The organism is Streptomyces deserti (assembly GCF_054782695.1).
In genome coordinates, this window is the sequence record NZ_BAAGRZ010000040.1 from 1 (window position 1) to 52,107 (window position 52,107).

The following is a 52,107-nucleotide window of genomic DNA, read 5'->3' on the forward strand; positions in this document are numbered from 1 at the left end:
AACGGATCAACGTGCTGTTCGCGATGCTCCGCGACGGCACCTTCTACGAACCCAGAACCCCACGCCTCGCTTGACGAAAGACATAGAGGCACCCCCCACCATCCGATGACCGAGTCCAGGGAGCAGACGATGACCGAGCCGGGCTGCGAACTCTTCGACGCGATCCGCCGCGATCACCGCGCGGGCGAGAGGCCGCCCGCCACGGCGTTGACCGCCAGACAGTCTGTGACCTTCAGGACTTCACGGCGCCGAATCTTCACCGGTATCTGGCGTCGTAGCCTCTGCTCTCGCCGCGGACTATTTGGGGTCGCTGACGGTCATGTCAATCCCCGCTGCCGCGACAGAGACAACACCATCCCCAACCCTGGACTCGCCCCAACCACGCCTGAACGGCAGAGTCCGGTGGAGAGCCCGGTACTCGGAGAGTATTGCGCAAGCTCGGAGTGGCCCCAATGCCCGGCGTGCGCGCAGAATCGGCAACCATGATGGCCAGTACGCCAGACCACAGGAGGGCTCGCGTGAGTGAGAGCGCCGCGGTTTCCGTATCTGCTGTCGAGTCGCGCATGACGTCCTGGGACTGCCGGAAACCTTGGCCAATGTGACCCCGGCTGGTGGACAGCGGACATGACACAGCAACCCGCGAACTCCCCCGGGCCGATGAGTTCGGCCTTCATACCCGGCCTAGCGAAGGTGAACGCCGAGACACCCCCCGTACTCGTCCTCGTCGGCCCGGTCACCCGGGACGAGGTAAGCAGGCTGTGCGACGAGGTGCGGGAGTTGCTGGAGGAGACCGGCGCGGGGTTCGTCGTATGCGACGCCGGGAGACTGGGGCGGCCGGGGCTCGGGGGCGTCGATCTGCTCGCGCGGCTGCAGCTCGCCGCCCGGCGGGCCGGCGGGCGGATCCGGCTGCGTGATCTCGATCCGGCGCTACACGCCCTCCTCGATCTAGTCGGTCTCCGCTTCGAGGTGGAGGGGCAGCCCGAACAGCAAGAACCACCTCTTCGTGTCGAAGAAGAAGCGGAGCCCGGTGAGCCAGCCGTCTGATATCACCGGGACCAGCCGTGAGCTTTCGCAGGCTGCGCCGAGGGCCGCCATGAATGTGATGTCCGCGTGGCCTGTCCGTCACCGTCAAGCCGTTGGGCTGGATGGCCGTCGGCATGGTGCCCGTGTCGGCCGCCTACGGAGTGATTGTGGGGCTGGTTGGCACGCATATGCCACAGTTTTCCGACACCACGAAGCCCGTCGGAGGGATCTCGCCCAGGATCACACAGGCGATGATCACCTTCGGCTCCATCGGGGGCGTCGTGATCGTTCTGGGGCTGGCCGCTGCGGGCGTGGCCAAGGACCCGCTGGCCGCCATCTCCTGGCCCTTCCCCAACGCACCGCTGGTGCTGATGGGCGCGCTGGTCGGCGCGTTCCTGATCGGGCGGCCCTATCCGCTGTTCCACAGCCTGTTCCGGCGCACCGCGACCACCCGCGATCCGCTGTATGGCGCGGTCGCCTTCTCCCTGCAGTCCATCCCCAATGCGCTGGTCATGTCGTTGCTGTTCATTGTGCTGTCCTACGGCCTGGGCGGGCGACTGCAGCGCTGGCTCATTGCCAGGCCGGGCCGGGCGGCCACACTGACGGCCTCGGCCTTCCTGGTCACCGGCGTTTTCACATTCGTCTACTGGACCTTGCGCATTCTCGGCAGGCTCGACTACATCTGTTCCCGACCGCGCCGTGGAACAACTGAGCCATGTCTGGGGAGGGTTCGTCGTCGCTTCTACCCGAGTGAGGACGCCACGGCCATCTTGCGGAGCGTGGCCAGCAGTCTGTCTCCCAGTACGTTGCTGAGGACGAGGCACTCCAGCATGGTCGTCTCGTCACCGTGCTGCTGAAGGATGTCCAGGTCCGTGGCGGCGGCCCGGTCCGCCACCGCCGCGTACTCGTCGAGCCGGTCAGCGAATTCGCTGTGGCCCAGTTCACGGAGCGTGTTCAGAATACGTACGGCTGCGGTGAACTCCGCACTGCCCGAGGACACCTGCCAACCCCGGCGTTCCGCCACACCCAGGAGCCGGTCGGAGGGGGTGGGCGTCGAGGCCCACGATCCCACCAGCCCTCGGTGAACCCTGCCATCGATGAGGGTGGTAGCCGGGGGTGCAGCGGACACGCGGTCCGTGGGCCATCCTGTGGTGCGAGGCGGCGGTGTCCCAACTGATGGTGCTGCGGACTTCGTGGCGATTCAGCCCATCCGGATGGCAGCGTGGGCATGCGTGCGGCGGGTCGGACGCTCACCGCCCGGGATCAACGCTGTGGCGACACCGAGTCGGAGCCGGGCGGGGACGACTGTGGCCCCGCGGCACCTCGGCCCCCAGACCCGGTGAGCGCCCTCACGGGCCTGGGCGCCTCTGCCGAATCCTGACGCGACAGGGCAATCCGGAAGTAGCTCCGGCAGTGTCCGTGGCCCCACACTCGGCACTCGTGACTCCCCGACGCCAGGCCACAGGAGGGCTTTCGCGTGAGTGAGACGGCCGCGGTGCAGGCACCCACCGACCCGAGTAGAACATCTTTGTTCGTCTCCGGCAGCTTCCCGCGGAGGCGGGGACTGATCGTGTTGCTCAGCCTGGTGGGCGGCCTCTTGGCCGCCTACGCCTGGTCCGCCGAGTTCGTGGACCACGAGATCGGATTCAACACCGCCGACGCGCTGCTGGGGCACAACCCGGAGACCACACCGATCGGCGGAATCGCCGCCGGAGTGGTCTTCGCCTTCGTCACCGGCCTGGCGGGTTCCTTCACGGCATGCAACATCGCGGTCTTCGGAGCGATGGGACCGCTGGTCGGGCAGAAGGAGTCGCGGCGGAAGCGGTTCCTGCACACCGTCAAGCCGCTGGGCTGGATGGCCGTCGGCATGATTCCGGTGTCCGCCGTGTACGGCGTGATCGTGGGACTGGCGGGCACCCACATGCCGCAGTTCTCGGCCGCCAGGGGGGTCAGCGGAGGAATCTCCCCGCGGATCGCCCAGGCGATGATCACATTCGGCTCCATCGGACTTGTCATGATCGTCCTTGGCCTGGCGGCCCTGGGTCTGATCAGGGACCCGCTGGCCGCCGCCTCCCGGCGGTTCCCGAACGCGCCGCTGGTGCTGATGGGTGTCCTGGTCGGCGCCTTCCTGATCGGGCGGCCCTATCCGCTGTTCCGCAATCTGTTCCGGCACGCGGCGACCACGCACGATCCGCTGTACGGCGCGGTCGCGTTCACCCTGCAGTCCCTCGGCAACGTGCTGATCATGGCACTGCTGTTCATCCTGCTGTCGTACGTACTGGGCGGGCGGCTGCAGCTCTGGCTCGCCGCCAAGCCGAGCAGGGCGGCGACCCTGACCGCCTCGGCGTTCCTGGTCACGGGTTTCTTCACGCTCATCTACTGGACTCTGCGCATTTTCGGCAGGCTCGACTACATCTGGTTCCCGACCGCGCCCTGGAACAACTGACGGGGGCGCGGCCCCAGTGCGAGGTGCCGGAGCGCGGCCAGAAGCCTGTCGCCCAGGACGGCGCCGACGACCATCCGCTCCAGACTGATCGCGTCGTCGCCGGGCCTGCGGAGAAACCGCAGATCCGCGGAGGCGGCCCTGTCCGCCGCCTCCGCGTAGTCGTCCAGCCGGTCGGCGTAATCGCCGTGACCCAGTTCGCGCAGCGTGTCCAGGATGCCGACGGCAGCGGCGAACTCCGCGCTGCACGAGGACACCTGCCAGCCCTTGCGTTCGGCCACCGCCAGGAGCTCGTCTGCGGTCCGGGAAGCGGGCGGCTCCCCGCAGTCGTGGGGCGCAGGCTCCTGGATCGAGCGGGGCAGCCGTGCCGAGGCGGAGCCCTCGCCGTCGAGTGCGGCGAGTACGTCGCGAATCGCGGCGAGGGACAGTCCGCCGATATGCAGCAGCGCACGGATCAGAAGCAGACGGTGGACGTGGGTGTCGTCGTAGTGCGCCCGTGTACGGCCGGTGAGCTGTCCGGGCGTCAGCAGGCCCTCGCGCAGGTAGTACTTGATGGTCGGTATGGGGACGCCGGTGACCCGTGCGAGCTCCGCGATCAGCATGGCGTTCTCCATCGGGTCGTTGACGGCACCGGCCCGGGGTTCGTGTCGAGATCAGCCTCGGAGGTCACCCGGGTCGCCGTGACGGCATCGAGTGTCTCTCGTGGACGTGGGCGCGATCATCTTCCAGCGTGCGCTGTGCACGGACGTCTCCGCCGGCGGGAACGGGTAATGCGCCCAGCTCCACTGACGGTTCGTCAGGAAACATCGCTGCGTCATGCCTGGGGGTGCTTCTCGGGGTCGGCGGCCGCGGTCGGTTGCGGGGACGGGGCGAGGAGCGTGCCCACGCGGCGGGCGGCGGTGAAGGCCGACCAGGCGACCAGCGCCACGAGGCCGCGGTCGTCCGCTCCGTGCTGCCGCACCGCGGCGACGGCGGAGTCGTCCACCCGGTACGAGGCACACGCGGTGAGCAGGGCGAGCCGGCCGGCGGCGCGGTCGCCCGGTGGAAGTGCCGTCACCGCGGTGTCGAGCCAGCCGAGACCGATCCCCTTGTGGCCGCCGTCCCAGTCGGCCAGCTCCGCATCGACGAGCGAGCGGACCGAGGCCGGGACGGCGCGATCGGCCGCGTCCGAGACGGCCTCCGCGGCACGGGCGAACGCGCCGGCGACTGTGGGGGTGCCGCGGGCCCACTCGAGGTCGGCCGGGAGCGAAGCGGCGGGCAGCAGGTCGAGCGAGCGGCCCGGTTCCCGGTGGGCCCGGGCGCTCTCGCGCAGCGCCCGGGCGAACAGCCGGGAGGCGGTGCGCCGGGCCGCGGAGGGTATCCGGGCCGGGAGTGGCGACGGGCCGAGGAACACGTTCACCATGCGGTTGAGGTAGTGGAAGGTCACGGCCACACCGAGGGCCTCGGGCAGTTCCCGCGGCGCGGGCGGCTCGGGCCGCCCCTCCCGTGCCCCCTCCGCCCAGGCGGCGAGCCTGCGCAACTCACCCTCCTGGACGGCGGCGGCGCCGGCCTGCGGCACCAGGCCGTTCGAAGGGGCCCCGGGGACCAGGCCGTTCAGTGTGGTCCCGTGCACGTGGACGCAGTACGGGCAGGCGTTGGCCTGCGAGACCGCGGTCGCGACGGCCTCCTTGCGGACGCGCTCCAGCTCCCCGGTGGCGACGAGCGTCTCGCGGAGCACCGTCCACGCGGCGGCCAGCAGCGGTGGTTCGGGGGCGTGCAGCGCGACGGGAGGAGCGAGCATGCCGAAATCTCGCTCGACCTCCTCGTAGACGGCCGCCACCAGACCGGTGGCTTCGGCCGGCGGCACGCTCCGGACGTGCCGGACGTACGCGAGCGACCGCCGCGCGGCCGGACGGACGAGCGAGTACGGCATCGTTTCTCCCCTCTCCTCTTGCCTTCCGGGTCCCGTCGTTGTGGGTGCCAGGGCCTGTCTTCCGGAGCGTGCCGGCGTCGCGGGGCCCGGCACGCGCGTCCGCCGTCTCGCGGCCGCACGCACCGGGCCTCGCTCGGTCCGGTCGGGCGGCACCGGTTCGGCGCAGCCGGCCCGACCCGGAAGAACGGCGCTAGTCGCGTGTGAGGTACGGAATCTGCGTCCGGACGCCGCGCCGGCCGGCGGTGCCGCCGTCGGGGGCGGGCGCGCCGTAGGTGACGTCGACGCCCCGGTCGCGGGCCGCCTGGACGATCCCGGGTATGGCGCGTTCGGCCAGCGCGGAGATGGTGAGCGCCGGATTGACCGTGAGCGCGCCGGGCACCGCCGAGCCGTCCGTCACGAAGATGCCGGGGTGGCCGCGCAGCTCGTGCCGGTCGTCGAGGGCGGAGGTGTGGGGGTCGTCGCCGATGCGGCACGAGGCGAGCGGGTGGACCGTGTAGGCACCCACCACGTCGTTGGTCCAGGGCATCACCCGGGACAGTCCGTCGCGCTCCAGGATGTCCTTGACGACGGCGTCCGACTCGGCCCAGCCGTGCAGGGTGTTGGCGGTCGGCCGGTACTGGATCGGGCCGCGGCCGAGCATCTGCTGCGAGATCCGGACGGCGTTGCCGGTGGGCGGCGGCGGACCGAAGACGCCCTCGTTGTCGTCCTCCACCATCGTGAAGATCGTCAGCCAGGAGCGCCACTTCCGGACCAGCTCGGTCTTCTCCACGCCGAACCAGGTCGGCCCCTGGGCGTCGGGCACCTGGGCGAGGATGGTGCCGAAGCCGGGCGGGAAGTAGAGCTGCTCCAGGGAGAACCGGGAGTGCTCGGGCAGCCGGCCGTCGAGGTTGTCCCAGCTCGCCACGACCGGGCCCTTGCCGATCTGGTTGGCGAGGTAGGCGGTGCCGTCGCCGCGGTCCAGGCCGAGGAGGTCGCGGGCGCGGTCCTCGTCGATGACGGCGGTGTTGAGGCGCTCGCCGTTGCCGGAGAAGTAGCGGCCGACGGCGTGCGGCATGGCGCCGAGATCGGCGGCGGAGCGCTGCAGGATGACGGGGGTGGCCCCGGCGCCCGCGGCCAGCACGACGATCTTGGCATCGATGACGCCGCTGCCGGTGTGCACCCGGTAGTCGGTGTCGTCGATGACGTTGTAGTGCACGCGGTAGCCGCCGTCGTCGGTCCGGGTGAGTTTCTGCACCTCGTGGAGTGGCCGGATCTCGGCGCCATGGGCCAGCCCGGCGGGCAGGTAGTTCAGCAGGAGCGATCGCTTCGCGTCGAACCGGCAACCGGCCATCATCCAGTTGCAGTTGGTGCACCGGGCGGTGTCGACGGCAGTGGGCACGGGATTCGCGGTGCGCCCGGCGCGGTCGCAGGCGGCGGCGAACAGGCCGCCCGCGTAGGTGACGTCCTTCCAGCTCTGGGGGGTGACCGGAAGCGCCTCGGTCACCACGTCGTACCAGGGGTCGAGAGTGTCGCGGTTGATTGAGGCCGGCCACATACGGCGGCCGATGCTGCCGGTGCGCTCGAAGACGAACCGCGGAGCGCGGGGCATCGCGGCGAAGTAGACGACGCTGCCGCCGCCGACGCAGTTGCCGCCGAGCAGACTCATGCCGTCGCCGACGACGAAGTCGAAGATGCGGGTGTACGAGGAGCCCAGGAGGAAATCGTGCTCGAAGTCCTGGGATTCCAGCCATGGCCCCCGCTCGAGCACGGTGACCTTCGCTCCGCCCGCCGCGAGGTGGTACGCGGCGATGGCGCCGCCGAAGCCACTGCCGACGACGAGAACGTCGGTCCGTTCCGTACCGTTCATGCCAGGCTCCCGGAGGGCGCGGTGTCGGGATGGAGACGGGCGAGCGGGCGACCGTAGGAGAAGTCGGGGAAGCGCCACAGCCCGTCGGGGTCCGGAGCGGCGAAGCCCATGGCGGCCAGCCCCGGGTGCCCGGCGGCCATCGCCTCGGCGGTGTGCAGATGGGCGCCGGTGTCGAAGGCCATGTTGCTGAACAGGGCGAGGCTGACCCAGAGGTCGCGCTCGGGGTGGCCGGGGGCCGTCAGCACGGTCACCAGGCTGGTGCGGTCGGCGAAGGACAGGGCCACGAAGGGGGACACCTCGGAGTCGAGGGAGATCCCGTGCTCGGCGGCGTGGGCCCGGGCATGTGCGTTCAGGGCGCGGACGAGCTCGTCCAAGGACTCCGTCAGCCCGGTCGCGGGGTTCTGGAGCAGCTCCAGCGCGCCGGCCACCACGGCGCCGGGTCCGGATGTGGCGCCGGCGACCGCACGATCGTCCGGATTTCGCTTCTCCCCCGGGACTATGGTGTCGGCGAAGGCTTCCAGTGTGCTAATTGTGTCCTGTTTCGGGGCTGGTTGATCCAGTCTCATCGCTGCACCTTTTCGGCCTGCGGGACGTAAAAGCATTGTTGAGTTGCCTGAATCCGGCTCCATGGAGTGTTCCGCTGTGGTCGATCGTCCACCCTTGGGGTGGTTGCGGCATCTCCGCCATTGCTGTCGGCGGCTACCGGACAAAGTGGCGGTATATTCCCCACGCATGTACCGGTCAAACATCGGAGCCCTCCTTGTTTGAACCGTAAGCCGACGCTAATAATGACATTCGGCGGAGCCGCTTCCGCTAGACGGGGATGGTCGCTGTAAGCGCCACCGGCCCAAGTTCTGCCCATCCGCTTTTCATCTCGGATTCGTCGGGTTCGGAGGAAGAATGGCTAGTGTAGGGTGTGCGGTTACGGGGATCGAGAAGGCGGTGGAGCGATCGATCGAGAACATGAAGAGAAGACTCTCCGAGCCGCTGAGCATTGATGACATGGCACGTTTTGCCATGTATAGCAAGTTCCACTTTTCCCGGGAGTTCCAGCGGATTACGGGAATCTCGCCCAGGCGCTTCCTCTCTGCTCTGCGGATACAGGAGGCCAAGCGACTTCTCCTCACCACCGACTTGACCGTGACGGAGATCAGTTCCGCTGTCGGTTACAGCAGTGTCGGTACATTCAGTTCACGATTTGCGAGCAGCGTCGGCCTGCCGCCGTCGGCGTACCGGAAATTCGGTGGATTCGTCCGCAAGGTAAAATCCGCGAAAAGTGTTGAGGTCGGAGGCTCGGTGTACGGCTCGGTGAGCGCCCCGGTGGGCGCCGATCCGGGGCTCATATACCTGGGCCTGTTTCCCACCAGAGTCCCCGAGGGAAAGCCCGTCAGCTGTACCGTGCTGAACCGCCCCGGTCCCTTTGAGATTCGGGACGTGCCCATGGGGTCATGGTATTTGCTCGGGCACTCGGTGCCGGCCGCGGCGCATGAGGCATTGACCGACGACCAGGCCGTCCACGTCGGTTCCGTCGGCCCCCTGGAGATCCGCCCCCGGGCGACCCGTGACATCGATTTCCGGCTGCGGGAGGTGAGCGTTCTCGACCCGCCGGTGCTGATGGCGCTCCAGCGGGTGCGCTCGGGCGGTTACACGGCCGATCTGATGAAGGCGGCGGGGTGACCGGCCGGGTGCGGCGGGAGGAATCCCGCCGCACCCGGCGCGTCGCCGCACCGACGGTCCGTCACCGCACGGCGCGGACCGTCACCCGCAGGCCGCCGCGCACCCCGAGCGACAGCATCGGCTCCGGGACGACCCGGAGGCGGGCCACCTTCTCCAGGCGCAGCTCCCGGCACAGTAGGGCCACCGTGAACACGGCCTCCATCAGGCCCAGGCTGCTGCCGACGCACACCCGAGGGCCCGCGCCGAACGGGATGTGGGCGTACCGCGGGCGGTCGCCCCGCTCCCCGGGCGTGAACCGCTCGGGCCGGAACTGCCCGGGCGCCTCCCAGAAGTCCGGGTGCCGGTGCAGCGTGTAGGGACAGATCAGGACGTCCGCGCCGGCCGGTACGTGGTACCCGCCGATCTCGTCGGCGGCCTGCGCCTGCCGGGGCAGGATCCACACCGGCGGATACAGCCGCATGGCCTCCTCGACCACCATGGCCGTGTACGTCAGATCGCGCAGATCCTCGTAGCGGGGGAGCCGGTCGCCCAGGACCTCCACCGCCTCCTGGTGCAGCCTGTCCCTGACCTCCGGATGACGGTCCATCAGGTAACAGGTCCAGCCGAGGGTGGAGGCGGTGGTCTCGTGGCCCGCCAGCAGCAGGGTGATCAGCTCGTCCCGCAGCCGCCGCTCGCCGGTCCGCGGGTCGGCCTCCTCGCGCACCGACGCGATCAACCGTGAGAGGGCGTCGTCCCCCTGCCCCAGTCCGCCGCGTGCGACGCGCTGCGCCGCCAGCTGCTCCACCACCCGCTGGAGACGGACACGGGCCCGCCGGAAGCGCATCTGGTGGGGCAGCGGGAGCCACATCGGCACCGCACCCATGGTGATCATCTCGAACATGGCCTGTTCCTGGACGGCCTCGAAGGCATGGCCGAGGTCGGCGAACTCGTCCAGGCCGGTGTCGAGCAGCGTGCGGCCCAGCACGCCCAGCGTCAGTCCCGTCAGTTCCCGCGTCAGGTTGACCGGCCCGCGCTCTTCGTACCCGCACAGCCGCTCCACCAGAGCCGCCGCCTCCTCGGCGACGGCCCCCGCCTGCTGGGCGATCCGCCGGTGCTGGAAGGCGGGCTGGATGACCTTGCGCTGCCGGCGCCAGAGTTCGCCTTCACTGGTCAGCAGGCCGTCCCCGAGGGCCCGCCGGGCCTGCGCCAGGCCGATGCCCTTGTGGTAGTTGGCGGCGTTGTCCGCCAGCACGTGCTTGGCGTGGTCGGGATGGTTGAAGAAGTACAGCGTCTTCGGTCCGAGGGAGAGCCGCACCGCGTCGCCGTACCCGGCGGCGGCCGTCATCATCGCCAGACGGTCCCCGGCCAGCTGCCGCATCAGGGACGGCACGGCGCGCAGCGGCGGCGACGGGGGGACCCTCCGGACCGCCCGGGCCACGGTGGTCACCGGCGCTCCGTCCGGGACGCGATCCGCTCGGCGATCGCCTGCCGCCACAGTTCGTACGCCGGCAGGGAACCCGCCCCGGCCTCCCGCGGCCGGACCTCCTGGGTGATACGGGCGGCCTCCTCCGGCTCCAGGCCGCACAGCACTCGGGTGGCCACCGCCGTGTGCGGCATCAGCAGCCCCGCGCGCAGCCGGGCCTCCGCCGCGAACGCGCTGCCCTGCGCCAGCGCCCCCCGATGGGGTCCTGCCTGCTCCCGCAGCGCCGTCAGCTCCGCCTCGTCGCAGCCGCCGGCGTACGTGGCGGCGAGGCCCGCGCCGCTGTAGAGATCCGACCGGCGCTCCTCGGGGAACGCCTCGATCGTGGTCGCGACCAGACCGGCGTCGGTGCCGCACACGAACCACAGCGCACGGCCGATGCCCTGGTCGATCGCGCGCCCAATGTAGCCCGGGAAGTCGTGCGCCGGCCACGGGAACCGCTCGTCCCGGTACTTCTGGTGCACATACCGGTCGGTGCGGAAGTACGCCTGGTGGAACCCGTACCCGTCCAGGACCAGCCAGCGCAGCAGGGGGTCGAGCGAGTCGACCTTCGCCCACCAGAACCGCGGCAGCCGGCCCATGGCCCAGCCGATGCCGACGTACACCATGTAGATGTGCGCGCCGCCGCGGCCGGCCAGCAGACGGTCGACGCCGTTCCTGCCCCCTCCCGGCAACCCGTCGAGGACGGCGTACGCCATGCCCGCGCCCTCGTAGGCGAAGCCGCGGAACCGCTCCGGGACCTCCTCCAGCTGCTCCTCGGCCTCGGCCGTGGTGCGGGCGGCCATGGCGTGACCGTAGCCTTCCAGGAACCGCGCGCCGATCGTTTCCAGCAGGTTCTGGGCCTCGGGTGTCTTCCGGTGGAAGCCGCGGGTCTCCAGCAGGGTCTCGGTCACGTTCGGCGTCAGCAACCGGCGCCGCAGCCTGCCCATCGTGCTCGGCATCGAACTGTCCTTCCTGTCGGCTTTCCCCAGGGCCCGCGCCGAGGTGTCATCGGCGGGTGACCACTTGGGGACGAAAGTGCGCACGGATGGCGCCCCGCCACCGCTCGTAGGCCAGGACCGGCCCCCGGGCATCTTCCGGGAGGGCGCTGTCGTCGGCGAGCGCCACGGCCGCCTCGACCGAAAGACCGGTCAGTACCCGCGTGGCGACGGCCGAGTGCTCCGGCACGTACCCGGCGAGGTCCCGGGCGCGGATCGCGAACACCGCGCCCTGGGCCAGCTCCGGAGCGTGCCGCCCGGCCAGCCGCCGCAGCACCGCGAACGTGTCCGCCCCGCAGCCCCCGGCGAAGGTAGCGGCCAGCCCGGCACCGCTCCACAGGTCCGGCTGCCGGTGCTCGGCGAAGGCACGGATGGCGGCATCCACGCGCTCGGGCCGGGCGCCGTGGATGAACCACAGGGCGCGGCCGATGCCCTGGTCCACGGCGCGCGGGAAGTAGGCGGGCGCGCCCTGCCACGGATAACTCGCCGGAACCCGCTGCTCGTCCACCCAGCGGCGGGTGTGGAAATAGGCCAGGTCGAACCCGTAGCCGTCCACCGCGAGCCAGCTCATCACCGGGTGATAGGGCTGCCCCGTGAGTTCGGGCAGTACCTTGCCCCACGTCACGCGCGGCAGCCGCGCCATCGCGAAACCGATGCCGATGTAGGCGAGGAGGACATGCGGACGACCCGGACCGTTCAGCAGTTCCCGGGTGCGGTGGCCGCGGCCCATCACGTCCAGGACGGTGAACGCCATGGTGGCGCCCTCGTAGCCGAAGCCGCGCTGCTCCGGGTCCAGGAGTTCCAGGCGATGCGCGGTCTCCTGGACGCTGCGTGCCTCCATGGCCCACTCGAAGCCGCACACGACGGCGCGCGGGACGGCCTCCAGCCGGGCGGCGGGACTGTCGGCGGGCAGCGGCGCGAAGCCGCGCCGGGCGAAGGACACCTCGGCCAGGTCGGGGGCCAGCAGCACGCGTCGGAGCGATCTCAGAGTCCTCGCCACATTCGCCTCCACGAACGACTCGACGGCCACCACCATCATCGGCACCCCGGAACGCCGGTGCTTCTTCGCGGTTGCGCCTGCGGGCGCGTGGTGCGTCAACAGCACGGTCGGAGAAGTGGCCGGCCCCCGCCTCGCCCGAGACTGGCCCCGCGACAAGCCGCCCGGAGAGAGGAACGAGGCATGACACAGCACAAGGACGTCCTCAGCGATCTCGTGGAGGAGGGCAACGCCCTCGACGCCCTGCTGGTGGATGTCGACGAGGCCGGGTGGGCGTGGCCCACACCGGCCGAGGGCTGGTCGGTCCGGCACCAGATCGCCCATCTCACCATGGTGTTCGGCATGGCCGAGAAAGCGGCGGCGGAGCCCGCCGCGTTCAAGGAGTTCGTCGCCGGGGTCCGCAACTTCGGCGAGGCCGTCGAGAACGGGCTGAAGCCGTATCTGCCGCTGAACAGCAAGCAGTTGATGGACGCCTGGCGGACCCAGCGGGAGCGGACGGAGCGAGCCCTTCGGGCCGTACCGCCGGAGCAGCTGGTGCCGTGGCTGGTCCGGCCGATCCCGGCGTGGGTGCTGACGGCCGCGGGCATGATGGAGATGTTCGCCCACGGCCAGGACGTCACCGACGCGCTGGGCGTCGCACGCCAGTACACCGACCGGATCCGCCACGTGGCCGAATTCACCGCCCTGACCTGGGAGTTCGGCTACCAGTCACACGGTCTGCCGGAGCCGAAGAAGGGGTTCCGGTTCGAGCTGACGGCGCCCTCCGGTGCGTCGTGGACGCTCGGCGATCCCAACGCGGAGCAGCGGATCACCGGCCCCGCCGTCGACCTCTGTCTGCTGGCCACCCGGCGCCGGCACCGAGAGGACCTCGCGCTCACCGCGTCCGGGCCGGACGCCGATCACTGGCTGGACATCGCTCAGGCCTACCGGGGCCCGGCCGGCCCCGGACGCCGGCCCGGGCAGTTCGCCGCACTCGAGCGCTGACCGCGGCACACCCGCCGGCGCATCGGCGGCACCTGGACACGGGTGCCGCCGACCCGTCCCGCACGCCGAGCACCGGCTCGGCGAGCGCCGTGGCGGCGGCGTCCCGCTCCCCGCGTGCGGGCTTCGGCGGCCGTACCCGCACTCGGTGCACAGGCTTCGACGGGAGTCCCGCACCCGGCGCACGAGCTCGGCGCAGCCCCGCACCCGGCGACCCCGCAGAGCGTGCCACGGCGCCGGTTTCGCCGTCGTCTCCGAAGCGGAAGCAGGCCTTCGCGCAGCGCGGAGAGTTCGGCGAACATCCCTCTCCATTCCAGCGGCGCACGGCAATTCACGTATCGTCGACAGGACCGCGTCATCTCATCCGAATCGACCGATCCGGAAAGAGAATCGGGCGCGATTCCCGGCGCACGCTGGCCCCGGACCGAGGATTTTCGCGAGAGCCCTCACACGACGCTTCTTCGAGCTTGCCGACTGTCCTGACGTGCCACGTCTCAGCTAGCAAGCCGGGAGATGCCCGCCATGCGGCCATCCCGGATCGTATCTGTGGAATCGAATCTCGTGATTCGCACGCCGACCCTGACATCTACAGGAGAGAGGGGGAGCACCGTGGCGTACAGCCAGCGGATTCGCAGGCTCGTGCCGGGGCTGGTGACGGTTCTCATCGCGGCGTCACTGTTCTATGCGACCCGGGCTTCGGTGGCCGCGCCGGACGGCACGAAGGCGGCCGCCGCCTACCGCTTCAAGGAAATGCCCATCGCCATGCCGCCGGGCTACGACAAGCTGCCCAAGCGCACCGTGCGGACCGTCAACCCCGCCTACGAGAAAATCCGTTCCTGGATCTCGTCGGTGGGCGCGAGCATCGCGATCAACGACGTGACCGGGAACGGCCGGGCCTCCGGCATGTGCATCGTGGACACCCGCACCGACCAGGTCACGGTGACGTACACCCCAACGGCACCCCAGTCCGACCGGTTCACTCCGTTCCTCCTCGACGCAGCGCCGCTGCCCGTGGACAACACCATGGCGCCCACCGGCTGCACCTTCGGGGACTTCAACGCGGACGGACGCATGGACATCCTGGTCAGCTACTGGGGCCGCACGCCGGTCCTGTTCCTGGCCCGCTCCGACGCGCGCACCCCGTCGCCCCGGGCCTACGTGCCGCGTGAACTGGTGCCCTCCGAGTCGCAGGACGGCCGGTACCACGGCCCGCGCTGGAACACCGACGCCGTGCACGTCGGCGACCTGGACGGCGACGGCCATCCGGACATCGTCGTCGGGAACTACTTCCCCGACTCCGACGTCCTCGACCCCCACGGCCTGAACAACGTGGTGATGAACGACTCGCTGTCCCGCTCCGAGAACGCCGGCGGCGACCACGTGCTGCGCTGGACGTCCGCCACCGCCGGCACCGAGCCCACCGCCACCTACATCTCGGAGCCCAAGGCGATCCCGTACGACGCCGCCACAGGCTGGACGCTGGCCGTCGCCGGCGCCGACCTGACCGGTGACGTCCTGCCGGAGCTTTACATCGCCAACGACTTCGGCCACGACCACCTGCTGTACAACCGCTCCCGACCCGGCCACATCCGGTTCACCGAGGCCGTCGGGGAACGCACCCCCACCACGCCCAAGTCGTTCGTGCTCGGCCAGGGCTCCTTCAAGGGCATGGGCGTCGACTTCGGCGACCTGGACGGCACTGGCCGTTTCGACATGGTGGTCAGCAACATCACCTCGGCCTGGGGCCTGGAGGAGTCCAATTTCGTCTGGAAGAACCGTGCCGCCGACGAGGCCGAGATGGCCCGCAAACTCGGCGACGGCGTGGCCCCGTTCACCCAGGAGGCCCGCGAGTACGGCCTGGCGTGGACCGGCTGGAACTGGGACGTCAAGATGGGCGACTTCCGCAACTCCGGCAACCAGGACGTCGTCCAGACCGACGGCTTCGTCAAGGGCGATATCGACCGCTGGCCGTGGCTGCAGGAAATGGCCATGGCCAACGACCTCCTGCTGTCCAACCCGGCCATGTGGCCGAACGTGCAGCCGGGCGACGACATCGCCGGCGACGACAAGCTGGCCTTCTACGCCCGCACCGACGACGGCACGTTCGCCAACATCAGCGAGCAGCTCGGCCTCGCGGTGCCCACCCCCACCCGCGCTCTGGCCACCGGCGACACCACCGGCACCGGGGCTCTGGACTTCGCCGTGGCCCGGCAGTGGGGACCGCCCGCCTTCTACGCCAACACCGCCCCGAAGCTGGGCCATCACCTCACCCTGACCCTGGTGCGCCCCTCGGTGGTTCCCGCCGCGAAGGGCTCCGACGACGGCCTGGCCGCCGCCGGCAGCCCCGCCTACGGCGCCACCGTCCGCGCCACGACACCCAACGGCACGGAGATCGCACAGCTCGACGGCGGTGGCGGACACAGCGGCTTCCGCAGCTTCGACGTCCGTTTCGGACTCGGCGACTACGACGGCCCGGTGGACCTTGAGCTGCGGTGGCGCGACGCCGACGGCAAGGTCCACGAACAGGAACGCCGCCTCAACCCCGGTTCCCACACCCTCATGCTCACCGGCGACGCGCAGGAGGTACCGAGCACATGACCGCGACGGTCACCCATTCCTCCGCGGGGCAGGCACCGCAGACCGGAGCGCCGCGCCCCGCCACCAAACGGGACGCGCGGTACCTCGCGCTGCGCAACTTCGCCATCTCCATCAGTGTGTTCAACGTCTTCGGCTACACGCTGCTCGGCTTCGAGCAGCCGTGGCTCTGGCCGATCCTGGCGGTCCTGTGCGGATACGCCACCGAGATCGGGCTCGAACTGGTCAGCGCCTGGGCGTACCAGCGTGCCCCGCGCTTCCGCGGGCGGGGCGTGCGCGGCGTGTACGAGTTCCTGCTGCCCGCCCACATCACCTCGCTGGCCGTGTCGATGCTCACCTACGGCAACGACCTGTTCCTGCCGGTGCTGTTCGGCGTGGTCATCGGCGTCGGCGGCAAGCATGTGTTCCAGGCGCCGATCGCCGGCCGGATGCGGCACTTCATGAACCCGTCGAACTTCGGCATCACGGTGTCGCTGCTCTGCTTCGGCACCTGGTTCAGCATCGCGCCGCCGTACCAGTTCACCGAGAACGCCAACAATTTCTTCCGGATGGCCATCCCACTGATCATCGCCACCGCGGGGACCGTCATCAACGCCATCCTGACCAAGCGGGTGGCACTCATCGTCGGCTGGCTCGGCGGTTTCGCGATCCAGGGCGTGATCCGCCACTTTGTGTGGGACGTCGCGGTGTACTCCGCGGTCGGCGCGATGAGCGGAGTGGCCTTCGTGCTCTTCACCAACTACATGATCAGCGATCCGGGGACGACGCCGACCAAGGCTCGCAACCAGTTCATGTTCGGCGCGTCGGTCGCGATGGTCTACGGGGTACTGATGGTCTTCAACGTCGTCTACACGCTGTTCTTCGCCACCTCGATCGTGTGCGCGCTGCGCGGCATCGGCTGGTGGGCGGCCCACCTGATGAAGCGCCGGCGTGAGCGGACCGCAGCCGCTCCGGCCGTGACCGCGGGCACCACCACGGGACCCGAGGCGGTGGCGGCATGAGCGGCACGCCGTCGCGTATCGCCGTCGTCGGCATGGCCTGCCGCTACCCCGACGCCGACACGCCCGAGCAACTGTGGCAGAACGTCCTGGCCGGGCGGCGCGCCTTCCGCCGCCTCCCGGACGAGCGGATGCGCCACGAGGACTACTATTCGCCCGACCCCGCCGCCCCGGACCGCCACTACGCGCGCAAGGCGGCCGTCCTGGAGGGCTACGAGTTCGACCGCGTCAAGCACCGTGTCGCCGGCAGCACCTTCCGCGCCACGGACATGACGCACTGGCTGGCCCTGGACACGGTCGCGCAGGCCCTCGAGGACGCGGGCTTCCCCGACGGCGCGGGCCTGCCGGCGGCCACCACCGGCGCCGTCCTCGGCAATACCCTCACCGGTGAGTTCAGCCGCGCCAACCTGATGCGGTTGCGCTGGCCGTACGTACGCCGCACGGTCGGCGCGGCGCTGCGTGAGCAGGGGTGGTCGGACGGGGAACTGGCGGAGTTCCTGGCCGGTCTGGAGGAGCGGTACAAGCAGCCCTTCCCACCGATCGACGAGGACACCCTGGCCGGCGGTCTGGCGAACACCATCGCCGGACGCATCTGCAACCACTTCGACCTCGGCGGCGGTGGCTTCACGGTCGACGGCGCCTGTTCCTCCTCGCTGCTGTCCGTCGCCACCGCGTGCAACGCGCTGGCCTCAGGGCAGTGGGACGTGGCCGTCGCGGGCGGTGTGGATCTGAGCATCGACCCCTTCGAGGTGATCGGATTCGCCAAGACCGGAGCCCTGGCCACCGGGGAGATGCGCGTCTACGACCGTGGCTCGAACGGTTTCTGGCCCGGTGAGGGCTGTGGTGCCGTGGTGCTGATGCGGGACGAGGACGCCGTCGCGCAGGGACGTTTCCGCTATGCGGTCATCGCCGGCTGGGGCTGGTCCTCGGACGGCCGCGGCGGCATCACCCGTCCCGAGGCGAGCGGCCACCGGCAAGCTCTCGACCGGGCCTACCGTTCCGCGGGGTTCGGCCTGGACACCGTCTCCTACCTGGAAGGTCACGGCACCGGCACCGCCGTCGGCGACGCCACCGAGCTGCGCGCCCTGTCCGAGGCGCGCCGCGCCGCCGACCCCTACGCGCCGCCCGCCGCCCTCGGCACGGTCAAGGGCAACCTGGGACACACCAAGGCGGCGGCCGGGATCGCCGGTCTCCTCAAGGCGGTGCTCGTGGTGCGCCACCAGATCATCCCCCCGGCCACCGGGCACCGCGACCCGCACCCCGAACTCCTCGGCGAACGCCCTATGTTGCGGGTGCCCCGAGAGGCCGAACCATGGCCCGAGGGCACCCCGAGGCGGGCCGGCGTCTCCTCTATGGGCTTCGGTGGCATCAACGCGCACATCGTCGTCGAGCACGCCGACGGGGTGCCCCGCACCGCCCTGCCGCGGTCCGCCGTCCGCCTGGTCCGGTCCCGGCAGGACTGCGAGCTGCTCCTGCTCGACGCGGACGACACCGCCGGCCTGCGCGGCCGGCTGACCCGGCTCGCCACCCTCGCCGGGCGCCTGTCCTATGCCGAGCTCGGCGACCTGGCCGCCTCACTGGAGACCGAGCTGGCGGGCCGTCCCGTCCGCGCGGCCGTCGTGGCCTCCTCCCCGGAGCAGGCCGAGGAGCGCTTCACCCAGCTGCTCGCCAGGGTCGACGGCGGCACGCGCACGGTCCTCGACCCGGCCGCGGGGCTGTTCCTCGGCCACCGTACCGGGGCACTGCCCCGGATCGGCCTCCTCTTCCCCGGTCAGGGCGCGGGCCGCAGCGGCGATGGGGGCGCGCTGCGTGCCCGCTTCGCCTTCGTGGACGAGCTGTACCGGGAGCAGGCCCTCCCGACCGACGGCGACCAGGTGGCGACCGAGGTGGCCCAGCCCCGGATCGTTACCGCCTCGGCGGCCGGGCTCCGCGTGCTGGACGCGCTGGGCATCCAGGGCACGTCCGCGGCGGGGCACAGCCTCGGCGAGCTGACGGCCCTGCACTGGGCCGGCGCCATGGACGAGGCCGCGCTGCTGCGTACGGCGGCGGCGCGCGGCCGGGTGATGGCGGCGGCGAGCGACGGCGGGGGCGCGATGGCGAGCATCGCCGCGGGGCCCGGCTCGGTGGAACCGCTGCTCCACGGTGAGCCCGTGGTGATCGCCGGGTACAACGGCCCTCGCCAGACGGTGGTCTCCGGGCCCGCCGACGCCGTCGACCGGGTGAGCGTACGAGCCGTCGCGCAAGGGCTCGGCGCCCAGCGCATCAACGTCTCGCACGCCTTCCACTCGCCCGCGGTCGCCCCGGCGGCGCGCGCGTTCGCCGAGCACCTGGCGCAGGAGCGGCTCGCTCCCCTGGCCCGGCGGGTGGTCTCGACGGTCACGGGCGCGCCGCTTGCCCAGGACACCGACGTGGCGGAGCTGCTCACCCGTCAGGTCCTCGCCCCCGTCCGCTTCACGGAGGCGGTGAACGGCGTGGCGGCGGAGAGCGACCTGCTGCTGGAGGTCGGCCCGGGCCGCATCCTGAGCGGTCTGGCCGCGGAGACGGTGGACGTCCCGGTGATCGCCCTCGACACGGACAGCACGTCCCTCGCCGGGCTGTTCCACGGTGTGGCGGCGGCATGGGTGCTGGGCGCCCCGGTGCGCCACCGGGAGCTGTTCCGGGACCGCTTCACCCGGCCGCTGCCGCTGGACAAGGAGTTCCGGTTCCTGGCGAACCCGTGCGAGTCGGCACCGGACGGGGATCTGCCGGCCTTGGTGGAGGCGGGCACCGCCGTGGGCGCCGGCGCGGACGCCCAGCGGCCGGGAGCCGCGGGGGAGCCCGCCGGCGCGCCGTCGGATTCCGCCGGCGACGGCGCGACCAGCCTGGACATCCTGATGCGGCTGGCCGCGGCGCGTGCCGAGCTGCCGCCCTCGGCCATCTCGCCGGACACCAACCCGCTGGACGAGCTGCACCTGAGCTCCATCACGGTCGGCCAGATCATGAATGACGCGGCCCGTGAGCTCGGGGTCGAGGCCATCGCCACGACGTCGGCGTTCGCCACCTCCACGCTGGCCGAACTGGCGGGCCTGCTGGACGAGTTGTCCGGCACCGCCCTGCCGTCCGACGCGGACCGTACGCCGGTGGCGGCCGGGGTGGCACCGTGGGTCCGCGCGTTCTCGGTCGACCTGGTCGAGGCGGAACCCGGCGAGGTGCCGGGGCAGCCCGGACCCGCCGGAGGCGGCGGCGCGGACTGGACCGTGTTCGCGCCCGACGGGCATCCGCTCGCCGAGCCGCTCGCAGCGGCCCTCCGCGACGCCGGGCTGGGCGGTGGCGTGCTGCTCTGTCTGCCCGCCGACTGCGACGACGAGCATGCCGCGCTGATGCTGTCGGCGGCCCGCGCCGCCCTGCATCCCACCGCACCCGCCGCCCGGTTCGTCGCCGTCGGCGATCGGCGCGGCCCCGCCGGGCTGGCCAAGACGCTGCACCTGGAGGCGCCCGCCACCGCGACCACTGTCGTCACGGTGCCCCTCAACAGCCTGCCGGCCCCGGACGGGATGGCGCGCCGTATCGTCGCCGATGTCGCGGCCACCAACGGGTTCAGCGAGGTGCACTACGACGCCGCGTGGGTCCGCCGGGTCCCCGTGCTGCGGGCCCTGCCGCCCACCGCGGCCACCACCGGCACCGGTGCCACCGCCCGGACCCCGCTGACTGCCGCCGACGTCGTCCTGGTCACTGGCGGAGGCAAGGGCATCACCGCCGAATGCGCCCTGTCCCTCGCCCGGGAGACCGGCTGCGCCGTCGGCCTGCTCGGCCGCTCCGACCCCGAGACCGACCGGGAACTGGCCGCGAACCTCGGCCGGATGGCTGCCTCGGGCGTCCGCTTCCACTACGCCCGGGCCGACGTCACCTCGGCCGGTGACACCAAGACCGCCGTCAACGAGATACGGGAACGGCTCGGGCCCGTCACCGCCGTGCTGCACGGCGCGGGACGCAACGAACCGCGTGCCCTCGCCGACCTCGACGAGGCGGCGTTCCGCCGAACCCTGGCCGTCAAGATCGCCGGTCTCGAGGCGGTGCTCGCCGCCGTCGACCCGGCCGACCTGCGGTTGGTCGTCGCGTTCGGCAGCATCATCGGCCGCGCCGGGCTGCGCGGCGAGGCCGACTATGCGACCGCCAACGACTGGCTGACCGAGCGGATCGCCCGGCTGCGCCAGGACCTCCCGGGCTGCCGGTGCGTCGCGCTGGAGTGGTCGGTGTGGTCCGGCGCCGGTATGGGGGAGCGGCTCGGCGTGCTCGAATCGCTCCTGCGGGAGGGCATCGAGCCGATCCCGGCCGACGAGGGCGTGGCGATGCTCCGCCGGGTGCTGGCCGACCCGGAGATGCCCGACGCCCTGGTCGTCATGGGCCGTGCCGGCAGCCTGCCGACCATCGCCCTGGAGGACCGCGAACTGCCGCTGCTCCGGTTCCTGGAGCGGGTGCAGGCCCACTACCCCGGCGTGGAACTCGTCGCGGACTCGGAGCTGTCCGCCGCCACCGACCCCTACCTCGCCGACCATCTCCTGGATGGCACCCTGCTGCTCCCGGCGGTGCTCGGCATGGAGGCCATGGCCCAAGCCGCGGCGGCCCTCACCGGCCGCACGGGGGGCGACGCGGTGCCCGTCCTGGAAGAGGCCGAGTTCCTGCGTCCGGTGGCGGTTCCGCCGGACGGCTCGACCACCGTGCGGGTGGCCGTGCTGGCGACCGGTCCCGACACCGTCCGCGCGGTGATCCGCAGCAGCGAGACCCATTTCCGCGCCGACCACTTCCGCGCCGTCCTGCGCTACGGACCGCACCCGGAGCCGCCGCACGCGCCGAACCCGCCCGAGGGCGTCGCCCCGCCGCTGGACCCGGCGCGGGACATGTACGGGCCGGTGCTGTTCCAGGGCGCCCGCTTCCAGCGCCTGACGGGCTACCGGCATCTCGCCGCCAGGGAATGTGTCGCGGACATCTCCACGTCCGCCACCGCGCCCTGGTTCGCCGGTTTCCTGCCGCCCGACCTGGTGCTGGCCGACCCGGGCGCCCGCGACGCGCTGATGCACTCCATCCAGGCGTGCGTGCCGGACGCTACCCTGCTGCCGGTGGGCATCGAGCGGCTGCACCTCGCCGACCCGGCCGTGGCCGCCCGCACCGGACGTATCCTCCTGCACGCTGTGGAGCGTTCCCGGGACGGCGACACCTACGTCTACGACCTCGACGTCCGCGACGAACAGGGTGCGGTCGTCGAGCGCTGGACGGGCCTGACGCTGCGTGCCGTGCGCAAGCTGGACGGCTCCGGTCCCTGGGAGCCCGCGCTGCTCGGCCCGTACCTGGAGCGCCGCGTCGAGGCGGTGCTGCCCGCGCCGGTGCGGATCGCTGTCCACCCGGACGGCGACGGCGCGGACGGTGCCCGCAAGGCCCGCCGGGCCCGCACCGCGCACGCCCTCGGCCAGGCGCTCGGCCGACCGGTGACGCTCCGTCATCGCCCGGACGGGCGGCCCGAGGTGGACGGCGGCCCGCATGTCTCCGCCTCCCACGGCGCCGGGGTGACCCTCGCCGTGGCCGGGGAGCGGCCCGTCGCGTGCGATGTGCAGCGCGTCGAGAAGCGCGGCCCCAATGAGTGGGAGGGGCTGCTGGGCGCCGGCGGTCTCGCGCTGGCCCGGCTGATTGCGGCCGAGCACGGCGAGGATCTGTCGCTCGCCGCGGGCCGGGTGTGGGGCGCCACCGAGTGCCTGCGCAAGAGCGGCCGGACGCACGTCGAACTGACGGTGGACGGCGGCCCCGGGACCCCGGACCGGTGGGTGGTGCTGCGCTGCGGACCGGCGCGGATCGCCACCGTCCCCGCCGTACTGCGCGGTGCGCCCGAACCGGCGGTGTTCGCCGTGCTGACCGAGAAGGAGGGGTGAGGGACCCATGGGCGGAGAACGCCCCTACTACGAGATGCGCCACCTGGTCGGCTTCGAGGAGACCAACCTGGTGGGGAACGTCTACTACGTCAACTATGTGCGCTGGCAGGGCCGGTGCAGGGAGATGTTCCTGCGTGACCGGGCCCCGGCCGTGCTGGACGACATCCGAGGCGATCTCAAGCTGTTCACCCTGTCGGTGGGATGCGAGTTCTTCGCCGAGATCACCGCTTTCGACCAGCTGTCGATCCGGATGCGGCTGGAGGACCTGACGCAGACCCAGATCGGGTTCACCTTCGACTACGTGCGGCTGCGCGGCGGGGACGGCGAGGGCGATGCCGACGGGCCCGTCACCGAGGACCTCGTCGCCCGGGGCAGGCAGCGCGTGGCCTGTATGCGCGGGCCCAACACCGACACCCGGCCGACCCGGGTGCCCGAGGCGCTGCGCCGCGCGCTGGAGCCGTACGCGCTCCTGGCGGCCGGCTCGGCGCCCTCTGGGCGGCTCGCGGCGGCGACGGGCGGGGGGTGACGGCGTGGCCGACGGCCGCGCGGACGGCCCGCGCCCGCCCGCCCCGGACAGGGCGCCCGCGCTGCTGGACAACGATCGCCGCGAGCTGCGCGGCGTGCTGGGCTCCTTTGCGACCGGCATCACCGTCCTGACGGCGGGCCGGGAGCTGCCGAGGGGCATGACGGCGAACTCCTTCACCTCCGTGTCGCTGGATCCGCCGCTGGTGCTGGTGTGCGTGCTGCGCACGGCGGCACTGCACGACCTGCTGCTGGACGAGAAGGCGTTTGCGGTGTCCGTGCTCTCCGCGGACCAGGAGCCGATCGCGCGCCGCTTCGCGGACCGCGGGCGGCCGCGTGGCGCCCGGGAGTTCGAGGCGGTGGAGACCGAGCCGGGCCGCCGTACCGGCGCGCCGATCCTGTCGGGTGCCCTGGCCTGGCTGGAGTGCGGTGTGGAGGCGGTGTACGACGGCGGGGACCACTCGATCCTGCTCGGCGCCGTGCTCGACGCGGGCCGCGGGCCGGGCGGCGACGCCCTGCTGTTCTACGGCGGCGCCTTCCACCGCCTGGCGCCGTCCACCGTCTGAGTCCGCCCAGGGCTGTACCCGCCGGGCCGCGGTCGCCGTTCGCGACGACCGCGGCCCGGCGGCGTCTTCAGCCGTGGGCGTTGTCCGCCGTGCCGTGGTGCCGCCTTCCGTGCCCGGGCAGCGCCCCGCCCGAGTTCACCCCGCGCCGAGGAGCACCCCGAGGCGTTCCAGGGAGCGCCGGGCCCGCGCCGGATCGTCCCCGGCGCCCACCAGCAGCCCGTGCACCTGTGAGGCGAAGCAGCTCTCCGCGTCGTAGGGCGGGACCAGGAAGCCGCCCAGTTCCAGCGTGACGAGCCCGTGCAACGCGATCCACATGTGATGGGCCACCAGACGTGCGTCGCCGTCCCGGAAGCGGCCCGCCGCCATGGCCGCCGCCACCGCGCGGGTCACGGGTTCGAGGGTGTAGCGGCCGTGCTGCCGGTCCTCCTCGGTGAGGCTGAACCCGCCGAACCCCACCCCGCCGAACATCACGCCGTACAGGTGCCGGTGCTCGAGCGCATTGCGGCGGTAGGCGAGCCCCATCGCCGCGATGTCGGCCACGGGGTCGTCGCTCGGAGTGACCTCGCTCATCCGCCGGTCGAGCCGGGCGAAGCCCTCGTGGACCATCGCCCGCACCAGATCGTCCATGCCGCCGAAGTGGGTGTAGACGGCGGTGGTCGAGGAACCCACCGCGGAGGCGAGCCGGCGGGTCGTCAGCGCCCGGGGTCCCTCCTCGGTCAGCAGCTGCGCAGCGGCCTCCACGAGATCGGCCCGCAGCCTCGGATTTGCCTGACGTGGACTCACCCTTGACGCCCCCTCAGTCGTTCGACACGCTATACCGTAACTATGTTACATAACGGTGATACGCTACGGAGGGCGGAACGATGATCGCATCGAAAGCCGAACTGGCCGGCCTCTCCGACGCTCCCCCCGTCACACGGGAGGTGGTCGTCTCCGCGCCCCCCGTGCTCGGCGCGCTCCCCCCGGAGCTGGACGGCACCTTCCTCACCATCGGCCCTCACCCGCTACGACGCCCGTCCGGCGAGCACCTGTTCGCAGGCGACGGCATGGTGCACGGCGTACGGCTGCGCGACGGCCGCGCCGAGTGGTACCGCAACCGCTGGCTGCGCACCGACCGCGTCGCCCGCATCCTCGGCGAACTGCCGGCCCCCGGCCCCCGGCACGGCCCGAACGACAACGCCAACGCGAACATCGTCCGCCACGCCGGCCGCACCCTCGCCCTCGGCGACGGCGGCCCGCTCCCACTCCAGATCGACCCCGCCCTCGACACGGTGGCCCGCGTCGACTTCGACGGCACGCTGCGCGGCGGATTCTCCGCACACCCGCAGCACGACCCGGTCACCGGCGAACTCCACGCGATCACGATGTCGCTGGAGCCGCCGTACGCCACCTACCTCGTCGTCGACGTGCACGGCCGGGTACGCCGCTCGGTCCCGGTGCCGCTGAAGCGTCCGGTCATGACGCACGCGTTCTCCCTGACGGAGCGCTACGCGCTCGTCTACGACCTCCCCGTGGTGTTCAGCCCCGCCGCCGCGGCGGTGGGCTCACGCGTCCCCTACGCCTGGAACGACGGCCATGGCGCGCGCCTCGGGCTGCTCCCGCGCGACGGCGGCCCCAACGACATCCTCTGGGTCGAGCTGTCGCCGTGCTTCGTCTTCCACCCCGTCAACGCCTACGAGGCAGGCCGGCACCTCGTCGTCGACGTGATCCGCCATCCGCGCGTCTTCGACCGGGACCCGCACCGCCCCGGTGAGACGCCCCCCGCCCTGGTCCGCTGGACGGTGGACGCGGCGGCGGGCACGGTCGTCGAGGAAGGACTCTCCGACCTGGTCCAGGAGTTCCCGGTGATCGACGACCGGGTGCGCGGCACCCGGCACTGCATCGCCTTCACCACGGCCCTCGCCCCGTGCGGCGGTGAGCTGCTGGGCGGTCCGGCGCTGCTGCGCCACGACCTCGCCGCCGGGCGGACCGACACCCACGCGCTGCCCCCGGGCCGCACGAGCGGCGAAGCCGTCTTCGTCCCCCGCGAGCCGCGCGCCCCCGAGGGCGACGGCTGGCTGCTGAGCATGGTCACCGACGCCCGGACGGGGCGCGGCGAGCTGATGGTCCTCGACACCGCCGACTTCACCGGCCCCCCGACCGCCGTGGTCCCGCTGCCGGTCCGGGTGCCGCACGTGTTCCATGCGGTGTGGGTGGACGGCGGCTGACCGCGGCGGCGCGGGTCCGGCAGGTCAGCGCCCGGCGGTGTACCCCCGGGTGGTGACCCGCTTCGCCGCCTCCTCGAAGTAGCCCGGATCGTCCGGGAGTCCGGTGTCGAGGCCGGTGACGTAGCGGTTGTACATGCAGAACGCGGCGGCGATCAGCACGGTGTCGTGGATCTGCCGGTCGTCGGCGCCGGCCGCCCGCGCGGCCGCGACGGTGCCGGGCGCCACGGGCCGCACCGGGCCCCGCACCTCGGCCGCCATCTGCAGTAACGCCCGCAGCCGCGGCGTGATCGGCGCGGTGTCCGGATCCGCGAGCACGGCGTCGACGACGGAGCGTCCTCCGTCGAGCTGGGCGGCGGCGAACGCCCCGTGCGAGCGGGCGCAGTAGGGCGTGGAGTTGAGGTGGGACGTGTAGGCGGCGATCAGCTCCCGCTCGCCGCGGGTCAGCGACATGGGGGAGCGCAGCAGCGTCTCGGCCAGGTGACCGAGCGGTGCCGCGGTGTCGGGCCGGTGAGCCATCAGCCCGCGAATGCCGGGCTCGTCGTTGTCCAGGTCGATGTGCGGCATGGTGGTGTCCTCTCCCGAGCGGAACGGCGTGGCCGTGGTCCCGCGGCCGCTTCATGCTCCGCCTCCGACGGGGGAGCGGGCCACTCCCGGCGTGCGGAGGGACACGAGGCCGGAACCACCGGTGCGCCGCTGCCACCGGAGCTCAGCTCCCGCCCGCCTCCCCGGCCCGTGTGTCGCTCGCGGTGAGCGGAGGGGGCCCGTTCCCGTCCGGCGCCGTACGCCTGCCGGGACGGCGCCCCGGGGCGGGCGGCGGCATGAGATGGCGCCTGGCCAGCAGGGCGAGCATGCCGTAACCGCCGACGAGCAGCAGACCGGTGAAGATCCATTCGCGGGATCCCCCCGGGCCGTAGACACGCCCCGGGTTCCCGACGTCGACGGCCGCGACCCGCTGTCCGGCGGTCAGCGAGGCGCGGCCGCGTCCGTACATCCTGACCTGCTCGCGCACCTGTGTGCCGTCGGCGGAGCGGAAGGAGCCCACCCACTCGCATGTCTCGTGTCCCGGATGCCGGACGCAGGACACCTGCTCGGCGGTGAACGTCCCCGGGACGCCGTCGCCCGTCGCCGCGCGCAGCACGTTGCCCACATTGGGCAGCGAGACCCCCAGCAGCGCGCACGCGGTCACCAGCAGCACGAGAGACACGAAACCCGACGGTCGCCTCGCCCCAGGGCCGCTCAACGGGTCCGTTCCCCCGTCACGCCTGGGCCGCGCAGGTGCAGCGCGCTCCCGCGTTGTCCGCCCTGTCCGCCCGAACGTGCAGGACCATGGCGACCACCATGGGCAGGGTGACGAGCGCGTTGTAGAACAGGTGCAGTTCCACCCGCGGCGCGACCAGCTGGACGATGCTCGTGGGCACGGCACGGCCGGCCAGATACGCCCCGGACATCGCCTGGACGAGCAGCAGCAGGTGCTCGAAGTGGTGCCACACCTGCACGCCGAGGGTGATGTTCCACCATGTGCGTGAGCTCCCGGTGAATCCCGGGCGCAGCAGCACGAACCCGACGAGCATGATCAGGGCGTAGCCGTAGTGCATCCACTCCGAGGTGACCAGCCAGGGGAACGGGATCCCGAGGACACCCCGAGCCTCGGGCACCGGCCAGCCCATGACGTAGATTTGCACGGCCTGGGCGAGGTGCTCCGCCCAGTGGGCCAGGACGATGACGAGGAAGACCCTCAACCCGATCTTGTGGAGCCGGCCGTTGAGGACGTCGATGCCGTCGCGCATCCGGTACAGCGCTGCGGTGTTGGCTGACATGGGAAACCTCCGTGGTCCACGGTCAGGGGTCATCACAGCAGTGCACCCGGCGCCAAGCCTTCTTCGTACGTGCCCAGTTGGGCCACAACCGGCTCAGTGCTGCGGCTGGACGAGCACCTGCCGGAGCTCGGCGGTGCACATCATGTAGCCGTCGGGGGTCGGCAGCTGCCCGAGGTAGTGGGCGAGGTCGGCACCCAGCGCGAACACCCGCACCGGGGTGCCCGCGGCACGCGCCGACTCCACCACCTTGCGCACTGCGTCCATGACGGCCGGGTGCCGGGTCTGGTAGGTGCTGGCGACCAGGTGGTTGCTCCGGTCCGCGGCGAGATAGAACTGCACGAGGTCCTTCATGCCGACGAACAGCTCGCTGGCGCCCGCGGCGCAGAGCGCGGTGGTGGCGTGCACGGCCGAGGGCGTCTCGATGAACGCCGACAGGGGCACCTCGGCCGGCACCTCGAGGTGTGTCCTGAGCCGGGCGAACTCCTGCTCGTCGGTGAGGAACGGAGCCGCCAGATGCACGCGGTCCGCGTCGTCACCGAGCCGTTCGCGCAGCGACCCGAGCACGGTGTGCAGCGCGTTGCGGTAGGCCGCCGAACCCAGCAGCCAGCGCGCGCCGTGCAGGCCCAGCTCGGGGTTCGGCTCGACCGCGACCGGGGTCAGCTCGGTGACCTCGGCGGCGTGGTCGGAACGGAGGTCGAGAAGCCTCAGGATCAGCCGCTGGCCGGGCAGGAGCGCCTCGACGAAGGCGCACAGCCGGTCGGCGATGGACCGCCCGTAGACCGCGATGTCGGCGGGGCCGCCGGCCAGGGCGTCGAGCGGACGCAGGCCCGCCGCCAGGCAGAGGAACTCCTCCCGGATGAAGAAGGAGTCCACCCGCTTCGCGTTCGGCCCGCACGTGTTGATCTGGTGGATGTCCTGAAGATCCGCGATGACCGCGCAGGCCGAGCCGAGATCGTCCGGCGAGGGACTGCGCGGACTCGGGTCGGACCCGACGGTGATCGACTGGCTGTCCAGATGAAGCGTCACTTCGCCGACCAGGTGGGCGAGATCCGCCTGGTCGACGCGGAGCACGGGGATGCCCCGGCCACGGCAGATGGACTGCATGTGGCCGGTCAGCCCGCCCGCACCGCAGACCACCGCCCGGGCCGCCACGATCGCGTCGTACAGACCCGCTTCGAGAGACGGGGCGACGAGAATTGTTCCCTCGAGTGGATTTCTTGTGCGGTTACAGATACCTCTCAGCACACTCTGTGTACCACCGGCCAGAAGGAATCCCTGAATTCGTCGCCCGTTCAACTAGCCCTCCAGGTCTTCGCGGTTCCCGATCTTCAGTTGTCGGCGCAGCTGCCGTGGCGTGACGGAGACGTCGGTGAGCCGCCGGACGGCGGCCCGGTTGACGACGGTTCTCAGCAGACGGTCGCGCCGGGAAGCATCCATGGGAAGGGCCGGCATTTCACCCAGGGACCGCAGACAGGTCTCCAACCGGGAATCCAGCAGTTCCCGTTCATTTCGCGTACGCGCGGCCAGCCTTCGTGCCTCCAGTACCACAGCCTCCTCGAATCGGCCGCGGTACGCATCCTCGACATTGCTGCCCTCGCTCCCTGAGGGGGATTTGGTCCGAGCCGAACCGTCAGGTGATTCCAGTTGTTCGATCACCCGTGCGGCGACCGAGACGGACTGGTTCTTGATGGCGGCGAGATTGAAGGCGAACGCGCCGGTGCGGCCGTTGCGCACGATCTCGTCACCCTCCCTCGGCACGCCGACCGCGCAGATCGGACCGGTCGGCTCTCCGCCGGGGCCCAGCAGCGCCCCCGCCCCGTCGACCTCCAGGCCGCGCCCCGTGCGCTCGTGGGGCACCGCGATGCCCTTGCGGAGGATGTTCTCCCACAGCGGTCCGCCGACCCTGCTGTAGTCCCACTCCCTGCCGAAGTTGGCCACCACCAGGTCCGCCTCGACGGTCTGCGTCTGCCTCCGGGCCGCGACCGAGACGAGCAGTCCTCCGGACGCCGTCGGCGTGATGCGCTCGACCCTGCCGACCACCAGCCGCACCGCCCCGTTCGCCGCGCGCATCGCCCGCTCGATGACCGCCATCGTGTACTCCACCGCACCGACCCGGAGCGCGGCGATCGCGGTACTGAACTCGTCCAGCAGGCTGCGCAGTTCGGTGGTGGGAATCCGCTCGATGGCCTCGGGAAGATACGGCTCCCACGCCTTGGCCACCCGCTCCGCGACCACCGCCGCGTCGACTCCGGGGTGGGCCCGGACGACCGTCGCACACGCCGTCTCCCACTCGTTTCGGACCCGGGCGAGGAACTCGGCACGGTTCCGGTACGGCTCCAGCAACGATTTCGGGCAGGGCAGCGGTAAGACCTCGTGCTCATGGCCGTCCGGGTACGTGCGGAACATCGTCCCGCTCCTGGAGATCAGATGAATCGTCCCGGTGTGGCCCCGGCGCAGCAGCAGGCCCGCCGAGTCGTAGGCGCTCAGCACGGATCCGACGATCGCGACGGTCGCCTCGGGCGGCAGGGACTCGAGTGTGCGGACGCCGGCCGCGGAGTACGGCTCCCGGACGAATGACGGATGCCCGAGCACCTCGGCGGCGAAAGGCGGCTGCCTCAGTTCCAGGCCGGTCGCGAGCACGACGTGCTCGGCGGGCAGCACCTCCGTCTCCGGCTCCCGCCCGGCCCGTGGACCGCCCGTGGCGGGCCGTCGCACGGTCACCTCGATCCCGGAGCGGCGGACGTCCATGTCGACCGCCTCGCCGTCCGCTTCGACGAGCACGGCGCCGGGACGGGCCTCCCGCGCGGCCTCGGCCAGCCGGTCGGTCAGGTAGTCCTGGAATATCCGGCGGGGCGCCGGGCCCTGCTCGACGAACTCGAACCCGGCCCAGGGCGCCGGCCAGTCCCGGCGGTCGGCCTCGTGATTGGCCCAGCGGACGAAGTCGAGAACGTCCTCCCGGAATACCGACATGCGGCCCGCCTGGATGTTGAACACATGGTCCCAGGGATTGCCGTCCCGGTGATAGGCGATACCGGCGGACCGATATGCGGAACGCCGCTCGAGCAGGACGATCTCGAGCGGCTGGCGCGCGAAATGGAGCAGCCGAATCGCCGTGGCGGTGCCGGCCAGTCCGGCGCCGACTATGAGTACTCTTGGACGTTCATCTGTTCTGTTCATGATGGACCTCCCCGTTGGGTGATGAAAAAGGCTCGCCGGTGCTGCTGTCCGCTGCCGAAAGCAGGGCCGGCTGACGTAGTGTGCTGCGGAATTGGGCGGGTGCCGTTCGGGCCGAGGCGTTCCGTCCTTTCCGGCACGGGCATCGGCGATGCGGCCGCGCGCCGGACCGCGCGTGCTCAGCGGGGCAGCCGGCTGCTCGGCAGCGCCCGGAGCCGTGACGGCGGGGTCGCGCCGGGAGTGCGCGAAGGCGGGGCGCGCCGCCGGATGCGGCGCGCCCCGGCAGGAGCCGATGCGTCATCAGGAGAGGATCGGACGGTCGATCGTCGCGCTGAGGTTCCGCCCTTGGTCCATGGCGCAGAGGACGGGGAGGACGGCGACACCGTGCGCGGCGGCGTGTTCGGCGAGTTCCCGGTACTCCTGCTCGGATGCGCCGGTCACCGACATGATCACGATAATTCCGTAGCCCTGGACCACCATCCGCTCGGCGACCGTTCTGGCGGCGGTCAGCTGGGCTTCGGTGCCGTGGTCCCCCAGTGCCACGACGGCGACGTCGATGCTGCCGGTCCACTCCACCAGCTCGGCTGTGTACTCCTCGAGTCGGCCACGGTCGAAAAGGTCGACTTCGACGGCCTCGGCGACCAGCCCGGCATCAATTATCTGGCGAGCCGCAGCTTCGGCTCGGTCGCGTGAAGAATCTGCAAAGAAAATGAGTGCACGCTGGCTGGCAAACGCCCTGACCATCGCGGCACTGTAGGCCGAAGTGACACCGTATACGACCACCGTCTTGTCCTCAAGGAGCACGAAACACTTCCTATCCATGTCCTGTAGTTGCGAGAAGCGCACCACCCTGGCTTCGGGAACAACGGCTACCCTCCCATGGGATGTCGCGGGTCTTGCTCCTTTTCGGACGGCCTGCTGTCCCGCCTCCCTTCGAATGGTCGTCGGAATACATCGGAGCAGGTCGGCTCGGCGTGTCGGGAGATGCTGGTCACAGGCGATCATGACGGAGCCGCGCGCGGCGCATCGGCCGGCGCGCGGCGGTCGGCGGGGGAGCCGGAAGGAGACCGAATCAGCACCCGCCGGGCATCGGGGATTCGGGGCAGCTCAGACCGAGCAGATGATCTTGTGCGCTATCGACGCAATACGGGAGAACCTGGACGAGCCGCTCGTTGTGAAGTGCATATTCCTGTGTGCGGGACCCCATGACACAGCGAAGCTCCGGTCGGCGGGGTGACTGGACGTCACCCCGCCGACCGGAGCTTCGCTTCGGGCCGAACCGTCCTGGCTACCGCACCAGTCGGGCTGCCTTGGGAGCCGTGCGATCGAGCCACCAGTGGGCGATCAGGAGGTTGATCACCCAACTGCCCCAGGTGGAGAGTTCGAGCATGAACGACAGACTGACCTCGAACCCCGGGAAGGCCTGCATCAGCTCGGACAGCACCCGGCCCCAGGTGGTGCCGAGGGAGATGGCGAAACTGTAGATCATCCAGCGGCGGTGGTCGATGTACCGGCGCCGGCGGGCGGCCCGGTAGCCGAGCAGCGTGGTGACGATCCACAGCACCCCCGACAGCATCAGACCGAAGGCGCCGAACGGGGCCTGGCTGAAGGGCACGAGGGCGAACGCCAGCACCGTCGTGGGCAGTGCCGCGGCGAAGAGGTACACCCGCCCGCTCACCCGGTGCACCCGCGGGTGATGGCGGCGTATCCAGGGCAGCACCTGGAGGAGGACCGTCACCAGGGCGAGATTGCCGAGGACCGCGTGCAGCACCACGACCAGGTAGTGCTGTGAGAAGCCCGGGTCCAGCGGGATGCGGGACTGCTGCGGATCTCCGCTGAGGTAGCGGGGGAAGGCGTACAGCAGGTTGAACACGACGACGACGGCGAGTGCGGCCATCCACGGGCTGTGCCACCAGCGTCGCTCCGGTCCCGCCGCGGGCCGGGCGCTCGGTGCGCGGTGCCCCACCGTGGTGGCCGGAGCACCTGTTCCCTCTCTGTTCTGTGTCACCGCGGAGCCTCAACTTTCCTCTGGGGGCGGGGAGTGCTTCCGGGGCATCCCGGTCAGTGGTGGAACTCGCCGGCGTTGGCGTCCAAGCAGTGACCGGTGACCGCACGGGACATGTCGGACAGGAGGAAGAGCACGACATCGGCGATATCGTCGGGTTCCGGCAGCCTGCCGAGGTCGAGGGTGGCCGCCACCTCGTCGTAGATGTCCTGCACGGTGACCCCGCGCTGCTGCGCCCACTGGCCGAAGCCCTCGCGCAGGGCGTCCGCCCAGATGTAGCCGGGGGCGACGGTGTTCACCCGGATGCCCTGGGGGCCGAGTTCGGTGGCCAGGCTCTGGGCGAGGGACAGCAGGGCTGCCTTGCTCATCTTGTAGGCGCCGAAGAGCCGCTTGGAGTGGCGCAGCACGGCCGAGTTGACCATCACGACCGATCCGCGGCTGCCGGCCAGCGCGGGTGCGAACAACCGGGTGAGCCGCAGTGCGGCGTACACGTTGGTTTCGAACCCGGCGCGGACGTCGGTCAGGTCGACGTCGAGCAGGTCGGTCAGCGGGGGTACGGCGAAGGCATTGTTGACGAGGGCGTCGACCCGGCCGAAGGTGTCCGTCGTCACCTTGGCCAGGGCGGCGGCCGAGGTTTCGTCGGTGATGTCGGTCGGCACGGCCAGGGCTCGGCGCCCGGTCTGCTCCACCTCGGCGGCGATCTCCGCGAGCCGGGAGTCCGTTCGGGCGGCGAGCACGACGTCCGCCCCGGACCGCGCCGCCCGCAGGGCGATCGCCCGCCCCAGGCCCGGTCCGACTCCGGAGACGACGACGACCTTGTTCTCGAGCATGGTGATCCTCCGACATCGGGGCCTATGCGGACGGGAGTTCGATCGACAGCGAGTGGCGGAACACGTTGCGCGGGTCGTAGCGTTGCTTGACCTGCTGAAGGCGCGGATAGTTGGCGCCGTAGTACAACACCGGCCAGGGCACACCCGAGGTGTTCCAGGCGGGGTCGGCCAGATCGACGTCGGGATAGCCGATGTACGCGCCGTCGTTGACGTCGTCGGGGACGGGCACCCCGCCGGTCCCGGCGTAGACGTCGCGGTAGAACCGCCGCATCCATGCGATGCGGGCCTCGTCCTGGTCCTCGGACTGCCACACTCCGCCGCTGTAGACGACCTTGAGTATCGAGTCCCGCTGGGCGGTGGCCGTGGCCTCGGGGGAGACGGTGTTGACCTTTCCGCCGTAGCCGGCGACCACCACGCACGTCGTCGGGTTGGACTGGTCCGGATCGGTCAGATAGCGGTAGATGACCTGTCGCTGATGTGCGGTGAAGCCCTTGCGGAAGTTGCCCGACTTGTCCTTGTAGCGGCCCTGGGGGTCGTTGGGAAAGCTGTACGAGGGCATCCAGGAGCTGAACCACGGGACGACCTCCGCGGTGTGCACCACCGGGTCGACACCGACGCCCTCGGTGACGGACACGTAGTGCTCGTCGAAGACGGCCTCGGCGTCCGGTCCGTCATGGTCGATCACCACCGTCATGCCGAACATCCCGGAGGACCGGTGGGTGGCGATCAGATTGCTCCAAAGGCCCGCCGCGGGACTGCCGGCGTCGTTGTTCTTCTCGTACCACTCCCCGTAGTTGCGCAGCAGCGCGCCGAAGGCGTCCTCCGTCATGCCGTCCCACGGCCACATGACGGTGCGCTTCCAGACCTGGGCCGGGGCCTTGGGCAGGAGCGCGGCGGGGTCGTCGGAGTCGGCGCCCGGCGTGCGCAGCCAGTACCGCGTCACGACCCCGAAATTGCCGCCGCCACCGCCGGTGTGCGCCCACCACAGATCGCGGTGCGGGTCGTCGGGGTCGGCGGTGGCCACCACGGCCCGGGCCCTGCCGGACTCGTCGACGACCACCACCTCCACGGCGTACAGGTGGTCGATCACCAGGCCGTGCCGGCGCGAGAGGTGGCCGTAACCACCGCCCAGGACATGGCCGCCGGCGCCGACGTCGAAGCAGGTGCCGCCGGGGATGGTCACCCCCCAGCGCTTGAACAGGGTGCGATAGACGTCGCCCAGCGTGGCCCCCGCCCCGACCTCGATGGCGCGGCGCCGCTGGTCGTGCGCGATGCCGTTCAGCTGGGACAGATCCAGCAGCACATCGATCTCGGGTGCGGCGGTGAAGTTCTCGAAGCAGTGCCCGCCGCTGCGGACCGCGATCCGCTTGCCGGCGGCCACCGCGTGCCCGACCGCCGTCAGCACCTCGTCGGTGTCCAAGGGAAGGCACACCCGTTCGGGCCGACCCGTGAAGCGGTGGTTGTAGCTCTGGACGAGGTTCTCGTAGCGGGCGTCCCCGGGCTCGATGACCAGCAGGGACGTCGGTCCAACGGCCGTGTCCGTCATGCTTGTTCGCGCCTTCCTGTGTCCGGTGCCGCAGCAGACGTTCGCACGGCGGTGGCACGGGCCACATCTCGTGGCTTGCGCAGCTCCTCCCGCGGCCCGTTCTGCGCACCGAGGGGCCGCGGCCGGCCGCCGCCGGGGGCGGTGCGCGACGTTGCCAGCGCGAGGGCGTCCGCGCGCATCCGGCCGCCGAGCCGCGGCCGCTGCCTGGTACCGGAGTACTCCCGGGGTGTGGCGCCACTGGTGCGGCGCAGCACGGTCACGCTGTTCTGCCGCAGCTTGTGGCTCTCCAGCAGGCTCAGCACCTCGAACTCGCCGGGACGCAGCCGCTGGCTCTCCGCGATGTACTGGAGGATCGCCTCCCCCTCCGGGTAGGTCATCAGGTAGTGCATGACCACGATCCCGCCGTCGGGATCGATCAGCTCCCAGCAGTTCTCGAAGAAGTAGAGGCAGTCCCAGGCGTCCACCCAGGCGAAGTCGATGGGCCGGAACTCGTCGGGCAGACGCTCGACGGCGCCGCGCAGGTCCGCGTTGACCACGGTGACCCGGTCGGCCAGGCCGAGTTCGGTCAGTGCCCGCGTCACCTGGGGGGCCGACGAGCCGGCGTCGGAGAAGTCGTCGATCGCGACGAGCCTCGGCCGGTAGGGCTCGAGATAGTGGGACGGCACCAGCAGCGCGGGCTCGGCCTGGATCCAGTCCTCGTCCAGCTCCCGGCCGTCCTCGAGGTACGGCAGGGTCTTGCGGGCCAGCCCGTCGGCCTCGGCCGCGGCGAGCTCCTCGGCCTCGGCCAGCGCGCGCGCCAGGAACGGGGTGGTGTGCCCCATCCCGATCTCCAGCACCCGGTGCGGCCGCACCAGGTGGATCAGGGAGGCGAGGAGCGGGGCCGCCGCCTCGGTGCCCATGCCGGGCATCCGCAGCCGCTCGACCACGGCCCGGAACCGCCGGTCGACCGCCGCGTCACGTGGCATTCCCGGCACCCCTGCCCTGCTCGTACTCGACGGCCTGGTAGAGCGCCTTGATGTTGCCGCTGCCGAACGAACGCGCCCCCATGCGCTCGATGACCTCCAGGAAGAGAGTGCCCTTCGGGTGCACGGACCGGGTGAAGATCTGGAACAGCTGCCCGTCGTGGTCCTCGTCGATCAGGATGTTCAGGCGTTCCAGCTCGGACACCGAATGCCTGAGCGGCGTCAGGCGCTCCGGCAGCACGCGGTAGTAGGCGGCGGGGGTGGGCAGGAAGTCCACGCCCTGGGAGGCGAGCGCATCCACCGAGCGCACGATGTCGTCCGTGGCGAAGGCGATGTGCTGCACGCCGGGCCCGTTGTGACTCTTCAGGAACTCGTCCAGATGGCCGGTCGCCTTGGACCGGTCCGGCGTGACCAGGGTGAAGGTGACCCCGCCGGAGCGGCTCTCGACCACCTTGGTGATCATGACCTGGTCGTCGACCTCGATCCGCTCGGTGAAGATCAGCTCGAAGTCGAGCACCGCCCGGTAGAACTCGACCGTCAGGTCCATCTCCGCGGGCTCGACGCAGATCGCGAAGTGGTCGATCTCCTGCAGGCCGCTGTCCGGGACACCGGTGTCCCGGACAGCCGGCGAGAGACCGGGCAGCGTGCCGTCGGCCCCGCCGTCCGCGCGCTGCACGAACGTGTGCGTGATGTCGCCGATCCCCGTGATGGCCGCGGTGACCAGGTCGCCGTGCGCCGTCGGCGCCGACACCGGCCGGGCGCCGCGGCGGACCGCCTCCGTGAAGGCGGCGGCCGCGTCCGGGACGCGCAGCGCGATGTCGGCCACCCCGTCGCCGTGCCTGTCCACGTACTCGGCACCGGGATGAGTCCCGGCGAGCGGCTCGCTCAGCAGCATCCGGATGTCCCGCCGGCCCAGCATCACCGAGCGCGCCCCGCCCGGCTCCGGCTCGTCGTCCGACCGCGCGTACACCGTGAGGCCGTACCCCTGGGCCAGCCAGTCGGTCGCGCCCGCGAGGTCCGTGACATAGAACCCGACATGGTCGACGGTCATCCCCGAGAAGGGCGTCGCGGCCGCTTCCGTCCGTCCGCTCATCGTCGTCTCCTTGTTCTTCCGCAGGCGCCGCACGAGCGTGCGCGGCCTGAGGTCCGTCCAGTGCTGGTTCACGTAGGCCAGGGACGTGGCGCGGTCGGCCGGCGGGTGGGCGACGGTCCAGCCCGCCGGCACCGTCGCGGCGGCCGGCCAGAGCGAGTGCTGGCCCTCGTCGTTGACCAGGACCGAGAACAGCGCGTGCTCGTCGTCGAAGGCATCGGTCATCGTTGCTCTCCTTCCGTCCGATCTGCCGTCGCCGGCCCGGGCGGCCCCAGGAGGGCGTCCAGGCCGAGCACCGTCGGCGCGTCGAAGAACTGGGTGATCGTCAGGTCCGTGTCGAACTCCGACCGGATACGGCTGAGCAGGCGCATCGCCGCCAGTGACTGTCCGCCCAGGTCGAAGAAGCTGTCGTCGATGCCCACCCGGGGCACCTCCAGCGCCTCCGCGAACAGCGCGCACAGCTTCTCCTGCCGCGCGTTCTGCGGCGCCCGGCCGGTGGAGCCGGTCTCCAGCCCGGGCTTCGGCAGCGCCCGCCGGTCCAGCTTCCCGTTGGGGGTGAGCGGCAGTTCCGGCACGGCGACGAAGGCGGCCGGCACCATGTAGCCGGGCAGCAGCTCCGCCAGGTGCGCCCGCAGGGCCGTGCCGTTGAGGTCGCCCCGCGCGGGTACGTAGTACGCCACGAGCTGCTGCTCCTGGGCCGACGCCACCCCCACCACCGCGGCGTGACGGACGCCCGGGAAGCGTGCCAGCGCCGCCTCCACCTCGGCGAGCTCGACCCGGAAGCCCCTCACCTTGACCTGCTGGTCGGCCCGGCCGAGATACTCCAGCAGGCCGTCGTGGCCCAGGCGCACGAGGTCCCCGGTCCGGTACATCCGCTCTCCGGGCGCGCCGAACGGGTTCGCCACGAAGCGTTCGGCGGTCAGATCGGGCCGGCCGAAGTACCCGCGGGCCAGTCCACGCCCGGAGATGTGCAGTTCACCGACCTCGCCGGCCGGAACGGCACGCAGGCCGGCGTCGAGAACGTGCAGGCGGACGTTGTCCATCGGCCGCCCCACCGGCACCGGGCCCTCGAGCCCGAGCGGGGCCGTCATCGGCAGATGGGTGCTGAACAGCGTCGCCTCGGTCGCGCCGTACATGGCCCGCACCACCAGGTCCGGGTTGTGCTCCAGCGCACGTCGGACGGCGCTCGGCGCGATGACGTCGCCGCCGGTCAGCACCTCCCGCACACCGGTGAGACACCCCGGGTCCGCCTCCATCAGGACCCGGAACAGTCCGGCTGTCAGATGAACGCCGGTGATCCGCTGCTCGGCGATCAGCCGGCGGATGACGGCCACGTCGAGGCCCCCCGCCGGGGGCACCACGGCGTGTCCGCCGTGCAGCAGCGGCACCCAGAGTTCGTAGGTGGAGACGTTGAAGGCGTAGGGCGCCAGCGTCAGCACCCGCTGGTGGCGGTCGCCGTCCCAGATTGAGTCGAGGGCCAGGCCCAGCGCCTCCTTGTGGGTGACGGCGACCCCCTTGGGCGCGCCCGTCGAGCCAGAGGTGTGGATCACATACGCCAGCTGGTCTGGGTCGACCGGGACGCCGGGGTCGTCCGCCGGGTATTCGGCGAGGCCCCGCTCGCCCTCGACGGTCACGACCTCGGCGCCCTCCGGGAGGCCGCGCCCGCGCATCTCCTCGTCCACCAGGAGCACGGGCGGGGCGCAGTGATCCATGATCAGCTGCATGCGCTGCAGGGGGTAGGCGCTGTGCAGCGGGAGGTAGCAGCCGCCGGCCTTGAGCACCGCCAGGATCGCCACCACCACGTCCACGGAGCGTTCCATCAGCACCGCGGCCGGTGTGTCGGTCCCTATCCCCAGCTTGCCCAGCCGGTGCGCGAGCCGGTTCGCGCGCTCGTCCAGCTCCCGGTAGGTCAGGCGGTGGTCGCCGGACGAGACGGCGACGGCATCCGGCGTCCTGAGTGCCTGTTCGGCGAAATTCCCGTGCAGGGAAGGGGAAGCCATGGTTCCTCTCCGGTGTGTGGAATCAGCTGTCGAGAAGTTCCTGAACGGATTGCCGCAGGTCGGGGAACGAGGAAAGATCCGGCACCGTCCAGCCGTTCAGGTCGTACTCCGCCAGGCACTCGTCGACGAGCGCCTTGTAGGAATCCACCTGTCCATTCGCCAGCTGCGCGAAGAGCAACTCGATACGGGTGTTCTCGTGACTTCCCGCATAGTTGCGCTCGTAGAGTTCATGGCGCCCGCCGAACTCGGTGCCCACGGCGTCCCACAGCAGTTTCATCAGCTTGATGCGCTCGACCGCGTCGACACCGCCGGACCCACGGACGTACTTGTCCAGGTAAGGCCGGATCTCCGGATTGGCGAAATCCCTGGAACTGGAGTTGACGTATATCAGCCCGCTGGCCACGTCCTGGAGCACGATCTCCCTGATCCGCGGATAACCGACCTGCATGAACCAGCGGTAGGCGAGACCGTACTGCGGATTGGGCAGCAGCGCGTCGTTGTGCCAGGCGACCGGGTTCCGGGCGGCGGCGTCCGACAGACCCCAGAACAGGTTGCGCCAGGCTAGTACCTCGCCGATACGGCTCTGCACACCGCGGAAGTCGCTCGCGCCGGTGATCTCCAGGGCCTTGGCCAGTAGCCCGGCGATGAACTCCAGCTTCACCGCGAGCCGGGTGCAGCCGTGGAAGGTGAAGCGCTCGATGAAGCCCGACTGGCCGGTGAACATGCGGATCTTTTCCGGCTCGCCGTAGATGAAGACGTTCTCCCAGGGGATGAGCACCTTGTCGAGTACCAGGATGGTGTCGTTCTCGTCCAGCCGTGAGGAGAGCGGGTAGTCGAAGGGGCTGCCCGTCGCCGCCGCCGTCGCCGTGTAGGACGGGCGGCAGATCAGTTTCATCCCGGGGGCGTTCATCGGAACCGTGGCGACCAGCGCGAACGTGCGGTCCTTGATCGGCAGGCCGTAGTGGGCGATGAAGTTGTAGTGCGTGAGCGCCGATCCGGTCGCCACGACCTTCGCCCCGGACACCACCAGGCCGGCGTCCGTCTCCCGCTCGGCGTGCACGAAGACGTCGGCGACCTGGTCCGGCGGCAGTCCGCGGTCGACCGGCGGGTGCACGATCGCGTGGTTCCAGTACAGGACCTGCTCCTGCGACTCGGCGTACCAGCGGCGCGCGTTGTCGGCGAACGGCTCGTAGAACTCCGCGTTCGCGCCGAGGGTGCCGAGGAACGACGCCTTGTAGTCGGGACTGCGGCCCATCCAGCCGTAACTCGCCCGCGCCCAGGCGGCGATGGCCTGCTGGGAGCCGATCAGGTCCTCGCTGGTGCGCGGGGTGGTGAAGAACCGGTGTGTGAAGCCGTCGCTCCCGGTGTCGGTCGGTGCCGTCAGCACCGGTTGCTGCCGCGGATCGTGCAGGGCGTCGTAGAGCCGGGCGACCATCCGGGCCGGATTGTGGAATGCGGGATGGCTGGTGACATCCTTGACGCGCTCTCCGTTGAGATAGATCACGCGGTCGTCGCGAAGACTTTCGAGATATTCCCGCCCGGTCAGCGGGCGGGTCTTCCGCCCGGTTCCGTCACTGGTATCACGACCCTCGGTCATCAGCCGCCTCCCGTTTCCGCCGTCTCGAAGGGAACACCTCAGAGCGTGGCATCCCGAACGGCTCCCGGGCTTCTCCCAACATGCGCGGCCCGGACGTCCATGACCGGCCGACTCGGCAATCCCGGAGATGCTCCGAACCGGAGCCGCACACATCATGGGCAGGGCCGTCCGGCAAGACATCTGAAGGAGAACACCCGAATGCGGAACCGCATCGACATTGACATCTGGGTGCCGCTCTACCCGTTCATGCCGTACTTCCTCGACCGGACCCGTGAGTTGGCCGAGCAGTTCACCTCCACCCATTCCGAATACCGGATCCAGGTGACGGGCGTGGACTGGTTGTCGCTTCCGCAGGCCGTGCACGACGCGGCCCGGCAGGGTGCCGCTCCGACCATCGCGCAGTACTTCTACACCTCGACCCGGGAAGCTCTCGACGCCCGGAAACCGAACGGGGAGCCGCTGTTCACCTCGGTGGAGCGAGCGATCGCGGGCCGCACCGAGATCCTGGGTGAGCCGGTGGTCCTCGACGACATCACTCCGGCGGCCCGCCGGTACTACACCTTCGACGGCGAGGTGGCGGCCATGCCCCCGCTCACCTCGACCACCCTGCTCTACGCCAACACCAGCCTCCTCGCCCGGGCCGGTATCGACGACGTCCCGCGGACCTGGGCGGAGCTGGAGGCCGCCTGCCGGGCCGTCGTCGCGCTGCCGGACGGGCCCGAGTACGGGGCCAACTGGCCCAACCACGGCTGGCTGTTCCAGCAGGCGGCGGCCCAGCAGGGCGCGCTGCTCGCCGACCACGACAACGGCCGGTCCGGCCGCGCCGAGACCATGCGTCTCGACTCGGACGCGATGCTGGCGTACTTCCAGTGGTGGCGGCGGCTGCACCGGGACGGGCTGTACCTCTACCGCGGCAGGCCGACGTCCGCCCAGAGCGACTGGGACGCCAACTTCCGAGCCTTCGCCGACCAGAGGGTCGCGTTCACCCTCACCACCTCGGTCGAAGCCGAACGGATGATCGGAGCCGGCCGGGACGGCGGCTTCACGGTGCGGGCCTGCCGGATGCCGTACAACGAGCAGGTGCCCTACGCGGGCAACGTGATCGGCGGTGACGCGCTGTGGCTGGCGGACGGCCTGGACGAGGCCACGCTGGACGGCGCGCTGGCCTTCATGCAGTACCTCAACGCTCCTCGGGCCGCCGCCGAGCGCCACCGGGACACCGGCTTCATCGCCGTCACCGACGCAGCGATCGAACTCCTCGACGAGGAAGGGTGGTTCAAGGAGAACCCGCACTTCCGCACGGCGCTGGACCAGCTCGCCGCCAACGACGGCTCGCCCGCCGCGCAGGGCGCGGTGCTCGGGGACTTCGCCGGGATCCAGCGCGTGCTGACCGAGGCCATGCACGACGTCCTGGTCTCCGAGGTGGACGTGCGCGACCGGCTGGCCCGGGCCAACGCCCAGGCGCAGCGGCTGCTGGACGACTACAACGCGGCTTGCCGCGGGCTCCGTACCAAGGGACCGATCACCGTCGGCTGAGCCGGGGGGCCGGGGGGCCGGGGGGCCGGGGGGCCGGGGGAGGGGGCGCGGGGTGACGACTCGGCAACCCCCGCACCCGCCTGGCGAACCTAGGGCTCCTGGCGCAGACCCAGCGCAGCGTCCGGCGCCGCGACCACCCCGGCCAGCACCTTGCGGAACCGCTCCACCATGGCGGCCACCGAACTCTCGTCGTAGAGGTTGCTGTTGTACTGGATGCCGGCCACCACATCGCCCGCCGGATCCAGATTCAGCGTCCACAGCGCGCCGTTCGGCACGTCCGAGCCCACCGGCTGGGAGTCCAGCCGGCGCCGGATCTCGGTGAACTCGACATCGCCGATCTTCTCCCCGTCCAGCACGAACGGGAACGGGAACACCTGGAAGACGCAGGCGGCGCGGGTGTCCTCCATGACCGGCAGCATCAGCTCCGGTGCCTGGGCCAGGATCTGCACGAACGGAATGTCGTGGGAATAGGCCTCCAGGCAGGTGGTCCGGATCCGGCCCACCACCTCGCGGAAGTCCCGGCAGCCGGCCAGCTCGGTGCGCAGCGGCAGCAGATTGAGGAACGGTCCGACCGTGTTGTGGAACTCCTCCTTCTGGCGCCCGGGGGAGAAGGTCGGCACCACGACGTCGGTGCTGCCGGTGGTCCGCTGGACCATGAGCGCGAACGCGCCGAGCAGCACCATGAACGGAGTGCTGCGCAGCGCCTTGGCCAGCTCCACCGCCCCCGACACCAGCGGTGCGTCGACGGTGAAGCGGTACACCGCCGTGGACTCCGGCAAACCCGACGACTTCGGCCGGTCGGTGGGAACGGAGATGATCCGGGCGCCCGCGAGCTTGCGCCGCCAGAATACGCGCGAGCGCTCCGCCTCGGCACTCGCCGAGAACGCGCGCTGCCAGGTCACGAACTCGCGGTAGGGAAGGGCCGGGGGCGGTTCCGGTACGGCCCAGCCGCGCCGCGCGGCATAGCGAACGGCCAGGTCGCGGATGATCCGCCGGACCGACCAGCCGTCCGCCGCGGTGTGGTGCACGATCAGCGCCAGGACCGCTGACTCCTCGTCGAAGCGCAGCAACGTCGCCTTGAGCAGGGGCAGTTCGCGCGCGTCGATGGTGCCGGACTCGACCTCGGTCAGCAGCCGCTGCGCGGCCTGTTCCCGGGCGCCCGCGTCGGCGGCGTCCGCCTCGCGCAACTCCAGCCGTACCGGGGTCGGTGGTTGGACGTGCTGATGCCACTCGTCGGCGTGCCGGACGACGACCGTGCGCAGTGCCTCGTGGCGTGCCACCACATCGTCCAGTGCCTGTCGCAGGGTGTCGACGTGCACCTTGCCGCGCAGCCACCAGCCGTGGACGATGTGAAAACGCGGGCCGAACGGCCCCTCGTCGTCCCCCCGGTCGAATCCGTAGAGGAATTCCTGGTTGTAGGAGAGCGGGATCCGGCCGACGGAATCGCCGGCCTGTGACGCGCTGTCAGGACTCATGGGGGTTTTGTCCTCCCACCGGGATCGGCCGAACTTTGCGGGGAACCCTAGCCTTTGCCCTTTCGCCGGGGGTTCTTCCAGCGTGCTGGCAATCCGAAAGATGTGCCGTCCCCCTGCCGCGTGTGACCGTGGCTGGCAGTCCATCCGTCCACGGAAAGTACGGCTGAGGAGCTGCGCTGGAATGACGGCCGCCACGATTCGCGCTTCCGAACCGCCTTCCCCGCCCGAACCCGGCCTCACCCCCGCCGAGATCATCGCCAGGGCGGAGGCCATGGCGCCGACGCTCGTGGCGCGCCAGGCCGAGACCGAGCGGCGCACGTACTACGCCCAGGACACCCATGACGCGTTCGCCGACGCGGGCTTCTACCGGATCCTGGTTCCCCGGCGCTACGGCGGCTACGAGTTCGGCATCGACACCTTCCTGCGAGTGACGACGACGCTCGCCCGGGGCTGCCCCTCGACCGCCTGGATGTTCTGCCTGGGGGCCACCCACGCGCTCCCCGTCGCATCGCTGTTCGGCGAACGCGCCCAGGCCGAACTGTTTCGTGGCGGCGACTTCATCTGCCCGGCGACCATCGTGCCGAGCGGCTCGGCGAAGCGGACCCCGGACGGGGACTGGGAGCTGAACGGCACATGGAAGTACTGCTCGGGCTCGCCGTACGCGACCCACTTCCTCGGCCATGTTCTGGTGCCCGGCGAAGCGGGGGAACCCCCGGCGCCGATGCTGTTCGTCGCCCCGCGCAGCGAGTTCCGCCGCCTCGACGACTGGGGCGGCCAGCTGGGCCTCAAAGGCAGTGGATCGCACAGCATCGTGATCGACAACGGCCGGATCCCGGAGCATTTCGCGTTCCCCGGGACGCACATGAGCGAGGTGGACACCACCGAGGGCACGCCGGGCAGCCGGCTGCACGGAAACCCGGAGTACGGCGGCGGCCCGCTCAGCTTCATGCTGCTGGAGGTCGCCTCGCTCGCCGTCGGCATGGCCCAGGGCGCCCTCGATGCCTACGAGGAGCTGATGCGCGAACGGACCACCCTCTTCCCCCCGGTCGTCACCCGCGCCGAGGACCCGGACTACCAGTTCTGGTACGGCGAGGCGGCCGGGCTCATCACGACGGCGGAGGCCGCCGTCCGGCAGGCGATCCGGCAGTGGCACGACCTGTGCGCCGCCGGTCCGGGCGCCTTCACCCGGGAGCAGGATCTGCGCCTCGCCACCATCTGCCGCGAGGTCATCCGGCTGTCCTGGCGCGCCGTGGAGGGGCAGCTGTTCCCCACGGCCGGTTCCAGCGCCGCACGCAACGGCGAGCGGATCGAGCGGGTGTGGCGTGACATGTCCACGCTACACAGTCATGCAGGGGTCGGCGTGCTGCTGAAGTCGGTGACCACTCGCGAGCTCGCCCGCGCCCGGTTCGGCGTCGCGTAGCCGTCGTCGAAGGGCCGCCGGAGCGCCGGCGGCATGACCGTCCGGACCGCCCCCCAGAGGCCGCCGGAGCCACTCACTCGACGATCGGGAACCATTGCATGACCGGGACCGAACTGCCCGCGGTGACCATCGCGCGCGCCGGAGAGGCGCCGTTCGCCGCGGCCACCGCCGTGTTCAACCTCGCCGCTCCGGTCCGGCCCGCCGCGGCGGTCACGGTCCGCACCGTCGAGGAGGTCCGGCGCGCCGTCCGCCACGCGGTGTCCGAACGGCTGTGGATCCGACCGCTCACCAGCGGACACGCCTCCTCCTCGGCCCGCCCGATGGACGACTCCCTGCTGGTCCGCACGGAGCCGGCGGGCCCGGTCGAGATCGACGCCGCCTCCCGCACGGCGCGCATCCCGGCCGGGACGCGCTGGGGAGCGGTCGTCGAGGCGGCCGCCGCACACGGGCTGGCGGCCGCCCACGGGACATCGGCGACCGTCGGTGTGGTCGGCTACCTGTTGCGCGGCGGTGTCAGCGTCTACGGGCGGCACACTGGACTCGCCGTCAACACCGTCCGCGCCGTCGAACTCGTCACCGCGGACGGTGAGCTGCACTGCGCCGACGCCGCGACGGACCCGGAGCTCTTCTGGGCGCTGCGCGGAGGGGGCGGCGGCTTCGGCGTGGTCACCGCGGTCGAGATCGGCCTGTTCCCGGCGGACCGGGTGATCACCGGTGCCGCGTTCTGGCCCGCGGCGCACGGTCCTGAGCTGTTCTCCCGGTGGATCCGGTGGACCCGCAACGCCCCCTCGACCGTCACCACGGCGCTGCGGGTGATGAATCTGCCGGACGTGCCCGGCATCCCGCCCGAACTGACCGGCGGACCGGTGGTGTGCCTGACCGGCACGGTGCTCGCCCGCACCGAGCACGACGCGGTGACCGCCGAGCGGCGCGCCGAGGAACTGCTCGGACCGCTGCGATCCGTCGCCGAGCCGCTGCTCGACACCTGGTCCGCCGCCGCGCCGCCCGCGGTGGTCGGCTCCCACATGGACCCCACCGATCCCGTGCCCGTGGCCGGCGACCATCTGTTGCTCTCCCAGCTCGGCGAGGACGGCATCGACGTCTTCCTCCGGCTGCTCGGCGAGGGATCCGGCTCGCCACTGGTCAACGCCGAGCTGCGCCAGCTCGGCGGCGCGCTGGCGGCGCACCATCCGGACGGCGGCGCGCTGACCCGCCTCGACGCGGCCTTCGCCTTCACGGCGGGCGGCCTGGTGACGGATCCCGCCGCGGAGTCCGCGATCCGCGCACACTGCGCCAAAGTCCGCTCGGGGCTCGCCCCTTGGGACACCGGGTGGACCGCGCCCACGCTGGTCGAGCACCTCGACCAGCCCCAGCGGCACCTCTCACCCGACACGGTCGCCCGCGTCGACCGTGTTCGCCGCCGGATCGACCCGTCCGGGATCTTCCGCCACGACATCCCCCCGGGTGCATCGGCCCGCTATGAGAAAGAGACCGACGCGTCAGCCGCACCGATGTCGAATCCTGGCCATCGGCACCGACTTACAGACGAGCGACGTCTGTAGGGGGCGTCCGCGACGTCAGGAGCGCAAGTGTGAAGTACATGCTGATACTGCACATGGACCCCGCGGCATGGGACGCCCTCGCGGACGAGGCCCGCGAGGAGTTCGTGCAGGGGCACCGCGCCTTCCACAAGACCGTCGCGGAGGCGGGTGAGCTGGTCGCCGCGCACACCCTGGCCCATGTGTCCCAGAGCACCGTGGTCCGCGTGGTCGACGACGCCGTGTCGGTCACCGACGGCCCGCTCCTGGCCCCGCCGATCCAGTTCTCCGGCTTCTACCTGATCGACTGCGAAACCGCCGGGCGCGCACACGAGCTGGCCGCTCTCCTCCCCGAGGCCCGTATGGCGGGGCTGGGCATCGAGGTGCGGCCGCTCATGCTGCCGTCCGGCATCGAGATGTGACCGGTGGGGCGCGCGTGCGCGCGGCGGCGTGCGCCCCAGCGGGAGACCGAACCGTGTCGCCCAGCCGTTCCCGTTCTGGAGAAAGAGGTTGCACATGAGTTCGCCGACGCCGGACCGGGCGGTCACCCTGCCGTCGCTGACGGGCTTGCGGGCCATATCCCTGCTCTTCGTCTTCATGGGCCACTCGCTCGCCCTCGGGGCGTTCTCCGACCCGGAGGCCGCCGCCGACTACAACACGCTGACGGGCAGCGGGCGCATCGCCTTCCTCGCCGTCTCGTTCTTCTTCGTCCTCAGCGGATTCGTGCTCACCTGGTCGGCGAAGCCGGAGCACAGCGCACGCGGCTTCTGGCGGCGCAGGCTGGTGCGCATCGGCCCCTGCCACCTGTTGATCGCGGCCATCGCCCTGGTCCAGTTCGCCGCCGCGGGTGAGACGCTCAGATGGGGTCCCGCGCTGGCGAACATCTTCCTGGTGCAGAACTGGTGGCCCGACCAAGACCTGATCATGTATCAGCTCAACGGCACGACCTGGTCGCTGTCGGTCGAATTGCTGTGCTACGCAATGTTCCCGCTGCTGTTCCGGCTGATCAGTCGTCTCGGCACCCGGGCGCTCTGGTCCTGGGCCATCGGCCTGGGCCTGGCCGCCGCTCTCATTCCACTGGTCAGCTACCCGCTGCTCTCGGGCTTCCCGCCGAGTGACTTCTACCCCCAGGGGTCCTGGCCCCAGCTGTGGGCGCTGTACTTCTTCCCGCCCGTCCGGGCGATCGAATTCGTACTCGGCATGTTCCTCGCCCGGATCATCGCCTCCGGGCGGTGGCCGAACATCGGGATCCTGCCGGCCGTCCTGCTCAACGTCGCCGCCTTCGTCCTGCTGTACTTCCTGCCCAGCCCCTTCGGGAACGCCGCGCTCTACCCGATCCCGTCCGCCCTGCTGATCGGGGCCGCGGCCACCAGGGACCTGTCGGGGCGCAGCTCGGTCCTCAGCGGGCGGTTCCTGGTGTGGCTCGGGGAGCTGTCCTTCGTCTTCTACATCTCCCACCTCGTCGCGATGTTCGCGGTGCACGCGGCCTTCGCGGGCGACGTGGTGGGCTACGCCCGCGCGTACGACCGGGTCACGTTCGCAACGCCCACCGCCATCGCGTTCATGGCCGGTCTCCTCGTTCTCTGCGTCGGCCTTGCCTGGGTGCTGCGCAGGACGGTCGAGCTGCCGGCCATGCGGCGCTGGAGCCGTCCGGCGGCGCAATACCCGACCCGCCGAACGGATCCCGAACCCCAGCCCCAACCCCAGCAGTGATCACCCACCTCACGATCGGAGACAGCCATGGCCGACGCGGCCGACACGACCGACTCCCCGCAGCCCCCGTCCTACCCGATGCGCCGCACCTGCCCGTACGAGGTGCCGGACGGATACCGCGAACTGCGTGACCGCCCCACCCTGGGCAAAGTGAGACTGCCCAGCGGCAAACTCGCCTGGGCCGCGACGCGCTACGAGGACGTCAAGGCGATGCTGGGCGACAACCGCTTCAGCTCGAACCTGCGTCACCCGGGATTCCCCCTGCTGATGGAGCACCAGGTGCCCGCGCCCGAGTTCTCCACCTCACTGGTGGGGATGGACCCGCCGGAGCACACCCTGGCCCGGCGCGCCGTGGCCGGTGATTTCACCCCGCGCAGCGTCGACCGGCTGCGCCCCCGCGTCCAGGAGATCGTGGAGGAGTACGTCGACCGGCTGCTGGACGGGCCCCGTCCCGCCGACCTGATCGACGCGTTCGCCAACCCGGTCCCGCTGCTGGTGATCTGTGAGCTGATCGGCGTGCCCTTCGAGGACCGCGAGTTCTTCCTGCGGATCTCCTTCACGGTGATGAACGCCACCACACCGGAGGCCGGCGCCCGCGGCATGGCGGAGCTGATGGGCTACATGGACAAGCTGGTGACCGACAAGGAGCGGGAGCCGACCGATGACGTGATCGGGCGGCTGGCCGCCCGGCGGGGCGAGCCGGGCGTCCCCGACCACCGCGACCTCGTGGCGATGGCCTTCATGCTGCTCATGGCCGGCCACGAGACACCCGCCAACATCATCGGGCTGGGCGCCATGCTGCTTCTCGACCGCCCGGAGCTGCTCCAGACGCTGCGCGACGACCCGTCCCGCTGGCCGGCGGCCGTCAACGAGCTGCTGCGGTACTTCACCATCGCGGAGATCGGCAATTCCCGGGTCGCCTTGGCGGACGTCGAGCTCGGCGGTGCCCGGATCGCGGCCGGTGAGGGCATACTCGGCCTGACGGTGGGCGCCAACCGGGATCCGGAACGCTTCTCGGACCCCGACGTCTTCGACATCGACCGGGCCGATCAGCGTCACCTTTCCTTCGGCCACGGCGCGCACCAGTGTCTCGGCCAGCACCTGGTGCGGATCGAGCTGGAGATCGCCCTGGCGACGCTGTTCACACGCATCCCCGAGCTGCGGCTCGTCGAGCCTGTCGAGAAGCTGCGGTTCAAGGAGGAGCACGTCAACTACGGTCTGCACGCGCTGCCGGTCACCTGGTGAGGGAGGAGCGCATGCGGATCCGGACCACCTCGGACACCTGCATCGGCGCGGGCCGGTGCTTCCGCACGGCGCCCGAGCTGTTCGACCAGAACGAGGCCGACGCGACCGTCGTCGTGCTCGTCGACCAGGTGACGGGCGACCGGCTGGAGAAGGCGCGGGAGGCGGTCGACGACTGCCCGACGCGCACGCTCTACCTGACCGAGGAATAGCGACCGGGGACGAGCAGCCGGGGAAGGAACGGTCGTGACCGGCGCGGGGCCCCAGGGCCCCGCGCCGGTCATCGGGTCATTCGGCGCCTGCGCGGCTCGCCCGCTGGAAGTAGATCCCCGCCAGGACCGCCAGCAGGACGAAGACGGCGATGCAGACGGCGGCGACGGCGTGCATCCCGCTCACGAACGCCGAGTGCGCCGCCTTCAGCATCGCCGCCGAGGCGTCGCTACCTAGGTGCGAGGCCTCGGCGGCGGCCCCGGCGACGGTCTCCCGCGCGCGATCGGCGGCGGCGTCGCCCAGCCCTGCGGGCAGCGCGTCGCTCACCCGGTGGCTGTACACCGCGGAGAGGACCGTGCCGAGGACCGCCAGCCCGAGCGCACCACCGAGGTAGTTCGCGGTCTCCGCCATCGACGCGGCGGAACCCGCGCGCTCCGGCGGCACCGAGCCGACCACCAGACCGGTGCCGAGCGCGAACATCGGACCGGCTCCCAGACCGATGATCGCGGTGCCGAGCACGGGCAGCCAGGCGCCGTGGTCGTCGTTCGCCACCATCAGCACTGCCGCACCGATCGCGGAGAGGAACATGCCGCCGATGATCGCGGTCCGCGGAGTGATCGCACGGGTCAGGGCCGGCGTGGACATCGTCCCCACCGCCATGCACAGGCCCATCGGCATGAACCACAGGGCCGAGGCCAGCGGGGAGTGGCCGAGCACCGTCTGGAGCAGCTGGGTGACCGCCAGGGCCGAACCCGCCAGCACCATCCCGGCCAGCGCCAGCGCGGTCAGGATGAGCGTGAACGAGCTGTTCGCGAAGAGCCGCAGGTCGAGCAGCGGGTCGTCGACGCGGAGCTGACGGCGCACGAACACGGCGCCGAACACGCCGCCGACCACCAGCGCCACCCCGGCGGACAGGGCGGTGCCGCTCCCCAGCGAGAACACCTTGATCGCGTACACCAGGGGCAGAATCCCGAGCAGGGACAGCACGACGCTGGTGAGGTCGGGACGCCGCGCCTGCTCGGGGCGGAACTCCGGGAGCAGCAGGGGCCCGGCGATCAGCACCACCGCCGCGACCGGGACGGCCAGCAGGAACACCGCGCCCCACCAGAACGGGACGAGCAGCACGCCGCCGAGCACGGGGCCGAGGGCCGCGCCCGTGAAGGTGCAGGTGGCCCAGATCGAGATGGCCTTTCCGCGCTGCCTGTCGTCCCGGAAGATGTTGGTGATCAGGGCGAGGGTGGACGGCATCAGCGTGGCGCCCGCCATGCCCTGCACGCCGCGCGCGATGATCAGCATGAGCGGACTGGTCGCCCACGCGCAGGCGAGCGAGGCCAGCGCGAACACCGCCATGCCGATCAGGAGAAGCCGGCGGCGCCCGATCCGGTCGCCGAGCGTGCCCATGGTGATCACCAGGCCGGCCACCATGAAGCCGTAGGCGTCGGTGATCCACAGCTGCTGGACGTTGCTGGCGCCCAGGTCGGCGGTGAGCGCGGGCAGTGCCAGGAGCATGACGTTCGCGTCGAGCGCGACCAGCAGTGTCGGCAGCGCGAGGACCGCGAGCGCCCACCAGGGCCGTGCTCCGGTTCGTGTGGGGCTTGTTACCGCCGCGGTGACGGTCATGTCGTGTACGTCCTCTCGCTCATCGGAGTGTCGTTCACGACGTCGTCGGAGCGAGGAGCGGAATCTTGCGCCGGATCGCGGAACTTTTTTCCCAGGAGGTCCCCGCGGCGCGACGATTCACCCGTTCGGCTTAGGGGTCCTTTCAGAAAGCCGGGATCTTGCGGGCGAGGGTCATGCAATGGGCGAGCTGGAGGAACGCGTCGTGCATGTCGTCCCGTGTTTCCCAGCG

The 52,107-nt window shown here is 71.1% G+C and carries 41 protein-coding genes and 1 pseudogene; 18 read left to right on the forward strand and 24 right to left on the reverse strand.

Annotated features, from left to right (window positions below):
• The first annotated feature begins 657 nt into the window (after window positions 1-657).
• From ACYVMZ_RS35790 to ACYVMZ_RS35800, 3 genes are all read left to right on the forward strand, one after another.
• Window positions 658-1,044 (forward strand): STAS domain-containing protein, encoded by a 387-nt coding sequence (locus ACYVMZ_RS35790; protein WP_461087092.1) that lies wholly within the window; start codon window positions 658-660, stop codon window positions 1,042-1,044.
• Window positions 1,045-1,136: 92 nt separating this feature from the next.
• Window positions 1,137-1,880, forward strand: a complete 744-nt coding sequence (locus ACYVMZ_RS35795) for a hypothetical protein (protein WP_461087056.1) — start codon at window positions 1,137-1,139, stop codon at window positions 1,878-1,880.
• 713 nt (window positions 1,881-2,593) lie between these two features.
• Window positions 2,594-3,469, forward strand: coding sequence for a hypothetical protein (locus tag ACYVMZ_RS35800; RefSeq protein WP_461087057.1), 876 nt, complete (start codon window positions 2,594-2,596; stop codon window positions 3,467-3,469).
• Here ACYVMZ_RS35800 and ACYVMZ_RS35805 read toward each other — a convergent pair.
• The 4 genes from ACYVMZ_RS35805 to ACYVMZ_RS35820 form a co-directional block, all read right to left on the reverse strand.
• Complete coding sequence (locus ACYVMZ_RS35805; protein ID WP_461087058.1) at window positions 3,433-4,068, reverse strand: MerR family transcriptional regulator; 636 nt, start codon at window positions 4,066-4,068, stop codon at window positions 3,433-3,435. The two genes, ACYVMZ_RS35800 and ACYVMZ_RS35805, sit on opposite strands and share 37 nt — an antisense overlap.
• 212 nt (window positions 4,069-4,280) lie before the next feature.
• The gene (locus tag ACYVMZ_RS35810; protein ID WP_461087059.1) at window positions 4,281-5,378 is read right to left on the reverse strand and encodes a carboxymuconolactone decarboxylase family protein; all 1,098 of its coding nucleotides are present in this window, start codon (window positions 5,376-5,378) and stop codon (window positions 4,281-4,283) included.
• 190 nt (window positions 5,379-5,568) lie between these two features.
• Window positions 5,569-7,224, reverse strand: a complete 1,656-nt coding sequence (locus ACYVMZ_RS35815) for an FAD-dependent oxidoreductase (RefSeq protein ID WP_461087060.1) — start codon at window positions 7,222-7,224, stop codon at window positions 5,569-5,571.
• Window positions 7,221-7,790, reverse strand: coding sequence for a DUF5987 family protein (locus ACYVMZ_RS35820; RefSeq protein WP_461087061.1), 570 nt, complete (start codon window positions 7,788-7,790; stop codon window positions 7,221-7,223). Before ACYVMZ_RS35820 ends, ACYVMZ_RS35815 begins: the two co-directional genes overlap by 4 nt.
• A 397-nt stretch (window positions 7,791-8,187) precedes the next feature.
• On the opposite strand from ACYVMZ_RS35820, the gene ACYVMZ_RS35825 reads away from it, so the two are divergent.
• Window positions 8,188-8,901 carry a helix-turn-helix transcriptional regulator gene (locus ACYVMZ_RS35825; RefSeq protein WP_461087093.1) on the forward strand — a complete coding sequence of 238 codons (714 nt, stop codon included), beginning with the start codon at window positions 8,188-8,190 and terminating at the stop codon, window positions 8,899-8,901.
• Between the two features lie 61 nt (window positions 8,902-8,962).
• Here the strand turns inward: ACYVMZ_RS35825 and ACYVMZ_RS35830 are convergent, their stop codons facing one another.
• The 3 genes from ACYVMZ_RS35830 to ACYVMZ_RS35840 form a co-directional block, all read right to left on the reverse strand.
• Window positions 8,963-10,258 (reverse strand): cytochrome P450, encoded by a 1,296-nt coding sequence (locus ACYVMZ_RS35830; RefSeq protein ID WP_461087094.1) that lies wholly within the window; start codon window positions 10,256-10,258, stop codon window positions 8,963-8,965.
• A 65-nt stretch (window positions 10,259-10,323) separates the two neighbouring features.
• Window positions 10,324-11,301: a DUF1702 family protein gene (locus ACYVMZ_RS35835; RefSeq protein ID WP_461087062.1), complete on the reverse strand. Its 978-nt coding sequence runs from the start codon at window positions 11,299-11,301 to the stop codon at window positions 10,324-10,326.
• A gap of 46 nt (window positions 11,302-11,347) precedes the next feature.
• Window positions 11,348-12,337 carry a DUF1702 family protein gene (locus tag ACYVMZ_RS35840; RefSeq protein WP_461087095.1) on the reverse strand — a complete coding sequence of 330 codons (990 nt, stop codon included), beginning with the start codon at window positions 12,335-12,337 and terminating at the stop codon, window positions 11,348-11,350.
• Window positions 12,338-12,517: 180 nt separating this feature from the next.
• Between ACYVMZ_RS35840 and ACYVMZ_RS35845 the strand changes: the two genes are divergently transcribed.
• The 6 genes from ACYVMZ_RS35845 to ACYVMZ_RS35870 all read left to right on the forward strand — a co-directional run bounded on the left by ACYVMZ_RS35845 (window position 12,518) and on the right by ACYVMZ_RS35870 (window position 23,896).
• Window positions 12,518-13,318 carry a TIGR03084 family metal-binding protein gene (locus tag ACYVMZ_RS35845; RefSeq protein WP_461087063.1) on the forward strand — a complete coding sequence of 267 codons (801 nt, stop codon included), beginning with the start codon at window positions 12,518-12,520 and terminating at the stop codon, window positions 13,316-13,318.
• A 606-nt stretch (window positions 13,319-13,924) separates the two neighbouring features.
• The gene (locus tag ACYVMZ_RS35850) at window positions 13,925-15,913 is read left to right on the forward strand and encodes a CRTAC1 family protein (RefSeq protein ID WP_461087064.1); all 1,989 of its coding nucleotides are present in this window, start codon (window positions 13,925-13,927) and stop codon (window positions 15,911-15,913) included.
• The gene (locus ACYVMZ_RS35855) at window positions 15,910-16,911 is read left to right on the forward strand and encodes a hypothetical protein (RefSeq protein ID WP_461087065.1); all 1,002 of its coding nucleotides are present in this window, start codon (window positions 15,910-15,912) and stop codon (window positions 16,909-16,911) included. The genes ACYVMZ_RS35850 and ACYVMZ_RS35855 overlap by 4 nt, the downstream gene beginning before the upstream one ends.
• Complete coding sequence (locus ACYVMZ_RS35860) at window positions 16,908-22,808, forward strand: type I polyketide synthase (RefSeq protein ID WP_461087066.1); 5,901 nt, start codon at window positions 16,908-16,910, stop codon at window positions 22,806-22,808. Before ACYVMZ_RS35855 ends, ACYVMZ_RS35860 begins: the two co-directional genes overlap by 4 nt.
• A 7-nt stretch (window positions 22,809-22,815) precedes the next feature.
• On the forward strand, window positions 22,816-23,334 hold the full coding sequence (locus ACYVMZ_RS35865; protein ID WP_461087067.1) for an acyl-CoA thioesterase: 519 nt from the start codon (window positions 22,816-22,818) through the stop codon (window positions 23,332-23,334).
• Between the two features lie 4 nt (window positions 23,335-23,338).
• Window positions 23,339-23,896, forward strand: a complete 558-nt coding sequence (locus tag ACYVMZ_RS35870) for a flavin reductase family protein (protein ID WP_461087068.1) — start codon at window positions 23,339-23,341, stop codon at window positions 23,894-23,896.
• Window positions 23,897-24,031: 135 nt separating this feature from the next.
• Here the strand turns inward: ACYVMZ_RS35870 and ACYVMZ_RS35875 are convergent, their stop codons facing one another.
• Entirely contained in the window at window positions 24,032-24,679 is a 648-nt protein-coding gene (locus tag ACYVMZ_RS35875) for a TetR/AcrR family transcriptional regulator (RefSeq protein WP_461087069.1), read from the reverse strand.
• An 80-nt stretch (window positions 24,680-24,759) separates the two neighbouring features.
• Here ACYVMZ_RS35875 and ACYVMZ_RS35880 point away from each other — a divergent pair, with 80 nt between their 5' ends.
• On the forward strand, window positions 24,760-26,103 hold the full coding sequence (locus ACYVMZ_RS35880; protein ID WP_461087070.1) for a carotenoid oxygenase family protein: 1,344 nt from the start codon (window positions 24,760-24,762) through the stop codon (window positions 26,101-26,103).
• A 24-nt stretch (window positions 26,104-26,127) separates the two neighbouring features.
• Here ACYVMZ_RS35880 and ACYVMZ_RS35885 read toward each other — a convergent pair whose 3' ends face one another.
• The 13 genes from ACYVMZ_RS35885 to ACYVMZ_RS35945 form a co-directional block, all read right to left on the reverse strand.
• Window positions 26,128-26,667, reverse strand: coding sequence for a carboxymuconolactone decarboxylase family protein (locus tag ACYVMZ_RS35885; protein ID WP_461087071.1), 540 nt, complete (start codon window positions 26,665-26,667; stop codon window positions 26,128-26,130).
• A gap of 142 nt (window positions 26,668-26,809) precedes the next feature.
• On the reverse strand, window positions 26,810-27,307 hold the full coding sequence (locus tag ACYVMZ_RS35890; RefSeq protein ID WP_461087072.1) for a hypothetical protein: 498 nt from the start codon (window positions 27,305-27,307) through the stop codon (window positions 26,810-26,812).
• 52 nt (window positions 27,308-27,359) lie between these two features.
• On the reverse strand, window positions 27,360-27,920 hold the full coding sequence (locus tag ACYVMZ_RS35895) for a hypothetical protein (RefSeq protein ID WP_461087073.1): 561 nt from the start codon (window positions 27,918-27,920) through the stop codon (window positions 27,360-27,362).
• Window positions 27,921-28,013: 93 nt separating this feature from the next.
• Complete coding sequence (locus ACYVMZ_RS35900) at window positions 28,014-29,165, reverse strand: putative PEP-binding protein (RefSeq protein WP_461087074.1); 1,152 nt, start codon at window positions 29,163-29,165, stop codon at window positions 28,014-28,016.
• A gap of 51 nt (window positions 29,166-29,216) precedes the next feature.
• Window positions 29,217-31,097 carry an FAD/NAD(P)-binding protein gene (locus tag ACYVMZ_RS35905; protein WP_461087075.1) on the reverse strand — a complete coding sequence of 627 codons (1,881 nt, stop codon included), beginning with the start codon at window positions 31,095-31,097 and terminating at the stop codon, window positions 29,217-29,219.
• Between the two features lie 297 nt (window positions 31,098-31,394).
• Complete coding sequence (locus ACYVMZ_RS35910; protein ID WP_461087076.1) at window positions 31,395-31,898, reverse strand: SDR family NAD(P)-dependent oxidoreductase; 504 nt, start codon at window positions 31,896-31,898, stop codon at window positions 31,395-31,397.
• A gap of 484 nt (window positions 31,899-32,382) precedes the next feature.
• A complete protein-coding gene (locus ACYVMZ_RS35915; protein ID WP_461087077.1) occupies window positions 32,383-32,991 on the reverse strand; it encodes a DUF2306 domain-containing protein in 609 nt (202 codons plus the stop codon).
• Between the two features lie 164 nt (window positions 32,992-33,155).
• Window positions 33,156-33,929, reverse strand: a complete 774-nt coding sequence (locus ACYVMZ_RS35920; protein WP_461087078.1) for an SDR family oxidoreductase — start codon at window positions 33,927-33,929, stop codon at window positions 33,156-33,158.
• A gap of 22 nt (window positions 33,930-33,951) precedes the next feature.
• Window positions 33,952-35,475, reverse strand: a complete 1,524-nt coding sequence (locus ACYVMZ_RS35925; protein ID WP_461087079.1) for an FAD-binding oxidoreductase — start codon at window positions 35,473-35,475, stop codon at window positions 33,952-33,954.
• Window positions 35,472-36,440 carry a class I SAM-dependent methyltransferase gene (locus tag ACYVMZ_RS35930; RefSeq protein WP_461087080.1) on the reverse strand — a complete coding sequence of 323 codons (969 nt, stop codon included), beginning with the start codon at window positions 36,438-36,440 and terminating at the stop codon, window positions 35,472-35,474. Before ACYVMZ_RS35930 ends, ACYVMZ_RS35925 begins: the two co-directional genes overlap by 4 nt.
• Window positions 36,430-37,752: a 4-hydroxyphenylpyruvate dioxygenase gene (gene hppD / locus ACYVMZ_RS35935; protein ID WP_461087081.1), complete on the reverse strand. Its 1,323-nt coding sequence runs from the start codon at window positions 37,750-37,752 to the stop codon at window positions 36,430-36,432. Before hppD ends, ACYVMZ_RS35930 begins: the two co-directional genes overlap by 11 nt.
• On the reverse strand, window positions 37,749-39,527 hold the full coding sequence (locus ACYVMZ_RS35940) for a non-ribosomal peptide synthetase (protein ID WP_461087082.1): 1,779 nt from the start codon (window positions 39,525-39,527) through the stop codon (window positions 37,749-37,751). Before ACYVMZ_RS35940 ends, hppD begins: the two co-directional genes overlap by 4 nt.
• A 22-nt stretch (window positions 39,528-39,549) precedes the next feature.
• A complete protein-coding gene (locus tag ACYVMZ_RS35945) occupies window positions 39,550-41,124 on the reverse strand; it encodes a 4-hydroxyphenylacetate 3-hydroxylase family protein (protein WP_461087083.1) in 1,575 nt (524 codons plus the stop codon).
• 198 nt (window positions 41,125-41,322) lie between these two features.
• On the opposite strand from ACYVMZ_RS35945, the gene ACYVMZ_RS35950 reads away from it, so the two are divergent.
• The gene (locus ACYVMZ_RS35950) at window positions 41,323-42,660 is read left to right on the forward strand and encodes an extracellular solute-binding protein (protein ID WP_461087084.1); all 1,338 of its coding nucleotides are present in this window, start codon (window positions 41,323-41,325) and stop codon (window positions 42,658-42,660) included.
• Window positions 42,661-42,749: 89 nt separating this feature from the next.
• Here ACYVMZ_RS35950 and ACYVMZ_RS35955 read toward each other — a convergent pair whose 3' ends face one another.
• Window positions 42,750-44,135, reverse strand: a complete 1,386-nt coding sequence (locus ACYVMZ_RS35955) for a condensation domain-containing protein (protein ID WP_461087085.1) — start codon at window positions 44,133-44,135, stop codon at window positions 42,750-42,752.
• Window positions 44,136-44,316: 181 nt separating this feature from the next.
• On the opposite strand from ACYVMZ_RS35955, the gene ACYVMZ_RS35960 reads away from it, so the two are divergent.
• From ACYVMZ_RS35960 to ACYVMZ_RS35985, 6 genes are all read left to right on the forward strand, one after another.
• Window positions 44,317-45,555: an acyl-CoA dehydrogenase family protein gene (locus tag ACYVMZ_RS35960; protein WP_461087086.1), complete on the forward strand. Its 1,239-nt coding sequence runs from the start codon at window positions 44,317-44,319 to the stop codon at window positions 45,553-45,555.
• Between the two features lie 98 nt (window positions 45,556-45,653).
• Entirely contained in the window at window positions 45,654-47,117 is a 1,464-nt protein-coding gene (locus tag ACYVMZ_RS35965; RefSeq protein WP_461087087.1) for an FAD-binding protein, read from the forward strand.
• A gap of 38 nt (window positions 47,118-47,155) precedes the next feature.
• Entirely contained in the window at window positions 47,156-47,515 is a 360-nt protein-coding gene (locus ACYVMZ_RS35970; RefSeq protein WP_461087096.1) for a YciI family protein, read from the forward strand.
• 94 nt (window positions 47,516-47,609) lie between these two features.
• The gene (locus ACYVMZ_RS35975) at window positions 47,610-48,806 is read left to right on the forward strand and encodes an acyltransferase family protein (RefSeq protein WP_461087088.1); all 1,197 of its coding nucleotides are present in this window, start codon (window positions 47,610-47,612) and stop codon (window positions 48,804-48,806) included.
• A gap of 27 nt (window positions 48,807-48,833) precedes the next feature.
• On the forward strand, window positions 48,834-50,051 hold the full coding sequence (locus ACYVMZ_RS35980; RefSeq protein ID WP_461087089.1) for a cytochrome P450: 1,218 nt from the start codon (window positions 48,834-48,836) through the stop codon (window positions 50,049-50,051).
• 11 nt (window positions 50,052-50,062) lie between these two features.
• On the forward strand, window positions 50,063-50,260 hold the full coding sequence (locus ACYVMZ_RS35985) for a ferredoxin (RefSeq protein WP_461087090.1): 198 nt from the start codon (window positions 50,063-50,065) through the stop codon (window positions 50,258-50,260).
• Window positions 50,261-50,336: 76 nt separating this feature from the next.
• Here the strand turns inward: ACYVMZ_RS35985 and ACYVMZ_RS35990 are convergent, their stop codons facing one another.
• Together ACYVMZ_RS35990 and ACYVMZ_RS35995 are read right to left on the reverse strand one after the other, a co-directional pair.
• Complete coding sequence (locus ACYVMZ_RS35990) at window positions 50,337-51,878, reverse strand: MFS transporter (protein WP_461087091.1); 1,542 nt, start codon at window positions 51,876-51,878, stop codon at window positions 50,337-50,339.
• 142 nt (window positions 51,879-52,020) lie between these two features.
• Window positions 52,021-52,107: pseudogene (locus tag ACYVMZ_RS35995) on the reverse strand (IS5/IS1182 family transposase); the annotation flags it as partial.

What these genes read in the sequence shown, in the direction of transcription:
- ACYVMZ_RS35975 (WP_461087088.1), top strand. Translation starts at nt 47,610, where the DNA reads ATGAGTTCGCCGACGCCGGACCGGGCGGTCACCCTGCCGTCGCTGACG.
- ACYVMZ_RS35965 (WP_461087087.1), top strand. Translation starts at nt 45,654, where the DNA reads ATGACCGGGACCGAACTGCCCGCGGTGACCATCGCGCGCGCCGGAGAG.
- ACYVMZ_RS35835 (WP_461087062.1), bottom strand. Translation starts at nt 11,301, where the DNA reads ATGCCGAGCACGATGGGCAGGCTGCGGCGCCGGTTGCTGACGCCGAAC.
- ACYVMZ_RS35985 (WP_461087090.1), top strand. Translation starts at nt 50,063, where the DNA reads ATGCGGATCCGGACCACCTCGGACACCTGCATCGGCGCGGGCCGGTGC.
- ACYVMZ_RS35885 (WP_461087071.1), bottom strand. Translation starts at nt 26,667, where the DNA reads ATGCCGCACATCGACCTGGACAACGACGAGCCCGGCATTCGCGGGCTG.
- ACYVMZ_RS35860 (WP_461087066.1), top strand. Translation starts at nt 16,908, where the DNA reads ATGAGCGGCACGCCGTCGCGTATCGCCGTCGTCGGCATGGCCTGCCGC.
- ACYVMZ_RS35990 (WP_461087091.1), bottom strand. Translation starts at nt 51,878, where the DNA reads ATGACCGTCACCGCGGCGGTAACAAGCCCCACACGAACCGGAGCACGG.
- ACYVMZ_RS35980 (WP_461087089.1), top strand. Translation starts at nt 48,834, where the DNA reads ATGGCCGACGCGGCCGACACGACCGACTCCCCGCAGCCCCCGTCCTAC.
- ACYVMZ_RS35805 (WP_461087058.1), bottom strand. Translation starts at nt 4,068, where the DNA reads ATGCTGATCGCGGAGCTCGCACGGGTCACCGGCGTCCCCATACCGACC.
- hppD (WP_461087081.1), bottom strand. Translation starts at nt 37,752, where the DNA reads ATGACCGATGCCTTCGACGACGAGCACGCGCTGTTCTCGGTCCTGGTC.
- ACYVMZ_RS35820 (WP_461087061.1), bottom strand. Translation starts at nt 7,790, where the DNA reads ATGAGACTGGATCAACCAGCCCCGAAACAGGACACAATTAGCACACTG.
- ACYVMZ_RS35880 (WP_461087070.1), top strand. Translation starts at nt 24,760, where the DNA reads ATGATCGCATCGAAAGCCGAACTGGCCGGCCTCTCCGACGCTCCCCCC.
- ACYVMZ_RS35825 (WP_461087093.1), top strand. Translation starts at nt 8,188, where the DNA reads ATGAAGAGAAGACTCTCCGAGCCGCTGAGCATTGATGACATGGCACGT.
- ACYVMZ_RS35945 (WP_461087083.1), bottom strand. Translation starts at nt 41,124, where the DNA reads ATGACCGAGGGTCGTGATACCAGTGACGGAACCGGGCGGAAGACCCGC.
- ACYVMZ_RS35815 (WP_461087060.1), bottom strand. Translation starts at nt 7,224, where the DNA reads ATGAACGGTACGGAACGGACCGACGTTCTCGTCGTCGGCAGTGGCTTC.
- ACYVMZ_RS35865 (WP_461087067.1), top strand. Translation starts at nt 22,816, where the DNA reads ATGGGCGGAGAACGCCCCTACTACGAGATGCGCCACCTGGTCGGCTTC.
- ACYVMZ_RS35845 (WP_461087063.1), top strand. Translation starts at nt 12,518, where the DNA reads ATGACACAGCACAAGGACGTCCTCAGCGATCTCGTGGAGGAGGGCAAC.
- ACYVMZ_RS35830 (WP_461087094.1), bottom strand. Translation starts at nt 10,258, where the DNA reads ATGCGGCAGCTGGCCGGGGACCGTCTGGCGATGATGACGGCCGCCGCC.
- ACYVMZ_RS35930 (WP_461087080.1), bottom strand. Translation starts at nt 36,440, where the DNA reads ATGCCACGTGACGCGGCGGTCGACCGGCGGTTCCGGGCCGTGGTCGAG.
- ACYVMZ_RS35855 (WP_461087065.1), top strand. Translation starts at nt 15,910, where the DNA reads ATGACCGCGACGGTCACCCATTCCTCCGCGGGGCAGGCACCGCAGACC.
- ACYVMZ_RS35905 (WP_461087075.1), bottom strand. Translation starts at nt 31,097, where the DNA reads ATGAACAGAACAGATGAACGTCCAAGAGTACTCATAGTCGGCGCCGGA.
- ACYVMZ_RS35940 (WP_461087082.1), bottom strand. Translation starts at nt 39,527, where the DNA reads ATGGCTTCCCCTTCCCTGCACGGGAATTTCGCCGAACAGGCACTCAGG.
- ACYVMZ_RS35955 (WP_461087085.1), bottom strand. Translation starts at nt 44,135, where the DNA reads ATGAGTCCTGACAGCGCGTCACAGGCCGGCGATTCCGTCGGCCGGATC.
- ACYVMZ_RS35895 (WP_461087073.1), bottom strand. Translation starts at nt 27,920, where the DNA reads ATGTCAGCCAACACCGCAGCGCTGTACCGGATGCGCGACGGCATCGAC.
- ACYVMZ_RS35810 (WP_461087059.1), bottom strand. Translation starts at nt 5,378, where the DNA reads ATGCCGTACTCGCTCGTCCGTCCGGCCGCGCGGCGGTCGCTCGCGTAC.
- ACYVMZ_RS35925 (WP_461087079.1), bottom strand. Translation starts at nt 35,475, where the DNA reads ATGACGGACACGGCCGTTGGACCGACGTCCCTGCTGGTCATCGAGCCC.
- ACYVMZ_RS35920 (WP_461087078.1), bottom strand. Translation starts at nt 33,929, where the DNA reads ATGCTCGAGAACAAGGTCGTCGTCGTCTCCGGAGTCGGACCGGGCCTG.
- ACYVMZ_RS35950 (WP_461087084.1), top strand. Translation starts at nt 41,323, where the DNA reads ATGCGGAACCGCATCGACATTGACATCTGGGTGCCGCTCTACCCGTTC.
- ACYVMZ_RS35790 (WP_461087092.1), top strand. Translation starts at nt 658, where the DNA reads ATGAGTTCGGCCTTCATACCCGGCCTAGCGAAGGTGAACGCCGAGACA.
- ACYVMZ_RS35970 (WP_461087096.1), top strand. Translation starts at nt 47,156, where the DNA reads ATGCTGATACTGCACATGGACCCCGCGGCATGGGACGCCCTCGCGGAC.
- ACYVMZ_RS35915 (WP_461087077.1), bottom strand. Translation starts at nt 32,991, where the DNA reads ATGGCCGCACTCGCCGTCGTCGTCGTGTTCAACCTGCTGTACGCCTTC.
- ACYVMZ_RS35960 (WP_461087086.1), top strand. Translation starts at nt 44,317, where the DNA reads ATGACGGCCGCCACGATTCGCGCTTCCGAACCGCCTTCCCCGCCCGAA.